This is a genomic window from Bacillus sp. SD088, from assembly GCF_017355205.1.
Lineage (GTDB): Bacteria > Bacillota > Bacilli > Bacillales > Bacillaceae_C > Lederbergia.
The window spans coordinates 115343-173013 of record NZ_JADIJK010000003.1 but is presented as its reverse complement, the minus strand read 5'-3'; the positions used below and the strand labels follow the sequence as shown (position 1 = coordinate 173013).

At 37.7% G+C, this 57671-nt stretch carries 43 protein-coding genes and 2 other RNA genes; 44 read left to right on the top strand and 1 reads right to left on the bottom strand.

Annotated elements, in window-relative coordinates; all coding sequences use genetic code 11:
- Nucleotides 1–285 precede the first annotated feature (285 nt).
- From IPU53_RS03770 to IPU53_RS03710, 13 genes are all read left to right on the top strand, one after another.
- Nucleotides 286–528: a glutaredoxin family protein gene (locus tag IPU53_RS03770; RefSeq protein ID WP_207447848.1), complete on the top strand. Its 243-nt coding sequence runs from the start codon at nucleotides 286–288 to the stop codon at nucleotides 526–528.
- 217 nt (nucleotides 529–745) lie between these two features.
- On the top strand, nucleotides 746–1777 hold the full coding sequence (locus IPU53_RS03765; protein WP_207447846.1) for a sugar-binding transcriptional regulator: 1032 nt from the start codon (nucleotides 746–748) through the stop codon (nucleotides 1775–1777).
- Nucleotides 1778–1843: 66 nt separating this feature from the next.
- Nucleotides 1844–2851 carry a type I glyceraldehyde-3-phosphate dehydrogenase gene (gap, locus tag IPU53_RS03760; protein WP_207447844.1) on the top strand — a complete coding sequence of 336 codons (1008 nt, stop codon included), beginning with the start codon at nucleotides 1844–1846 and terminating at the stop codon, nucleotides 2849–2851.
- A gap of 303 nt (nucleotides 2852–3154) precedes the next feature.
- Nucleotides 3155–4339 carry a phosphoglycerate kinase gene (locus IPU53_RS03755; RefSeq protein WP_207447834.1) on the top strand — a complete coding sequence of 395 codons (1185 nt, stop codon included), beginning with the start codon at nucleotides 3155–3157 and terminating at the stop codon, nucleotides 4337–4339.
- A 69-nt stretch (nucleotides 4340–4408) separates the two neighbouring features.
- On the top strand, nucleotides 4409–5170 hold the full coding sequence (gene tpiA / locus IPU53_RS03750) for a triose-phosphate isomerase (RefSeq protein WP_207447832.1): 762 nt from the start codon (nucleotides 4409–4411) through the stop codon (nucleotides 5168–5170).
- Nucleotides 5163–6704, top strand: a complete 1542-nt coding sequence (gene gpmI, locus IPU53_RS03745; RefSeq protein WP_207447831.1) for a 2,3-bisphosphoglycerate-independent phosphoglycerate mutase — start codon at nucleotides 5163–5165, stop codon at nucleotides 6702–6704. Before tpiA ends, gpmI begins: the two co-directional genes overlap by 8 nt.
- Before the next feature lie 380 nt (nucleotides 6705–7084).
- Complete coding sequence (gene eno / locus IPU53_RS03740) at nucleotides 7085–8371, top strand: phosphopyruvate hydratase (RefSeq protein WP_207447829.1); 1287 nt, start codon at nucleotides 7085–7087, stop codon at nucleotides 8369–8371.
- 386 nt (nucleotides 8372–8757) lie between these two features.
- Nucleotides 8758–11049, top strand: a complete 2292-nt coding sequence (locus IPU53_RS03735) for a helix-turn-helix domain-containing protein (protein ID WP_207447827.1) — start codon at nucleotides 8758–8760, stop codon at nucleotides 11047–11049.
- A gap of 458 nt (nucleotides 11050–11507) precedes the next feature.
- Nucleotides 11508–12419, top strand: a complete 912-nt coding sequence (locus tag IPU53_RS03730) for a metallophosphoesterase family protein (protein ID WP_207447825.1) — start codon at nucleotides 11508–11510, stop codon at nucleotides 12417–12419.
- 29 nt (nucleotides 12420–12448) lie between these two features.
- Entirely contained in the window at nucleotides 12449–12619 is a 171-nt protein-coding gene (gene tatA, locus IPU53_RS03725) for a twin-arginine translocase TatA/TatE family subunit (RefSeq protein WP_207447823.1), read from the top strand.
- A gap of 181 nt (nucleotides 12620–12800) precedes the next feature.
- The gene (locus IPU53_RS03720) at nucleotides 12801–15029 is read left to right on the top strand and encodes a right-handed parallel beta-helix repeat-containing protein (protein ID WP_207447821.1); all 2229 of its coding nucleotides are present in this window, start codon (nucleotides 12801–12803) and stop codon (nucleotides 15027–15029) included.
- Nucleotides 15030–15090: 61 nt separating this feature from the next.
- Nucleotides 15091–16734, top strand: a complete 1644-nt coding sequence (locus IPU53_RS03715; protein WP_313886439.1) for an extracellular solute-binding protein — start codon at nucleotides 15091–15093, stop codon at nucleotides 16732–16734.
- Nucleotides 16735–17077: 343 nt separating this feature from the next.
- The gene (locus tag IPU53_RS03710; RefSeq protein ID WP_207447819.1) at nucleotides 17078–18676 is read left to right on the top strand and encodes an extracellular solute-binding protein; all 1599 of its coding nucleotides are present in this window, start codon (nucleotides 17078–17080) and stop codon (nucleotides 18674–18676) included.
- Between the two features lie 500 nt (nucleotides 18677–19176).
- Here the strand turns inward: IPU53_RS03710 and IPU53_RS03705 are convergent, their stop codons facing one another.
- The gene (locus tag IPU53_RS03705; RefSeq protein WP_207447817.1) at nucleotides 19177–19374 is read right to left on the bottom strand and encodes a hypothetical protein; all 198 of its coding nucleotides are present in this window, start codon (nucleotides 19372–19374) and stop codon (nucleotides 19177–19179) included.
- A gap of 218 nt (nucleotides 19375–19592) precedes the next feature.
- Here IPU53_RS03705 and IPU53_RS03700 point away from each other — a divergent pair, with 218 nt between their 5' ends.
- From IPU53_RS03700 to ssrA, 31 genes are all read left to right on the top strand, one after another.
- Nucleotides 19593–20936: an ABC transporter substrate-binding protein gene (locus IPU53_RS03700; RefSeq protein WP_207447815.1), complete on the top strand. Its 1344-nt coding sequence runs from the start codon at nucleotides 19593–19595 to the stop codon at nucleotides 20934–20936.
- Nucleotides 20937–21032: 96 nt separating this feature from the next.
- Nucleotides 21033–21950 carry a carbohydrate ABC transporter permease gene (locus IPU53_RS03695; RefSeq protein WP_207447813.1) on the top strand — a complete coding sequence of 306 codons (918 nt, stop codon included), beginning with the start codon at nucleotides 21033–21035 and terminating at the stop codon, nucleotides 21948–21950.
- A gap of 5 nt (nucleotides 21951–21955) precedes the next feature.
- Nucleotides 21956–22819, top strand: a complete 864-nt coding sequence (locus tag IPU53_RS03690) for a carbohydrate ABC transporter permease (protein ID WP_313886438.1) — start codon at nucleotides 21956–21958, stop codon at nucleotides 22817–22819.
- A 211-nt stretch (nucleotides 22820–23030) separates the two neighbouring features.
- On the top strand, nucleotides 23031–24314 hold the full coding sequence (istA, locus tag IPU53_RS03685; protein ID WP_207447810.1) for an IS21 family transposase: 1284 nt from the start codon (nucleotides 23031–23033) through the stop codon (nucleotides 24312–24314).
- Nucleotides 24314–25072: an IS21-like element helper ATPase IstB gene (gene istB, locus IPU53_RS03680; protein WP_207447808.1), complete on the top strand. Its 759-nt coding sequence runs from the start codon at nucleotides 24314–24316 to the stop codon at nucleotides 25070–25072. The genes istA and istB overlap by 1 nt, the downstream gene beginning before the upstream one ends.
- Before the next feature lie 262 nt (nucleotides 25073–25334).
- The gene (locus IPU53_RS03675) at nucleotides 25335–26270 is read left to right on the top strand and encodes an ABC transporter permease (RefSeq protein WP_207448105.1); all 936 of its coding nucleotides are present in this window, start codon (nucleotides 25335–25337) and stop codon (nucleotides 26268–26270) included.
- Nucleotides 26270–27139, top strand: coding sequence for a carbohydrate ABC transporter permease (locus IPU53_RS03670; RefSeq protein WP_207447806.1), 870 nt, complete (start codon nucleotides 26270–26272; stop codon nucleotides 27137–27139). The genes IPU53_RS03675 and IPU53_RS03670 overlap by 1 nt, the downstream gene beginning before the upstream one ends.
- Before the next feature lie 21 nt (nucleotides 27140–27160).
- Nucleotides 27161–28696 carry an extracellular solute-binding protein gene (locus IPU53_RS03665; RefSeq protein ID WP_207447804.1) on the top strand — a complete coding sequence of 512 codons (1536 nt, stop codon included), beginning with the start codon at nucleotides 27161–27163 and terminating at the stop codon, nucleotides 28694–28696.
- A 409-nt stretch (nucleotides 28697–29105) separates the two neighbouring features.
- Nucleotides 29106–32366 carry a fibronectin type III domain-containing protein gene (locus IPU53_RS03660; RefSeq protein WP_242698051.1) on the top strand — a complete coding sequence of 1087 codons (3261 nt, stop codon included), beginning with the start codon at nucleotides 29106–29108 and terminating at the stop codon, nucleotides 32364–32366.
- Nucleotides 32367–32453: 87 nt separating this feature from the next.
- Complete coding sequence (locus IPU53_RS03655) at nucleotides 32454–34739, top strand: AraC family transcriptional regulator (protein WP_207447802.1); 2286 nt, start codon at nucleotides 32454–32456, stop codon at nucleotides 34737–34739.
- A gap of 24 nt (nucleotides 34740–34763) precedes the next feature.
- Complete coding sequence (locus IPU53_RS03650; RefSeq protein WP_207447800.1) at nucleotides 34764–36815, top strand: glycoside hydrolase family 65; 2052 nt, start codon at nucleotides 34764–34766, stop codon at nucleotides 36813–36815.
- Nucleotides 36816–36891: 76 nt separating this feature from the next.
- A non-coding RNA gene (ssrS, locus tag IPU53_RS25725) (6S RNA) lies at nucleotides 36892–37086 on the top strand.
- A gap of 373 nt (nucleotides 37087–37459) precedes the next feature.
- On the top strand, nucleotides 37460–37690 hold the full coding sequence (gene secG, locus IPU53_RS03645) for a preprotein translocase subunit SecG (protein ID WP_207447798.1): 231 nt from the start codon (nucleotides 37460–37462) through the stop codon (nucleotides 37688–37690).
- A gap of 173 nt (nucleotides 37691–37863) precedes the next feature.
- The gene (locus IPU53_RS03640) at nucleotides 37864–38610 is read left to right on the top strand and encodes an alpha/beta hydrolase (RefSeq protein WP_207447796.1); all 747 of its coding nucleotides are present in this window, start codon (nucleotides 37864–37866) and stop codon (nucleotides 38608–38610) included.
- A gap of 21 nt (nucleotides 38611–38631) precedes the next feature.
- On the top strand, nucleotides 38632–40953 hold the full coding sequence (gene rnr / locus IPU53_RS03635) for a ribonuclease R (protein ID WP_207447794.1): 2322 nt from the start codon (nucleotides 38632–38634) through the stop codon (nucleotides 40951–40953).
- Between the two features lie 98 nt (nucleotides 40954–41051).
- Nucleotides 41052–41519: an SsrA-binding protein SmpB gene (smpB, locus tag IPU53_RS03630; protein ID WP_207447792.1), complete on the top strand. Its 468-nt coding sequence runs from the start codon at nucleotides 41052–41054 to the stop codon at nucleotides 41517–41519.
- 260 nt (nucleotides 41520–41779) lie between these two features.
- Nucleotides 41780–42751 (top strand): ROK family protein, encoded by a 972-nt coding sequence (locus IPU53_RS03625; RefSeq protein WP_207447783.1) that lies wholly within the window; start codon nucleotides 41780–41782, stop codon nucleotides 42749–42751.
- Between the two features lie 4 nt (nucleotides 42752–42755).
- Nucleotides 42756–43484 (top strand): glucosamine-6-phosphate deaminase, encoded by a 729-nt coding sequence (locus IPU53_RS03620; RefSeq protein WP_207447781.1) that lies wholly within the window; start codon nucleotides 42756–42758, stop codon nucleotides 43482–43484.
- A 153-nt stretch (nucleotides 43485–43637) separates the two neighbouring features.
- Nucleotides 43638–44507 carry an AraC family transcriptional regulator gene (locus IPU53_RS03615; protein ID WP_207447779.1) on the top strand — a complete coding sequence of 290 codons (870 nt, stop codon included), beginning with the start codon at nucleotides 43638–43640 and terminating at the stop codon, nucleotides 44505–44507.
- 363 nt (nucleotides 44508–44870) lie between these two features.
- On the top strand, nucleotides 44871–46214 hold the full coding sequence (locus IPU53_RS03610; protein ID WP_207447777.1) for an ABC transporter substrate-binding protein: 1344 nt from the start codon (nucleotides 44871–44873) through the stop codon (nucleotides 46212–46214).
- A gap of 274 nt (nucleotides 46215–46488) precedes the next feature.
- Complete coding sequence (locus IPU53_RS03605) at nucleotides 46489–47451, top strand: carbohydrate ABC transporter permease (protein ID WP_313886437.1); 963 nt, start codon at nucleotides 46489–46491, stop codon at nucleotides 47449–47451.
- A gap of 11 nt (nucleotides 47452–47462) precedes the next feature.
- Nucleotides 47463–48341: a carbohydrate ABC transporter permease gene (locus tag IPU53_RS03600; RefSeq protein ID WP_242698049.1), complete on the top strand. Its 879-nt coding sequence runs from the start codon at nucleotides 47463–47465 to the stop codon at nucleotides 48339–48341.
- A gap of 32 nt (nucleotides 48342–48373) precedes the next feature.
- A complete protein-coding gene (locus IPU53_RS03595; RefSeq protein ID WP_207447775.1) occupies nucleotides 48374–49480 on the top strand; it encodes a Gfo/Idh/MocA family protein in 1107 nt (368 codons plus the stop codon).
- A 365-nt stretch (nucleotides 49481–49845) separates the two neighbouring features.
- Nucleotides 49846–50655, top strand: a complete 810-nt coding sequence (locus IPU53_RS03590; protein ID WP_207447773.1) for a sugar phosphate isomerase/epimerase family protein — start codon at nucleotides 49846–49848, stop codon at nucleotides 50653–50655.
- A 4-nt stretch (nucleotides 50656–50659) separates the two neighbouring features.
- Nucleotides 50660–51787, top strand: coding sequence for a Gfo/Idh/MocA family protein (locus IPU53_RS03585; RefSeq protein WP_207447771.1), 1128 nt, complete (start codon nucleotides 50660–50662; stop codon nucleotides 51785–51787).
- A gap of 22 nt (nucleotides 51788–51809) precedes the next feature.
- Nucleotides 51810–53420 carry a gamma-glutamyltransferase family protein gene (locus IPU53_RS03580; RefSeq protein WP_207447769.1) on the top strand — a complete coding sequence of 537 codons (1611 nt, stop codon included), beginning with the start codon at nucleotides 51810–51812 and terminating at the stop codon, nucleotides 53418–53420.
- A 685-nt stretch (nucleotides 53421–54105) separates the two neighbouring features.
- A complete protein-coding gene (locus IPU53_RS03575) occupies nucleotides 54106–54909 on the top strand; it encodes a sugar phosphate isomerase/epimerase family protein (protein ID WP_207447767.1) in 804 nt (267 codons plus the stop codon).
- An 81-nt stretch (nucleotides 54910–54990) separates the two neighbouring features.
- A complete protein-coding gene (locus IPU53_RS03570) occupies nucleotides 54991–56202 on the top strand; it encodes an MFS transporter (protein WP_207447765.1) in 1212 nt (403 codons plus the stop codon).
- Between the two features lie 84 nt (nucleotides 56203–56286).
- Nucleotides 56287–56721 (top strand): type II toxin-antitoxin system Phd/YefM family antitoxin, encoded by a 435-nt coding sequence (locus tag IPU53_RS25425; RefSeq protein WP_207447763.1) that lies wholly within the window; start codon nucleotides 56287–56289, stop codon nucleotides 56719–56721.
- Entirely contained in the window at nucleotides 56721–56921 is a 201-nt protein-coding gene (locus IPU53_RS25210; protein WP_207447761.1) for a Uma2 family endonuclease, read from the top strand. Before IPU53_RS25425 ends, IPU53_RS25210 begins: the two co-directional genes overlap by 1 nt.
- A gap of 247 nt (nucleotides 56922–57168) precedes the next feature.
- Nucleotides 57169–57537: a transfer-messenger RNA gene (gene ssrA, locus IPU53_RS03555) on the top strand.
- The last annotated feature ends 134 nt before the right edge of the window (nucleotides 57538–57671 follow it).

Below are 57671 nucleotides of genomic sequence, written 5' to 3'. Positions count from 1 at the left end.
CTTTCGGGATGTTAATTGCGTTTATCGTTTCTGATAAAAACCATAAAAAATAATCCCTCATGCACTCTGGCAGGTATGTGAGGGATTATTTTGCCCGCTACCTACCCCTCTTGACGGGGATCGGTCTATTGGGGACTGATCCATGTTCGCGCATGGACGGTCCTTATTATTGTATGCAAATGTAAGGTTTCTATGTTCATTATAACATAAAAAAGGCGCTTGTACACATCCTAAAAATAATTATCGTAACAACGTGAAAAAGGAAATAAGAAAGAAGGATAGATTATGGAGATTATTTTTTACACAAGAGACAGATGTAGCCTTTGTGTCGATGCGAAAAGTATCCTAAACCTACTACAGAATGATTATCCGATTCATATCATTGAAAAAGACATCGAATCAAACGAAGAATGGACTGAAAAATACGGTTTGATGATTCCTGTGATTGAAATCGATGGAGAGATTGTTCAATCAGGTATCGTTGATTTATTGATTTTAGAGGAAAAAGTCAAATCTAAATTGCTTTAAAAAACGACTAATGGTAAAATAATTGTAGATTGTTTTATTGTATTTTAATTGGGTCACAATATGTCTATGTGGGACAAAAAATGCCCGGTGTTAAGATTGATTCGTGAAAGACCCAGTGCTACAATAAAATTAGCTGCTATCCTATTTCTATAGTAAAATTGGGACATTATATGTCTTGACGGGACAATAGGCGACCTTCTGGTAAAGGAGCAAAAACATGCACAATCTTTTAAAGCTTCAATCAAAATTAGTGCCAGATATGCTGTCTGTTATGCAAAATCGCTATCAGATCCTTCGTTCTATTAGTTTAACGGAACCTGTTGGCAGGCGTACACTTGCCCATATGCTAGGGACAACCGAGCGGATTTTAAGAAGTGAGGCGGAGTTTCTTAAGGCTGGTCAGTTAATCCGCATCAATACTGCTGGCATGTCTGTTACAGGCAAAGGCAAGAAATTGCTTGCAGGTCTTGAAGATGTGATGAGGGAATTGACTGGCATTAGCGAGACGGAACTAGCATTAAAGACAAAGTTAGGCATTAAGAAAGTAGTGATCGTTTCAGGTGATAGCGATGAATCCTTAATTGTAAAAGAGGAATTAGGGAAAGCTTGTGCAGAAGCACTTAATCGCTGTTTCGAAGATCAGCAAATAATTGCCGTAACAGGTGGAACAACGATGGCTTGTACCGCAGAAATGCTTACAGCAGAGATGGGGCAAGGCAAAGATTTGTTGTTCGTGCCAGCACGAGGGGGACTTGGGGAAGACTTGAAAAATCAAGCCAATGTTATCTGTGCTACAATGGCAGAGAAGACAAATGGAGTGCACCGCGTCCTATATGTGCCAGATCAAGTTAGCCTAGAAGTTCAGCAATCTCTTCTGAAAGAACCTGCTATTATGGATGTTGTAGAAAAAATTAAATCAGCTGATATTATTGTGCATGGTATCGGCGAGGCAATCACCATGGCGAATAGAAGAGCGACAGAACAAAACGTTATGAAAAAATTAATAGGTGAAAAAGCAGTTGGAGAAGCTTTTGGTTATTATTTTGATGAAAAAGGGGAAATAGTACATAAAGTCCCCACCATTGGTTTACGAATATCAGATCTATTTGATAAATCGTATGTGATTGCAGCTGCCGGTGGAAAATCAAAAGCCAAAGCGATTAAATCTTATTTTAAAAGTGCACCTGAATCGACTATTTTAATTACAGATGAAGGGGCCGCAAAGTCGATTTTAAAAGATATATCTTAGATAGATATCTCTTTTAAAGATAAATTATTAATTATTATCCATGATATTAAAAGGAGGATGTTAGATATGTCAGTAAAAGTTGGTATTAATGGTTTCGGACGTATTGGAAGAGTTGTGTTTCGTGCAGCACTTAATAACCCAGAAGTTGAGGTTGTAGCTGTAAATGATTTAACGGATGCAAGTATGCTTGCGCATTTACTACAACATGATACAGTTCATGGTAAACTTGATCAAGAAGTATCTGTGGATGGAGATACTATTATAGTAGGTGATCAGCGCGTTAAAGTACTAGCTGAACGTGATCCAGCCGCTCTTGGTTGGGGAGATCTTGGCGTTGAGATTGTCGTTGAATCAACTGGCCGCTTTACAAAGCGTGAAGATGCAGCAAAACACCTTGAAGCTGGTGCAAAGAAAGTCATTATTTCTGCTCCTGCTAATGGCGAAGATATTACAGTCGTTATGGGTGTTAACGAAGACAAATATGATGCAGCGAGCCATCATGTCCTTTCCAATGCATCTTGTACAACAAACTGCTTAGCTCCTTTTGCAAAAGTTCTTAATGAGAAATTTGGCATTGTGCGTGGAATGATGACAACTGTTCACTCTTACACAAATGATCAACAAATTCTTGATCTACCACACAAAGACTATCGTCGTGCCCGTGCAGCAGCTGAAAACATTATCCCTACATCTACAGGCGCTGCTAAAGCTGTAGCCCTAGTTTTGCCTGAGCTAAAAGGCAAACTAAACGGAATGGCAATGCGCGTTCCTACTCCAAACGTATCTGTTGTGGATCTTGTTGCTGAACTTGATAAATCTGTTACAGCTGAAGAAGTAAACGCAGCTCTTAAAGAAGCAGCTGAAGGTGAACTAAAAGGAATCCTTGCTTACACAGATGAGCCTTTAGTATCTACTGACTACAATGGTGATGCTCATTCTTCTACTGTTGATGGACTATCTACAATGGTAATGGAAGGTAACATGGTCAAAGTTCTTTCTTGGTATGATAACGAAACAGGTTATTCCAACCGTGTTGTGGATCTTGTTGCTTATGTTGCGAAACAAGGGCTATAATCTATAATATATATGAAACAGCATAATAACTTTGAAACACCTTAGTTGGGGGAGCGGGCATTAGTCCCCTTCCCCTTTATCTTTTATCTCGCATTAAAGGTCGGTAATACCTCCCAACTTATGTTTTGGATGATCAGAAGTGTCAATAGTGGAGGAAAAACGCCCGTAAATGCCCGATTGGTTGAGGCCAATAGGATGTTGGTCACTCAGGTGTTGCCAGGAGCGGCAGAATTAGCCTGAGTTCATCTTATATCAGTGTACCCACTGATTGAAGTTTCATTTTATCTAGGAGGAGGTACTATTATGGAAAAGAAATCAATCAAAGACCTTGATGTAAAAGGGAAAAAGGTTTTTTGCCGAGTAGACTTTAACGTCCCCATGGAAGAGGGGAATATTACGGATGAAACCCGTATTCGTGCAGCTCTACCAACCATTCAATATCTCTCAGAACAAGGTGCGATCGTTCTTTTAGCAAGTCATTTAGGGCGACCGAAGGGAACGGTAAAAGAAGAGCTTCGTCTTACTCCTGTTGCGCGTCGTTTAAGTGAATTGTTAGGAAAAGAAGTAGCCAAAGCAGATGAAGCTTATGGTGAATCAGTAAAAGAGCAAATTTCTAAGCTAAATGAGGGAGATATCCTCTTACTGGAAAATGTTCGCTTCTATGCTGGGGAAGAGAAGAATGATCCTGAACTGGCAAAAGCTTTTGCTGATTTAGCAGATGTGTATGTGAATGACGCATTTGGTGCTGCACATAGAGCCCATGCTTCAACAGAAGGCATTGCAAAATTCTTACCATCAGCAGCAGGCTTTTTAATGGATAAAGAACTTTTCGTTCTAGGCAAAGCTTTATCAAATCCTGAACGTCCGTTCACCGCAATTATTGGTGGAGCGAAAGTAAAAGATAAGATCGGGGTAATTGATCATTTATTAGATAAAGTAGATAATCTAATTATTGGTGGTGGACTTGCTTACACATTTGTGAAGGCACTTGGTCATGAAGTTGGAAAGTCTCTACTAGAAGAAGATAAGCTTGACCTTGCACGTCAATTTATGAATAAAGCCAAGGAAAAAGGTGTCCAATTTTACGTGCCTCAAGATGTAATTGTAGCTGATGACTTCTCAGAAAATGCTAATAAAAAAGTGGTCTCCATTGAAGAAATTCCGGCTGATTGGGAAGCCTTGGATATTGGACCAAAAACAAGAGAAACGTATCAAAAAGTGATTCAAGAATCGAAATTGGTCATTTGGAACGGACCAATGGGAGTCTTTGAATTGAATGCATTTGCTGGTGGAACAAAAGCTGTTGCAGAGGCGCTTGCGAAAGCCACAAATACATATTCTGTCATTGGTGGCGGAGATTCAGCAGCTGCAGTTGAAAAATTCGGTTTAGCAGACCGAATGAGTCATATTTCAACCGGTGGTGGAGCTTCCCTTGAGTTTATGGAAGGGAAAATATTACCAGGCGTTGCAGCTCTTGATGATAAATAAGACAAGCTAGATTCGCTATTCAATCAAATTTTAGCTATTGTCAAAGATTGTACGAAAGGGTGGTTAACATTGCGTAAACCGATTATTGCAGGAAATTGGAAAATGAATAAAACACTTCAAGAAGCGGTTCATTTTGCGAATGAAGTAAAGGGACAGGTACCTAGTGCTGAGCATGCAGATGCTGTTATTTGTTCCCCGGCATTGTTCCTCGGTCAGTTAGTCGATGCTGTCCAAGATTCCGATGTAAAAATAGGAGCACAAAATATGCATTTTGAAGAAAATGGAGCTTTTACAGGTGAAATTAGTCCTGTCGCTTTAAACGATATTGGTGTTACTTATGTGATTCTTGGCCACTCAGAGCGTAGAGAAATGTTCAATGAAACAGATGAGGGCGTGAATAAGAAGGCACATGCTGCTTATCAGCATGGTCTTGTTCCAATCATTTGTGTGGGAGAAACTTTAGAACAACGTGAAAATAATGAAACAAAACAGCTTGTTGAAGGACAAGTGGTCAAGGCTCTAGAAGGATTATCAGAAGATCAAGTGAAGCAAGCCGTGATTGCGTATGAACCAATCTGGGCGATCGGAACAGGAAAATCCTCCACAGCTGCAGATGCCAATGAAGTTTGCGCTCATATTCGTCAAGTTGTGAAGCAGCATGTATCCGAAAGTGCAGCAGATGCACTTAGAATTCAGTATGGGGGCAGCGTGAAGCCTGAAAATATTCAAGAATATATGAATCAGCCAGATATTGATGGAGCGCTTGTAGGCGGTGCGAGCCTAGAAGCAGCATCATTTCTTCAATTATTGGAGGCGTCAGCCAATGAGTAAAACAGCACCAGTTGCACTGATTATTCTCGATGGATTTGGTATTCGGAATGAAGAAAAAGGGAATGCAGTGAAACATGCAAAAAAGCCAAACTTTGATCGTTACTGGGACACTTTTCCACATAATCAATTGACAGCTTGCGGAGAGGCAGTGGGATTACCTGAAGGCCAAATGGGGAATTCCGAAGTCGGCCATCTGAATATTGGCGCTGGAAGAATTGTTTACCAAAGTTTGACCCGTGTAAATGTGGCGATCCGTAATGGTGAGTTTTTTAAAAACGAAACTTTTCAGCAAGCGATTGACCATGTGAAAAAAACGGGTAAAAAATTGCATTTAATGGGACTACTTTCTGATGGCGGTGTTCATAGTCATATTCAGCACCTTTTTGCTCTTTTAAAACTTGCAGCAGATGAAGGTGTCAAAGAAGTCTATGTCCATGGGATTTTAGATGGACGAGATGTAGGGCCACAAACAGCAGAAAAGTATATTAAAGAAACACAAGCAAAAATGGATGAGTATGGAATTGGGAAATTTGCAACAATCTCCGGACGTTTCTACTCCATGGATCGTGACAAGCGTTGGGACCGTGTGGAGAAGGCATACCGTGCGATGGCATATGGGGATGGACCTGTTTACCCTAATCCATTAGAGATGCTTGAAGATTCTTATGAGCATGGAATTTTTGATGAGTTCGTGATTCCATCGGTTATGACAGATGCTGATGGTAAACCAGTTGCAACGATTGATGACGAGGACTCAGTGATCTTCTATAACTTCCGACCAGACCGCGCGATTCAAATTTCTAATGTGTTCACTAATGAGGAGTTCTCTGGATTTGATCGAGGCGAGGATCTTCCGAAGAATCTTGATTTTGTTTGTATGACCCATTTTTCTGAAACTGTAAAAGGCTATGTCGCTTTTAAATCAGTGAACTTAGACAATACCGTCGGTGAAGTGATTTCGAATCAGGGAATGACGCAATTGAGAATTGCTGAAACGGAGAAGTACCCACATGTTACCTTCTTTATGAGTGGTGGTCGGGAAGAAACATTCCCAGGTGAAGAAAGAATTTTAATCAATTCGCCTAAGGTCGCTACCTATGATTTACAACCTGAGATGAGCGCTTATGAGGTAACCGATGCTTTGACTGAAGCAATTCGGGCGGATAAGTTTGATGCAATCATTTTAAACTTTGCCAATCCAGATATGGTTGGACACTCAGGTATGTTAGAGCCGACTGTAAAAGCAATTGAAGCAGTGGATGAGTGCCTTGGTAAAATTGTCGATTTGATTGTAGAAAAAGGCGGAAAAGCAATTATTACAGCTGACCATGGAAACTCTGATGAAGTGGTGACACTTGAAGGGAAGCCAATGACGGCTCACACAACCAATCCTGTACCTGTTATTGTGACAGAGAAGGGAATAACAGTGAAAGATGGAGGAATCTTAGCTGATTTAGCTCCGACAATGTTAGACCTGCTTGGGGTTGAAAAACCAGAAGAAATGACAGGAAATTCAATAATAGATCGTAAATAAAATAATAAAAATACGTGTTCAAAATGGAGGATAAAAAGGACCAAGTCGGCTAAAGGCACTGACTTCCTGTCAGCAACGCCGACACTAGTACATCCTGTACTTCGAAAGTTCGAGGCGGCGCAGTTTCGAGCAGCGGAATGTATGCAATTAGATACATGAGCACAAGGAAAGCTACCCTGAACCCGCATCGCACGAAGGAAAAGTGGTTTTCTTTTCCGAGGAGCACAGAAACAAGCCAACGAAGAAATTCGAAGCGTCATTTTTACCGAGGCCTGCAGGACGCAGGTCACAAAGGCGTTGCGACAGGATGTCGCGAATTTAGCCTTTGATCCTTACCTTTTGAACATCCACTAAAAATTATTTTTAAGGAGAGATTGATTATGCCATTTATATCTCATGTTTATGCACGCGAAGTATTAGACTCTCGTGGCAATCCAACAGTTGAAGTAGAAGTATATACAGAATCAGGTGCTTTTGGTAGAGCGCTTGTTCCAAGTGGTGCGTCTACAGGTGAATATGAAGCTGTAGAACTACGCGATGGTGATAAAAGCCGTTTTCTTGGAAAAGGTGTCGAAAAAGCCGTTCATAATGTGAATGAAATCATCGCTGATGAAATTATTGGCTTTGATGTCACAGATCAAGTTGGCATTGACCAAACAATGATTGCATTAGATGGAACAGAAAATAAAGGTAAGCTTGGTGCCAATGCGATTCTAGGTGTATCCATGGCTGCTGCACGTGCGGCTGCAGATTACCTAGGTCTTGAACTATATGAGTACCTTGGCGGATTCAACTCAAAGCAACTTCCAGTACCAATGATGAATATTCTCAATGGTGGAGAGCATGCTGACAATAATGTAGATATTCAAGAATTTATGGTCATGCCTGTTGGTGCTCCTAATTTTAAAGAAGCTTTGCGTATGGGAGCAGAAATTTTCCATAGCCTAAAATCTGTGTTGAAAGAAAAAGGCTACAACACAGGTGTGGGGGATGAAGGTGGATTTGCGCCAAACCTAAAATCAAATGAAGAAGCACTAGAAACAATTATGGAAGCTATCGAAAAAGCTGGTTACAAGCCAGGAGAACAAGTAAAATTAGCGATGGATGTAGCTTCATCTGAAATTTATGAAGATGGCAAATACAATTTGAAAGGCGAAGGCATTATCCGTACTTCAGAAGAAATGGTTGATTGGTACGAAGAGATGGTGAATAAGTATCCAATCGTATCGATTGAAGATGGTCTAGATGAAAATGACTGGGATGGCCACAAGCTGTTGACAGATCGTATTGGTAAAACTGTTCAACTTGTTGGGGATGACCTATTCGTAACCAACACGAAAAAGCTAGAGCGTGGTATTCAAGAAGGGGTTGGGAACTCCATCTTGATTAAAGTGAATCAAATTGGTACACTCACTGAAACTTTTGATGCAATTGAAATGGCCAAGCGTGCCGGCTACACAGCTGTGATCTCGCATCGCTCTGGTGAAACCGAAGATAGCACAATTGCTGATATTGCCGTAGCGACAAACGCTGGGCAAATCAAAACAGGTGCCCCATCTCGTACAGATCGTGTTGCTAAATACAACCAATTGCTTCGTATCGAAGACAACTTGGGAGAAACAGCGCAATACTTGGGTGTGAAAACATTTTATAACATTAATAGATAATCGGTCATCAATGACAGTGTCTTATCTATAAAAACACAAGAAATCTGAACTGCATTTCAATTGTTAGATACCATCTAACAATTGGAGGTGCAGTTTTTTTATGCTAAATTATAAACAATACGAATATAATGGTGTTGATTTGAAAGAGTTGATCAATTTAAATAGAGCTAGAAAAATATATCCATTATTAGGATGAAGGTAAAATTAAAAACGCATCTGTTGCAATACTGTTGAAATAGTCATGTATTACTTTTAGGGCCTTGAACCCCCTTGTGTTTTTGTCAAAATTGACCTATATTTTAAGAATTGCATCATGTTACTATAATATGAGATGAGTAATTGACTTTTTTGAAAGCGCATCAAAAAATAGGGGGAGGAGGGGGAAAATGTTCAAATGGTCTAAAAAGAAACCGAGGTTATTGTATAAATATCTTTTTTCCTATTTGCTTGTGTTCATGTTGCCATTTATCACGATTAGTATGATTTTATATCATTTATCAGTAGGAAATTTAAAAAGAGAAATCATCCAATCAAACACGGACAAAATAAACCAAATTGGAGATATTACGGATTCAAGACTAATTGAACTAAATCATTTGGCCACTAGAATCTCAAATGACCAGCGATTAACACCTTATATGCTCACCCAGCCCTATTTAGATAAACAAGCTATAACAGAAATCGTAAAGTATAAAATGAACAACACTTTTATTGATGAATTATTTATAAACTTCCACGAGACTAAGGATTTCGTTTATTCTTCTAGAGGAGTAAGTACTTTTCAGACTTTTGTTCGCAATAACTATCAGGTTCAACCCCAGAGTATAGAAGATCTTAGTAAGGGATTACAGGCCCAGTCTGATTCTATGTTACAAGTCATTAACACCATTTCTATTAATGGTAATAATCAGCGAGTTATAGCCTATTCCTATCCTATACCTATTGATAGCTCTATTCCAATTGGTACCGTTACTTTTTTTATTAAAGAAACATCATTGTCCAATTTAATCAAAAATACGCTAGGTAAATATGATGGAGCGAGCTTTATCTTTGACGATGAATTTAATTTACTAGTTTCCAATAAAAATGGGATACAAATGGATTTAGATTTTGTAAAAGAGGTTTCTTCGGAGAAAACGGGCATTTCCAATGAAGACTTTGAAAATGACAATTATTCATTTTCTATTATCCGCTCGCAAACAAGTAATTGGACTTTTGTTACTGTAATGCCTACAGAACAGTTTTATGGAAAAATGACATCACTGAAACAATCCATTTTTGTGATATTATTTATTCTTGCGGCAGCCGGGATGATTATTGTTTGTTTTCTATCTGTGAAACATTATAAGCCGATTGAAAAATTAGTCCACTCCCTAAGAAATAAAGAACAGTCCGGACAAAATCTAGCGGGAAAAAATGAAATTGAGTTAATTAGAACAAAAATTGAATCCATATATGAGGATAGCGAGCGCTTAAAGAGAAAAATAGTCATACATAAACCCTTTGTTAGAGCCCAATTTCTATCAAATCTACTTAAGGGTGAAATGAACAATGCGCAAGAAATCACTACTTTAGCAAATGATCTAAAAGTATTTCTAAGAGGGGACTCCTTTTTCGTCATAGCTCTATCTTATAAAGGGAAAATCAAACGGCAAGAAGCCTTTTGTTATTGGGAAAAGCTTGTGAAACTCATTGATCATGTCTCCTATCAAGATTGTACTGGGTATGGTGTGGAATTAGTCCACGATTATACTGCTGCCCTCATTGTGAGTAATAGAGAAAATTCAGCCGATCTGAATGATAATCGCCAATTATTTGTACACCATTTGATCAAAGTCTTAAAAGAATATCGTTTGATGATGCCTGTGATTGGTGTCGGAGGAATTTATAAAGGGGCACATAAAATCAATCGTTCTTTTATTGAAGCCTCTGCCTCTACAGAAAATAGCCTCTTAGGTTATGCAAATAAAGTTATCTTTTTTGAAGATCTTTCTATAGAAAACAAAGAAACGATTTGGTTTCCAGAAGAAAGTCGCTTAAAATTTATTCAAAGCTTAAAACAAGGAGATCCTGTTGTAGCAAAAGAAATCTTAGCAGAAATCTTATCAAGTCTTGTCCAAAAGAATACTTCTAACCATATACTGAAATGTACTTGTTTTGATATTATCAACACCATTTTGAAAACCACTTCTGAATTAGACATCCTCCATCATACTGAAGCTGTGAAGGAATTGTCTGAATTCCAATCATTGGCTCAGATGAAAGAGAATGCCAATATTTCTATCGATCGAATTTGTTTAGAAGTTGAAAAAAGAAAAGAAAGTCATAATTATCAGCTGCGAGATAACATCATGGAATATATTCAAAAACAGTACAAACATCATGACCTTAGCCTAGAAAGTATTGCGGATCATTTTCAGATATCTAGTACTTATCTAAGCAAATTTATCAGAGAGCAAACGGGGATTACCTTTACCCAGTTTGTTTGGGAATTGCGAATGCAAGAATGTAAAGATCAATTATTCCACACGAACCGTACAATTAAAGAGATCGTTTTAGATATTGGTTATTTCGATGTGTCTAATTTCATTCGGAAATTTAGAAAAGAAGAAGGCATTACTCCAAGCCAATATCGAAAGTCTTACCGGCAAAATATAGATGAAAAAAGAGTTTTATAAATATCTTTTCTGATTGACGTGATAGTTGATTAGGAAAGATTTTTTGTTTGTTTTTTAGTTGGTGATCTAAACTTGGGGCTGTCCCTAAATCGAAAATCGCCAAAAAGGCTCCCTTGCCTCAAGGGTAGCTTCAGCCTCCTCGTTTCGCTCCGGGGTCTTCAGTTGATGCTATTCCTGCAGGCGTGTCGCGTTTTTGGCGATTTTCTTAGTGTTTATTCACAAACAAAGAAGAAGGAGGATTCATTCATTTCTCATTTCTTTTTCCGTTGTTGAAGACTTATTGGACAGCTCCATACAGAATCATGTGGATATTATACTGCATATGTCAATTTTTACATTGACCTTATATTTGAATGGAAAAACAAATAAAATTCGAATGAAAAACCCACTCATAAAACTCACATATGAAGTAAAAGCATCACTTGTTTTGTTCCATTTTTGTTGATGATAGACTTTTTGTGAGTAGTGAAATAATTTATCACCCTAAAGAAAGGAGGAGACAGACCATACTTCGTTTTTTATATTTAACAGATACCCATATTGGGGCGGATCCGATTGGGTTCCACCAACAACCGGCTTATCCGGATAAGATTAACCAGCTTATTTCTTGTCTAAGGAAAGAAATTAAAAAGTGCCATTATGATTTTATTATTCATGGGGGCGACCTTGTCCAATCATGCAATGAGGATACAATTCGACAGGCTGCGAATTTATTTCGTTTCTCTGTTCCTACGTATTTATGTTTAGGGAACCATGATTTGGATCACCCTGATGCTTTAAAGATTTGGCTGAATGAAGCTCCAAATTTATTTATTAATCAATCACCTAACTTCGATATTCATGCCGATACGTGTGTAGTTCATGTCCTACCTAATCATTGGGAATGTGGCCGTGAGTTTTATTGGGGAAAGATTCAGGAGCCTTATTTATCAGATGAACAATTACAGTTATTAGAAACCAGCATTAATAGAAATTTAGACAAAATTCATGTGTTAGTAACCCATAGTCCGGTTTTTGGCATGAGCACAGAACAAAGTGGATTGAAAAAAGTCATCCATGAGCCACCGGCTACATTTCAAGAATCTATCTTAAACATGACTCAAAGATATCCGCAGCTAAAGTTAGTTTTGTCAGGACATAATCATTTAAATACCTTGAAATCAATCTCTAATGACGTATTTATAACTAGTAGTTCATTTGTAGAAACACCTTTCGAATTCAAAATCATTGAGCTTGATCAAGGTTATCTACGAGTGAAAACATGTCAGATAGACCTTGATGCTTTTAATCCTGAATACGCTTTCGAAAAGGCATATGTTCAAGGGAGAAAACAAGATCGGGAAGTGTTTGTTAGATTTAATAAGGAGTAATTGTTTTAAATCATTTAAGGGGTGATCAATTGCTACCAAATATTGGAATACCAAGTTTAATTATCATTCTCGTTATTGCGTTAATTCTGTTTGGTCCTAAAAAACTCCCTGAGCTTGGTGCTGCCTTCGGAAAGACATTATCCGAATTTAAAAGAACAGCGAATGACCTTATGGGAAAAGAGAAGGATGATGATAAATAAAATCCGCTCATAAAAGTAGGCGAATGGGTAATAAACAATTTTTACTCGAAGTCAAAATTGGAACAAGTAAATAAGTGAGTTTCTCAACAGAAAAATGTTGAAGGAATGTAAACGTATGGAGGATATTTTGGAAGATAACAGGATTGTTCCGTTCTATTCATAAAAAAGTGAGGGTATGCAAATGAAAATAGACAGTTCTCCCGATAATAAGGATAAAAATAAGTTCAATCCAAATATGACCAGAAGACGATTTGTCGGTTCACTAGGCCTTATGGCAGGTCTTATGACTGTTCCAGGAATATTACCTAATGTTCTCAATGTTTATGCCCAAGATAATAAAGAAGAAAAAGAGGATAATAGTGTATCTCAACCAAAGTCTTCTGGTGGAGGAGATTGGTATAATGTTAAGGATTTTAATGTGTCAGGGAATGGAACAGAAGATGATGCTCCTGCATTAAAGCAATTAGTAGATACATTGGGGGATAAACAGGCGACCATTTATTTTCCGGCTGGTACTTATCTAATTGGGAAAAACCTATTATTTCCCCGCAATCTATTATTATTATTCGATAATGGGGCAGTATTAAAAGCAGATAAAGGAACAGTGGTTGAAATCCAATCCTTGATTGAAGCAAAAGCTACTCAAATATTTGCTGGTAGCGGGAAGGTGATTGGTAATTTTTCAGGAGCTGCTGTTTATCCTCAGTGGTGGGGTGCAAAAGGAGATAAACAAAATGACGATACAGAAGCTTTTCAGAAAGTATTTCGTTTATCAAATGAAATTAAGCAGTCGATCACTATATATGTTACGAAAGGTGATTATGTTTGGTCAGAAGCCTTGGAAATTTACGGAAACACTTCTGTCATATGTGAAGAGGGAGCCATCTTTTGGCGAAACCACACAGTAACAATGTTACGCAACTATGAATATAACGGAACTCCCCATGAGGGATATACAGGGAATGGTAATATTTTATTTGAAAATGCACAATTCGAATTAGTAGGATTTAATCCAAGCGTCCTTTGCTATGAAGATGGAAATGTACTTCAATTTGCGCACGCAGCGGATTGGACATTTCGAAATTGCAAATTTTACGATTTAATTGATGCTCATGCCATCGAAATTAATTCTTCCAAGAATGTGGTGATAGAGGATTGTAAGTTTTATGGCTATAGAGAATTGGCTGAGAATCGTTGGTATGTAGAGGCAATTCAAATTGACCATGCTGGGACTGGCGGAATTCAAGGTGCACTTCCTTATGATGATACTCATTGTAAGAATGTTATCATTAAAAATTGCTATTTTGGTAAGGGAAACTCTTACACATTTCAAAAAAGCGGAATTGAGACAACTGTTGAATTTAAAGCTTGGCCAGCTGGTATTGGAGGTCATACGCATAAAGAGGGGAAATGGCATCAAAATATTTCAATAAGAAATAATACATTTGAAGAAATGTGTTATTATGCAATCCGTCCCTACAAATGGTTAAACGTGACGATTACGGAGAATACTTTTTATGAATGCGGTGGAGGAATTTATGCAGTTAGTGGGGCTAAACATCAAACATTTGGTGAAGCTGGTCCATTCAGACGAATGCATATAACCAAAAATCAATTTATTAATGGAAAGGAAATCTATCCTGAGTATTTCCAAGGAAATAGGCGTTTTGCTATTGGAATTTACTCTACTGATGTTGTTTCAGAAGATGTACAAATTGAGGGGAATACACTTAGTGTTAGTAAAGATAATGGAATCATCATTAGCAATGTAAAGCGCGTATCAATAATAAATAATACAATTAATTATATGGATAAATCCGCAGTTGAACTAATAGATTGTTCAAATATAGCGATCACAAACAACCAAATCTTTAAACCGAATGAATATGGTATCTTTTTAAAAAACTGTACCCAATATGTAATTTCTAAGAATCATTTGGAAGAAACACAAGAGGAAGGATTACAACTGGAAGATAGCTCACTAGGAGATATTGATCACAATATCGTTACGAAGGCTTTAAAAGCGGGCATCTATTGTAAAGGTTTAACCACTATTGCACTAATGAATAACATAATCAATCATTCAGAAGAGGGGATTGATGTCTCAAACTGTGAAATCGTAGATATAAAAGATAATCGTGTCATCGATATTAAAAACCAGTTTGTTCAAATTCATAATAGTTCAATATTATTGGTCTCCACTAATACACTTGTAACCCAGACGGACATTGCTTCAGATGCATTGACTTTTGAACAAGCGACTCATACAGGAATTATAAGAGATAATATAATTCACGGGAAATTTCGTTATGGTATTTGGTTTGATGAAAAAACATCCAACCTGAAGTACGGCTATAATCTTGGTTCGATTCAAAATGATAGTGATGAAGTGGAAGCTTTACAAGATTAGGAGTTTTTGAATAGAGGATAAAAGTATATAAAAACAAATAAAAACGAATTGTATAAGGGAAGTGTCGATATTGAAAATAAAAAAAATATTGATTTTGATAGCGATTGCATTCATGGTATTGTCGGCCTGCAGTAAGAATGAGAAAGAATCCAATGGCAAAGGAAAAGAAGAGGAATCGGCTTCAAATCAAGAAGAAATAGAAAACTTTAATAAGACGGATATGCCCATTGTGAATGAGCCAATTACTTTAACCTTTATGACAGGGAAGCCACCGATCACTGCTGAAAATTATAACGAGGTCCTTATTTGGGAAGAATATGAAAAAATGACAAATATTAATATTGATTGGGGATTGATTCCTAATGAGGGATTAACAGAAAAAAGAAACTTAGCATTGGCAGGTGGGGAATATCCAGAAGTATTTTATTCAGCTGGAGTACCTGATCTGGATTTATCGAAATATGGAAAGCAGGGAATATTTATAGAATTAAATGATTTAATAGATAAATATATGCCGAACTTTAAGCAATTACTTGATCAATTTCCAGATATTAGAAAGGGTATTACACATCCAGATGGACAGATTTATGCTCTACCAACGATCTACTCCCCTGATTTCATATCAATGACAAGTAATATAAAGCCATTTATTAGGAAGGATTGGTTAGAGGCATTAGAGATGGATACCCCGCAAACAACAGAGGAGTTTTATAAATACCTAAAAGGTGTGAAAGAAACAGACCTTAATGGAAATGGAAAGGCAGATGAAATTCCTTTTGGATCCAGTTCAATCAGTACTCTAGAATATTACCTAAAAGGATCATTCGGTGTAGGAAATAGGGGAAGGAACCATGCTTTTTTGGATATGGACCCAGAAACAAATGAAATGCGTTTTTATCGGACAGCTGATGGATATAAAGAACTGCTTCAGTATATGAATAAACTTTTTAGTGGGGGATTAATTGAAGAAAATATCTTTTCTATTGACGAGAATCAGTTTCAAGCAACTGGATCCGAAGGTTTATATGGTAGTTCTGTTACTTCAAATCCTGAAACTCGCTGGGGATTAAAAGATGAATATGTAGGAATGCCCGCTTTAGAAGGACCACATGGGGATAAAAAATGGGCGTACATCACTTCACCTATTGCTCGTAAAGGTAGTTTTGCTATAACAGATAAAAATCAGCATCCTGAAGCAACGGCTCGTTGGATTGATTATTTCTATGGAGATGACGGAGCAAAATTGTTCTTTATGGGGGTTGAAGGAGAGACTTATGAAACCGCAGATAACGGTGAATTGCAATATATGGAGCATATTACAGACAATCCAGATGGACTCAGCTTACAACAGGCTCAAAGACCATACTTTACTTATTTAGGTGGAGGATATCCGGGACTTGTTAAACAGGAATTTTTCAAAGGGGCTGAAAGCTTACCTTCGTCTCTTGAAGCAAGCGAAATGTTCAAAGCAGATGTAATCGAAGAAGTATGGCCTCCTTTTATGTATACAGAGGACGAGTATCAAAAATTGGCTCCTTTACAAACAGATATAGAAAAATATGCGGATGAAATGAGTGGGAAGTTTATTTCCGGAAATGTCCCATTTTCTGAATGGGATAAATATGTGGAAACAATTGAAAGAATGGGACTTGAAAAATATATGGAAATTCAGAAAGCAGCTTATGATCGTTATAAAAATAGCTAATAAAAGGAAGCACGCCTGATCGGTGTTAGTATAATTGATTCCAAAACAGCAAGAAAAGTTTCAGATGCAATCGATGAAAATCAAACCAATTTTTTGTTATTAGAGTTAATTTCATAATCATCGATCAAAAGAAAAAACACGAACGCTGTGATGATTCAAATATTTATTGTAACCTTCACACTGGTTGAAGCGGAAGGCGGCGACTCCTGGAGGATAAGCTCACCACACGCCCCCGGAAAGCGTCGTCCTAGAGCGGAAATCAACATTGTTCTGATTTTAATACTGAATTTTCTATTATGAAACTGATTCATTGAAAAAAATAAAACAAGGTGGGTTAATATTTATGAAATGTAAAATATTACCTTTGATAGTTACAGTACTTTTATTAACATTAGTTGCATGTAGCAATAAAGGGGTAGATTCTAAAAATACGAAAGAAGGAGAAGAGAACTTAAATAAGACGGGTATGCCTATAGTTAATGAGCCTATTACAATTAGCTTTATGACAGGGAAATCTCCGTTAACAGCTGATGATTATAACAAATTATTGGTTTGGGAAAAATACGAAGAAATGACCAATATTCACATTGATTGGGGCTTAGTCCCAACAGTAGAATTAGAAGAAAAAAGAAATCTATCATTGGCTAGTGGAGATTATCCCGAGGTGCTCTATACTGCTTTCGTACCAGATACGGATTTAGTTAAATATGGAGAACAGGGTGTATTTCTAGAACTTAATGATTTGATAGATAAGAATATGCCCAATTTGAAAAAACTGTTTGAAGAATATCCGGAAATTAAAAAAGGACTTACATTACCCGACGGAAATATTTATTCCTTACCAACGATCTATTCACCGGACTATAAATCAGTCCTTGTTGTGAATAGGCCGTGGATAAAAGAAGATTGGCTTGATGCAGTAGGAATGGATCTGCCAAAAACAACAGATGAATTCTACGAATATCTTAAGGCGGTGAAGGAACAAGATCCTAATGGAAACGGAAAAGAAGATGAGATTCCATTTGGTTCGACCTCAATTGATACACTGCTATATTATCTAAATGGAGCTTTTGGAGTGGGCAATAGAGGTATTAATCAACCATTTATTGATATGGATCCTGAAACAGAGGAACTACGTTTTTATCGTATTTCGGATAGCTATAAAGAATTACTTCAATATGTAAATAAGCTTTATGAAGAAAAGCTAATTGAACAGAATATTTATTCGATTGATGCAAATCAATTTCAAGCAACTGGTTCAGAAGGAGTATATGGCAGCTCTGTAACGTCAAATCCTGAAAGTCGTTGGGGCATAGAAAACGAATATGTTGGAATGGAGCCATTAATAGGTCCTCATGGGGAGCAACAGCATGCTTATGTAGGTTCTCCACTGTCTCATACAGGAAGTTTTGTAATTACTGATAAAAATAAACATCCCGCCGCAACTGCCCGTTGGATGGATTATTTCTATAGTGATGAAGGAGCAAAATTGTTTTTTATGGGCGTTGAGGGTGAGACATATAAAAAGGATGAAAATGGCGACCTGGAATACGTCGATAGTATCACAAAAAGTACTGATGGTAATACAATTCAACAAGAACAAAGTAAATACTTTTCTTGGCTTGGCGGGGGATACCCAGGTATTGTAAAAGAGGATTATTTCAAAAGTCTGCCCTCTTCCTTAAAAGCAACCGAAAAGTTAGAGCCCTATTTGATAGAGGAAGTGTGGCCAAAGTTTACCTTTTCGCAGGAGGAAAATAGTAAACTAGCACCGCTTGCAAGTGATATTGAAAAATACGCTAATGAAATGAGAGACAAATTTATTACGGGAACAACTTCTTTTTCAGAGTGGGATAAATACGTAGAAACAATAAAGAAAATGGGATTGGAAGAATATATGGAAATTAAAAATACAGCATTTAAAAGATATAATGAGGATTAATATTTAATGATAGTGCGTGTTCAAAAAGGAGGATAAAAAGGACCAAGTCTGCAACTACGCTGAGGTCCTGTCAGCAACACCGACACTAGTACATCCTGTACGTCGAAAGTTCGAGGCGGTGCAGCCTTTAAGCAGGGATTGGCAGGATGTGCTGACTTCTATGTTGCCCACAGGACGTGGGCGGTTTTAGTAGAAGATCCTCTATCTCGCAGAGCCATTTTTACCGGACTTTTTGAACAACCTCTGATAGATACTGTGGTTTAAGGCCAGGGTATGAGGCTGGGACATAACTTAAATGCTAAGCTTCATAGACGAACAATGTATTGCCTTAGCGAAGTATATTCCCGGAGCGGAGTATAGAAACTAGCAGGTCGGTTTTGTCTTGTGGGAAAATACTTTTGTCCCAGCCACATTTTTTGTATCTTCGAATGATATAACCTTTTCCTTTCTTAGCTTAAGAGAAGTCAGTTCTTTATTTTTGTATTCCACACACAAAAATGTTAGCCAACTTTTACTAATAGCGACAATAGAGCTGCTCCCGAACAAAAAAAGGCAAAAAATTTAGCGCAAAAGTAGAAAATCACCAAAAAGACAGCTTCAGCCGATGCTATTCCCGCAGGCATATCGCCGTTTTTGGCGATTTTCTTAGCGTTTGAAAAAAAGCCGGAATTATATATCCATTTCTCCTTTTTTTCCAAGCCTTTTTGGACAGCCCCAGAAACCTCATAACAACTTCTCCAAATGTTAATCCCTCAGCAATCCTATTATTCAATTTAAACTTTGGAATCCTCCGGCTATTAGTATAAACCGTTTAAGAATAATTTCCTTTTAAAATGAATATTGTTAGTTTAAGGATGATTTTCTGCTAAAGGACAAGTCATCCTTATTTTTCACAAAATATCAAGGGGGTCGCGAGATGACGAGAAAGGCAGCATTTCAAGTATTGACCGTTTGTTTGATTTTTGTGTCGGTTTTTGGGTTGGCGGCTTGTAGTTCTACCGGAAACGAAAAGGCCGGAAAAAAGAAGGTGGAGTTGACATGGTTAGTTCGTAGTGATCCAGTGTTAAAAGCTTGGGAGGAGAAGATGGTAAAGGATTTTGAAGCAGAGAATCCTGATATTAAAATTAAACTTCAAGAAATTCCTCAAGAACAGATCGATCAAAAATTGCAAACGATGATTGCAGGTGGAAATGTGCCTGATGTTTGGTCATCGAACTGGGCAGATTCTGGATTTGCAACATATCAAGAGCTAGGTGCCTTATTAGATTTAAGCCCATATTTAGAAAAAGATCCTAATGCAGTTGAAGGGATCGATGAGAAACTTATTGATATATATACAATTGATGGGAAGAAATATGGGGTTCCGATTTTAGCAATGGGCTCCTACATCTTTTATAACAAAGAATTATTTGATGAGGCCGGATTGGATTATCCGCCTACTGACTGGGATGATGAATCTTGGAATTACGATACAATGGTTGACTATGCAAAAAAATTAACGAAAAATATAGGCGATAAAAATAATCAGGTCTTTGGATTATTAAATACTAATCATGGAAATCGTGACGCTTGGCTCTGGGGTGGGGATCTTTTCAAAGAAGAGGCTTATGAAACGGGAGCGATTGGAGAACCGAATGTTTTGGATGATCCTGCCAATAGGCAAGCTATTCAAGCCCATTATGATTTAATTCATGAGCATAAAGTATCGCCGACACAATCACAATTGGATGCGGTTTCGCAAATTGGCGATCCTTTTCTAACTGGTCGAGTGGCGATGACGATTAATGGCGGTTGGGGCGTTCGTAGTTATCAACCTGCAGAATTCCAATGGGGAATTGCACCCATGCCTTACACAGTGGATAATCGGAGAATTCCAATGTATGTGGATCCTTGGAATATTAGCGCTAAAAGTAAGCATCCAGATGAGGCGTGGGAATTCATCAAATTCTTGATCGATCCTGAAAAAGGGGCGAAAGAACTGGTTGAAATGACGAATGAAACACCGGCTAATAGTCAGCTAATGGATCTATGGTTAGACCATGTTGCTGAGCAAGCAGGGATGACCAATGAGCAGTTAAAAGAACTACATGAAGGTGCTATTAAATATGGATTTGAAGCAGACAACCATTTAATTCGTAACTTTTCAACCATATTAAATACAATTAATCAAAATATTAATGCGATATACGATGGCACAAAAGATATAGACGAAGGTCTAGAAGATTTGGATGCGCAATTACGGGCGACAGGGGATAAATAAAGACGGGAAACGGTACGCCGACCGTTTTCTCTGCTAAGCCATTTTAAGGAAGACGGTCGCGTATAACTAAACACCTCATTATAAGGAGGGATTTGAATGAAGAAAAAGAGAACGAGCGGCTTCAAAAACCAACAAAAACGAGAAGAAGTCGCTTTTTGGTTGTTTATTTCACCATGGGTACTTGGTTTTATATTTTTTATTGGTGGGCCGATCATTGCATCCCTTTTTCTTAGTTTCACAAAATATAATATTACCGATGCAATCGAATTTATTGGTCTAAGAAACTATAAAGTTCTATTTACCGATGATCTTTTTTATAAATCTTTAAGTGTAACAGTGTATTATGCTGTTTTAGCTGTTCCATTTACAATTTGTGCGGGATTAGTGCTAGCACTGTTATTAAATCAAAAAATTAAAGGGCAAGCCTTTTTCCGAACTATGTTTTATGCTCCGACAGTAGTTTCCGGTGTTTCGATTGCTTTTTTATGGGCGTGGTTGTTAAACCCTGATTTTGGGATCGTTAACTCTGTTCTATATTCAGTCTTTGGGATCGATGGTCCTGGTTGGTTTACAGATGCAAAAACAGTGATTCCATCTTTTGTGTTAATGCAATTAACAGCACTGGGCGGCACCATGATCATTTTCTTAGCGAGCTTGCAAAGTTTACCTAATGACTTATATGAATCCGCTTCCATAGATGGGGCAGGACCAATCCGTAGGTTTTTTAATATTACAGTACCACTGATTTCTCCTGTTATTTTATTTAACTCGATCATAGCGATTATTAGTTCCTTTCAAATCTTTACTCAAGCATATGTTGTGACAAAGGGTGGGCCGAATTGGATGTCCTATTTTTACGTATATTATCTCTTTGATACTGCCTTTGCTGATTTTAAAATTGGGTATGCATCCGCACAAGCATGGATCCTTTTTATTATCATTTTTGCCTTAACGATGTTATCCCTGCTCGTTTCCAAGCGCTATGTCTATTATGAATCCGAAACAAGGAGGTAGAAAAAGTGAAGCGAAGAAGACAGAGAAGCTATGCTCCCGGTGAATTATCAGTAGCAGGAAAAGTTTTAGTCTATTTTCTTATTTTACTTGGGCTACTACTCTTTATGTTTCCTTTATTTTGGATGGTGACCACTTCGTTCAAAACGCAAGGGGCGGTATTTAAATTACCACCTGAATGGTTTCCATATCCTTTACAATGGAAAAACTACTTAGACGTATTTTCAGACCATCCCTTTGGAAAATATATCTGGAATACGGTTTGGTATACCGCGATTTCAGTTTTTGCTACGGTGTTTACTTCTGCTATGGTTGCCTTTGGATTTGCCCGATTACGGGCAAGGGGAAGTCTAATTCTATTTGCCATTGTTTTGAGCACGATGATGCTTCCTCAGCAAGTGACGATGATTCCGCAATATTTAATTTTTAACAAATTAGGATGGGTCGATTCCTATTTACCACTTATTATTCCTGCCTTTGGTGGAAGTGCCTTTTTAATTTTTCTATTAAGGCAGTTTTATACAGGAATTTCCCGTGAGTTAGATGATGCGGTAAAAATTGATGGGGGTGGCTACACGGTTTTATTTTTTCGGGTTATTCTACCACTTTCAGTCCCAGCAATGGCAACCGCAGCGATTATGGAATTTATGTTTCGCTGGAATGATTTGATGGGACCATTAATCTATTTAAATAATTCGGATTTGTACCCATTATCATTGGGATTGGCTAATTTTACGGCCACCTACGCGCAGACCCCTTGGAATTTATTAATGGCTGGTTCAGTTATGGCTGTACTTCCACCTTTGCTCCTGTTTTTCTTTGCGCAAAAATACTTTATACAGGGGATTGTAATATCCGGAGCGAAGGGATAAGGAAAGAAATCGTCAAATGAAAATTATTTACCAAATCGTTTTTGATTAAATTTTCGATAGTTAGAAACGCAAAAAAGAACAGGGTATAGCAATATACCCTGTTCTTTTTTGCGTTTCTTTAGAAATGATACTTTAAATATGTACAGTAACGCTTGGATAAATATGTACAAAGTCGCTGACATTCCACATACTAGTCATGAGGTGACTAGGAATGTATATATCGTTCAATGTTGACGTTAATTTTGAGATAAAAAGTCTTTCAGACTTACCAAAATTCAAACAAATAATGGAGCATATAAAAATGAAAATTAATAAGAGCAAGTTGGCAGAGGAATTAGGGGTCGATCGTCGAACCGTTGATAAGTACTTAAATGGATTTATTCCTAAGAGGACAAGAAAGAAATCTTCTAAAATTGATGAGTACTATGAAGTTATCGCTGCCCTTTTATCGGAGGATTCTAAGCAGGTATTTTATTATCGCCGAGTGCTGTGGCAATATTTAAAGGATAATCATGGATTAGAGTGTGGAGCTTCTACATTTCGTGCTTACATTGCACGCACACCTGAATTTAATGCTTACTTTGAGGAAGACAAGCGCATTCCTTCTCCTAAAGGAACTGTTCGTTATGAAACTCCTCCAGGCAAACAAGCACAACTAGATTGGAAGGAAAACATTCTGTATGAGACAAAGGATGGTGAAAAGGTTGAGATAAACGTAGCAGCACTCATACTCTCTACTTCTAGGATACGGGCATTTCATATGAGTATATCAAAATCACAAAGTACTTTGTTTTCCTTCTTAACAGAAGCTTTTGAAGCATTTGGTGGTGTTCCTGCGGAACTCCTTACGGATAATATGAAAACCGTGATGGATGAAGCTAGAACAGAACACTATCCAGGGAAAGTGAATGCGAAGTTTGAGCAATTCGCAAAAGATTATGGCTTTAAGGTAAGAGCATGTATCGCTGGACGTCCAAGGACTAAAGGAAAAATAGAAACGACGATGAAACTATTGGACGAAATACACGCCTATCAAGGCCAACTCACGTTAGAGGAGCTACATCAGTTTATCCAGGATTTAGCCAACCGAGTGAATTACCAGATCCACCAAGGGACAGGAAAAATTCCAATAATTGAATTTAAAAAAGAAAGGAACCACTTACTCCAGCTACCAACTGAAAAAGTAAGAGATTCCTACCGAATCAAGCATACACTTGTAAAAGTCAATGCATCTAACATGATTTCCTACAAATCAAACCAATACTCCGTACCACCAGAATATCAAGGAAAGAAAGTAGGCTTACAGGTGTATGATGACCACTTGTGGATTTATTATAACATGAAACTCATTGCACAACATCCCGTAAGCAAAGCGAAGCTTAATTATCAGGAGTCCCATTATAAGGCGGGCTTGACTGTGTCAGCCCCCTACTACCCTAAGATAGATGATTTAGCTAAGAAAAATCTAGCAACCATTGGAGAGGTGTATAAGTAATGAGTTCAGCAACTAATTATCAACATTTATTACGAAACTTAGAATATCTAAAGCTAAAGCAAATGACGTTACATTTAAATGAAGTGATAGATTTTGGAGTACGGAATCAACTGTCGTTTATTGATACATTAATCAAGCTATCTAATTATGAAATTGATGTACGAGAGCAGAATATGACGCAGTCCATGGTAAAGGTCGCAGGTTTTCCACATTTGAAGGAAATAAGGGATTTTGATTTTACCTTTCAAACGTCAGTTAATCAACAGCAGATTCTAGATTTTCTCACCCTTCGGTTTATTGAGTTAAACGAGAATATTGTATTTTTGGGACCAAGTGGAGTGGGAAAAACCCACTTGGCAACCGCAATAGGAATCGCAGCAGCTAAGAAACGGACAAGTACTTATTTCATTAAGTGTCATGACTTAATTCAGAATCTAAAACGAGCACGGCTGGAGAACCGTCTAGAAGCTCGTTTGAAGCATTATACAAAGTATAGACTATTAATCATTGATGAAATTGGTTATTTGCCCATTGACCAAGAGGATGCGAAGTTGTTTTTTCAGTTGATTGACATGCGGTATGAGAAGCGAAGTACCATCTTAACGACTAATGTAAACTTTAAAACATGGGATGAGGTGTTTCAGGAACCCAAATTGGCAAATGCCATTTTGGACCGGATTTTACACCATGCGACAGTTGTTACAATGGTTGGGGATTCCTATCGATTGAAGGATCATTTTACGAAAGAAAATGAGTAATTTTGTACATCCTTAAACAAGCGAAAGTGTACATATTTGTGTTGACATTTATACGTTTCTTAACATTTTACTTATGAACAATTCTTTTATGCTATGCACAAATCCAATATTTTTCCTAAATTAAAGATAATTGTGCATAAAATGGAAGATTGGTCAATTGTTGGTTCCGTTGGGCCGTCGGTATAATAGCGAATGAACATTATTTTAGAATAAAGGGGGGATTGGAAAGTTGGCAGAGTTATCCGCACAGAATCAGACAGAAATGAGTTCGAAAAAGGAGTTGAATCTGCGAAGGAGAAAAAATCGCTATGTAGAAAACATAAAAAAACATTGGATGCTATATATTATGATTTTGCCAGGGATTATTTATTACATTATATTTAAGTATATTCCTTTATTTGGAAGTGTGATTGCTTTTCAAGATTATCAAATCTTTAAGGGGATTTTGGGTAGTCCATGGGTAGGTTTAGATAATTTTCGGTTTTTATTTTCTTACCAAGATTTTTTTCTTGTATTAAGAAATACGGCAACCATTGCTGTTTATCAATTGGTGTTTAGTTTTCCTGCGCCGATCATTTTAGCTTTATTATTTAATGAGGTTCGGGTACTTCTTGCCAAAAAAACCCTTCAAAGTTTGTTTTACTTGCCACATTTTCTCTCGTGGGTAGTGGTTGGTGGAATTGTATTTGAGCTATTATCCACTCAAGGAATTGTAAACGCTATCTTAGGCTTTTTTGATGTAGATCCGATTTTATTTATGCAGGAAGAAAAGTATTTTCGTACGATTGTTGTGCTTTCTGGTATATGGAAGGAAATTGGTTGGGGGACGATCATTTATTTAGCTGCCATTGCAGGGATTAATCCCAATTTATATGAAGCGGCTGTAGTTGATGGAGCAGGCAGATGGAAGCAGACGATCCATATTACGATTCCGATGTTATTTCCTACTATATTGGTGTTGTTCCTGCTTAATATTGGTAATTTCCTTGAACTAGGATTTGATCAAATCTTTAATTTATTAACACCGATGACTTATTCAGTAGGCGATATTATTGAAACATATGTATATCGGGCTGGTGTGTTACAAGGTCAATATAGTATGACAACGGCCATTGGACTATTCCAATCCGTTATTGGATTTGCATTACTATGGATATTTAATCGTTTAGCTAGAAAAACAGATCAGGGGCTGTGGTAATGAAAATATCAACAGGGGAAAAGACATTTCAGGTATTGAACTATATGATTCTTATTTTGGCTGCTTTGACAATGATCGCTCCATTACTCCAATTATTGGCTGTTTCGTTTAGTTCACCGATCGCAGCTGATTCTAAAAAAGTCTTTCTGTGGCCAGTAGAATTTACAACGGGTACCTGGGAACATATTCTTCAAAATAAGGTTTTGTGGAGATCATTTGCCGTCACGGTTTATATTACAGTAGTAGGTACACTACTTAGTATGTTATTTTCTGTTTTAACAGCTTTTCCGTTATCACGTAGAGAATTTTTACTTAAGAAGCCGATTATGCTAGGCATTGTGATTACAATGATCTTTAATGCCCCGATGATTCCTTTCTTTTTAACAGTAAGAGAGTTAGGGATGATGAACTCTTTGTGGGCGCTTATTATACCAGGCTTAATTAGCACATTTAATATGGTGATTATCCGAACCTTTTTTATGGGAATTCCAAGTGATTTGGATGATGCAGCGAAAATAGATGGCTGCCATGATTTTCGCCTCTTATTTCAAATTTATTTGCCTCTTTCCAAACCTGTGCTTGCAACAGTCAGCTTATTTTACGCTGTAGGTTATTGGAATACATTTATGCGAGCCATTCTTTTCATTCGAGATGAAAAATTGTATCCGCTCCAGCTAAGATTGAGGGAATATTTTGTAGCACCAGAGGAGTTGGCAGCAGTGAATCTTATAGTTGGAGATTTTGATTTTAATACGACAACGTTAAAAGCAGCAACAATTATCTTTGCAACCATTCCGATTGTATTAGTCTATCCTTATCTACAAAAGTATTTTGTAAAAGGAGCAGTACTAGGATCACTGAAAGAGTAAAAATAAATAGGGGGAAAAGTGATGGTGAGATTAACTAGAAGGCGCTGTTTTCTATTAGCTATTTTACTATTGGCATCTATCACAATGATGGCATGTAGTGGTAAAAATGAAGCGAAACAATCTGCAGGTGGGGAAGATGCAGATGATGGAATTGTGCAGGTCAAAGTGTATAAGAGTCACCTAGGAAAAGGGACCATTCCAGGTAACGATGACCCGCATGTCCAATATATCGCGGATAAAACCGGTGTTGAATATGAGTTAATGACAACACCTGCGGGCTCAGATCCGGCAGAACAGTTAAATTATATGATTGCCTCAGATGATTTACCAGATATTCTACGTCCAATTGGCGGGGTTGAACAAACCTTGATTACACAAGGAGGAGCGTTAGCACTTGATGATTTATTACCTAAATACGCTCCAAATGTGTGGAAGAATATTCCTGAAGAAGCATGGGATGTTGTTAGAAGTGCGTCGGAGGATGGAAAAATCTATTATATTCCAAAGGTATTTCTTGTTCCAGAAAGGACGCCATTATTACGTCAGGATTGGCTTGAAGCGGTTGAACTAGAAATGCCGCAAACATTGGAAGAATATAAAGAACTACTGATAGCCTTTCGGGATGAGGATCCTAATGGAAATGGTGAAAAAGATGAATTACCAACTTCAGGTAGAGAGTTTGGAAAATGGATGGATCATCTTTTCGCTTTATATGGTGTGGCAATGTGGGAAGGAAATCCTGAATGGGATATTTATGATGGTGAGATCAATTATGCCGGTACTTCAGAAAATATGAGGGCGGCTATTGAATTTCTTCGTGATCTATACGAGGAGAAACTATTAGACAATGAAACATTTTTGAACAAAGGGGAGGTATGGACAGCAAAAATTAACAATAACTTAGTAGGGAGCTGGTATCATTTGCCAGCAAACTTGCATGAGCGCTATGAAGCCATGAAGGTAGGAGCACCGGATGCTTATATTGTCGGGATGCCTTTACCAAAAGTCGAGGGCTATGAAGGTTTTGTAACCCAAAAGAGTATGGGAGAAGCGGAATGGATGATCCCACTTTCATCAGAAGATAAGGCGGCAGCTGCATTAAAATTACTAGATTTCTTTTATAATGATGAGAATGAAGAATTCGTTCAATTTGGGATAGAGGGAGCACAGCACAAAGTTGAGGATGACAAAAAGGTATTAATTCCCCCTACTGACGAAACACCAATTGCATTAGGAATGAGGAACTTAACAACAGAAGAGGACATGGAAAAAAGAATTGAAGAAACATTTCCAGAGGATCAGCAGAAAATGGTGAAAGATATTTTTGAAATTAGTACCCAAGATGCAAGACGAATTGCTGGAGATGGATTACCAAGCACTGTATATGATGGTTTTCCTGATATTCAGTCTCATAAGTTATTTCAGGAATATTTAACTAAAATTGTTATTGGAGAATGGCCGATTGAAAAATTTGATGAATTTGTGGATAGATGGAAGGAATCTGGTGGTGATACTGTAACAGAACGGGTTCAGGAATGGTATGAAAAAGTAAAATGAAACAGTTGCGAAACATGCTCACCATCAGTCGGGGATGAAGAAACTTTTACTGATGGCAGTTTCGCATTATTTTTGAGTTACTGAAGTACATTAGCAAAGTATGTTGTGTTTTAGACATTTGCACAAATAAGGTGGAGAAAAATAACGGGCTGGTATGGTGTAATGAGGCCATGATATGAGCAGGGAGGAGGATCACCGTATGCTCCTGGAAAGCGTCATAGAACGGAAATCAACGATGACTAGCGGATTCACCATTTGTAGATGATAATCTCGTTCAATATAGAATGGAAGTTCTACAAAAAAGTGAAATATCCCCTATAAAATTTAGGAGGAAAAATAGTAAGAAAACCTTGTACCATCTAACTCAGTGAATGCCGAGAGTCTATCTTTATCTTAGGAGGTATCATATTTGAGAATATTGACCCTCATGTTATCAGTTGTATTATGTCTGGCTATTTTTCCACCATACGATCATTCTGCAAAAGCAGATAATAGCAAATTACCAGCTTTCCCAGGTGCAGAAGGATTTGGCTATGCCTCAGTTGGAGGCAGGGGTGGGGAAGTTTATCATGTCACAAGTCGAGAGCTAACAGGTCCAGGTACTTTCCATGATGCTTTAATGACTGCGGGTGATGTGCCAAGGACAATTGTCTTTGATATATCAGGTGAAATTACCATACCCAAGACCGTTGTGAACAACAAGTCCAATATCACGATCGCAGGACAAACAGCCCCAGGAGATGGCATTACCATCCGGGGAAACACACTTCGTTTCATTAATTCGCAAGATATTATTATTAGGTTTGTCCGTTTTCGTATGGGCGCCCAAGAAGACTTTAATGATGATGCGATGTATATAGAAGATAGTCAAAATGTAATCATTGATCATTGCACATTTTCCTGGGCTACCGATGAAGTGTTATCTATTAAAAGCAAAAACTATGAAGATCCTAAATCAAAAAATATTACTGTCCAATGGTCAATTATGTCGGAAGGGCTTCTTACACACTCAATGGGTGGTTTAATTGAAATGAATACAATTACAATGCATCATAATGTATACGCTCATAATAATGATCGTAATCCGAAAACCAAAGGGCAGATCGATTTTGTCAACAATATTGTCTATAATTGGGGCCAATATCCGTATGTAGCAGGAGGGGAATCGGGTACCAAAGGTTATGGAAATGTGGTTGGAAATTACTTTATTGCCGGTTTAAATTCTAAAGATCCTGAATATGCGATTGTTAGAGGAAATGAAAACTATCAAGTATTTCTTGAGAATAATCGCCTTGATCATAATCAAAATGGCATCCTTGATGGGAAGGACACAGGTACTGATATGATTGAGGCTGAAAGACCAAGTGTAGTCGTTCCAGAACGGTTTGAATATCCTTTAGTGCATACACAGGAACCAGAAGAAGCCTATGAGTATGTATTAGACTACTCGGGTGCATCACTGACTCGTGATGACGTAGATAAACGTGTAATTGACAGTGTCAGAGATCAAACTGGTGTTATCATCGGACATGAGACCGATGTAGGAGGATATCCGGCTCTTCAACAGGGAACACTGCCTCTTGATTCGGATGGAGACGGTATGCCAGATGAATGGGAGATCAAAAATGGATTAGATCCCAATGATCCGGAAGATCGAAATGGAGATATGCACGGGGAAGGCTATACGAACTTAGAATATTATTTAAATGAACTAGCTGCACCAAGTTTTCCAAAGGATTACCCGACATCGCCACCAGAGTGGGAAGGACCGCCATTTATTCCACCAACAGATCCTGATCCAGAAGAACCTGTCAAAGAACCTGTTGTAGGGATGGATGGAGAATGGATCAGAAATGCAATCATCAATGATAATAGTAAGAATGGAATAGAAAATGCAAAGAAATGGTCAATCGAAAAGAATTTGCAGGTTGGAGATTTTGTTGCTGGAGATCGAATGACAGGCAATAGCGTTTATCGATTCACTTCAATACCTGATGAGCTTATTGGGATGGAATGGATTCGGTCAGCAGTTGATTCAAGAAGTGCCTCTAATGATGATTTGCTCTCCTTTCATGTGGTGGCAGATACGGATGTGTACGTTGCCCATGATTCGCGAATTGGCACATTACCTGAATGGCTAGCATCTTATGAAGATACTGGAAAATTGATAGAGGATGATCAACCAGTCAAGTATAAACTATATAAAAAGCATTATCCTGCGGGTTCGTTTGTTGTGACAGGGTCTAACAATAATACATCACGAATGAATTATTTTATGGCGCTAAAACCGAATTCAGAGGGACAGCCACCTGAATCGGCCCCTACTGAATTGGAAGGTGAAGTTTTAGGTGATGCTTCTGTGAATTTAAAATGGTTACCTGTAAATGATGCGGACACCTATTTAATCTATCGTTCATCATCTGTGAATCAATTAAAAGCAGTTGCCACTTCTAAAACGGCAGAATATGTGGATGATGATCTCGAACTGGGACACACCTACTATTATAAAGTATCTGCTCTTAATGCCAGTGGGGAGTCACCACATTCAAATGAATTGGAACTTGCTGCTTACGATTCTTCAGTGCCAGTACCAGTTGCACCTAAAGGATTGGAAGTTATAAAAGCAAGAAGCATGTCTATTCAGTTAAAATGGGAAGCTCTTGAGGATGTGACTGGCTATTCCATCTATCGGGCAAATGAGAAAGAGGGCTCATACAAAAAAGTAGCGAGTGCTACAAAGCCGGAGTATACGGATGGGAATCTGACACCAGATACAAAATATTATTATAAAGTATCAGCAACTGGAGTTGGTGGTGAATCAGAAAAAACAAATAATATTAGTACTAAAACCGGTCCCCCTGTTGTTTTACCTGAAATTCCAGTCGGGTTAACGACAGGCAAAATCACAACTTCAACTTTTGAACTATTGTGGGAAGCAGTGGATGGAGCGGAAAGCTATAATATTTATAGAAAGGCAAATGAAGATAATAACTTTTCACTGATCGAAAATATAACTTCTACACATTATATGGACAACAGCGTTGATAACAATCGATCTGGTTACACATACAAAATTACGGCTCTGAATGAAATAGGCGAGACCAATCCTTCAAAAGAGCTAGTCATTGATATGCCATTACCACAAGCTCCAACTGAATTAAAAGTTGGATTAGTGGGAGAATCATTTGTTGGGTTAATATGGACATCAGGTGGTGGTGGCAATCAATTCAATATCTATAGAGAAGCGAATGGTAGAGTAGAAAATGTGGGCTATGCAAAAGTGGAAACTTTCTACGATCGAACCGTTGAGCCAGGGGGTGAGTATGTCTATTACCTTAAAGCAGAGAATGCGAGTGGGGAATCAAAGATATCAAATAAAGTAAAAATCACACCAGACCAAGTTGCAACGGCTAGCATGAAGACGTTCATCGAACAGTTTAAAGAAACAGGAGAATGGACTGACGAGAAATCCGCTCATGCATTGAATCTCCATTTAACTGCGGTAGAAGCCTATGAAAAGCAAGATAAAAAGGAAAAAGTTGTGAAGCATATGGAGAATTTTAAGCAATTGGCAAAAATTCAAAAGGATGATCAGGTACTTCCCATTCATTTATATAATATCCTCAAATCCTATACGAATGCCATGATTGGTAAATGGAAGGGGGAGTAAAACATATAAATCACTCCTCCATTAATATGAAAATAAAAAAAGATTCCATAATTAGGCATGTAGTATACTAAAAAGGGGGGGAGATACATGCCTAATTTTTTTCAAAAGTGGTTTAATTATAATTTACTTAAAACGCAGACCAGTCTTTGGTTATTCTTAACGATTACAATTTTCATTGTTATTATCATTGTGAGTATTACATCTTACAATACATCTAAAGCTGTTCTCCAAGAACAATTAAATGACCCGCAGCAACAGATGCTGCAGATCAGTATGAATTTTATCGATGAAGCAATTAATGAAAGCAATAGAATTGCGACAGAGGTTGCATTAGATGACGGTGTCTATCAATTTCTTACAAGTGATGAACAAAATTCTTATGGAAATATTACAGAGATTTATAAAATGTTATCAGCTTCCATCAATAATTCGTCCATTATTAAAAGTATATATGTATATGATATGAACAGGGAGAGTTTTGTGACGATTCCACACGGCTATAGTGCAACGAAAAAAACGTTTGTTGATTCCGAATGGACGGATGTCGCCAATGAGCTAACAGATAAGATGATGGTTGTGAAAAAGCGCGAGGTGCCTGAGGGCGCGAAAAATAGTGGTTCGGAAATTACTCTTTTTCGAAAAATATTAATTCATGGTGATTTTAAAGGCTTGGTGGCCATCAATTTAAAGGAGGAAACTTTATTTGCAAACATTAATCCACCAAAACTAACCAATCTAGATAGTACTCGATTTATTATGGATGAACAAGATGAAATCCTTTATTCAGTATCAAATTATGCATTTGATAAAAAGAGCCTTGAAGAAAGTATGACAAATCTTAGAAAAGAAAGATTAGGAGATTTTACGTATAAAGATGAAACTTTATTGGCTAGTCAGGTGCAATCTCCTGTTACGGGTTGGCAATACGTTTCGCTTGTAACCCAGGAAAGTATATTGGCGAAATCTCGACGAGTGGGTCATATTGTATTTATAGTCTCATTAATTGCTCTTTCTATTGGCTTGGCAGCCATCCTTTATATGAATATAAAGGTTTTTCGCCCAGTTTTTCGGTTAAAGCAACTATTTATAATGAAGGAACAAGATATTTCAAAACAAGGGTTAAACGAACTGGAGTATGTTGCAGGCCAATTAATCGATGATCATGCCCATTTAGCTAAAACTTTAGATACGATGAAATTAGAAGCATCGTCGAAATTTATTCTGGATATCTACCAAGGAGAATTAAAGTCTGGAGAGGAAATAAAAGAAAAGTGGAATCATTATTTCAGAGACTGGAATCATCATAGTTTAGTCATAGCGATTATTTCAATTGATAACTATTGGGCATGGTTAAAGAAATTTCCAAGTACGGATCACTCACTTTTAAAATTCGCCCTGCAAAATATTATTTCAGAAGTTCTTATGGAATACTCTTATAATAAATGTGTGGATTTTGGTCCAGGGAAAATTGCTGTCTTACTTCAATATGATGGTAGAAAAGCTACACTATCACGCGAGTTTCTGAAAGCGTTATCTACATCTGAACGGTTATTAGGTTTCACTGCCTCTGTTGGCATTAGTCAAGTAAAACAAAAAGTAGAGGAAATCAAGGAGGCGGTTTTAGAAGCAGAGTTAGCGTTAGGATATCGACTCTATAAAAGCTATGGAAGTGTTATAGAAATTGATGAATGTAATGTAAATGAACCGCATATTGCAATGAAAATCGAGCCTAGCTTAGAACAATTGACTGAAGCAATTATTGGAGGTGATGAGACACAGGCGATGACACTTGTGGAAGAAATTATTCAAGAATTTCGGAATAAACAATACTTCCCAGCGAGCGTTCACTCAAAATTAACCGAAATGGTTAATGTTATTTGGAGCAAAAAAAATCCAGAAAGCCAAAATGAATCTAAGGAAATAGTAGTGGAGAAAATAAGCACAATTTGTTTAGAGGAAATCGAAGAGCTTTTAAAAGAAGGTGCGAAAGAAGCAAGCGAAAAATGGAAAAAGCAAGCGAAAAATAAAGAGAATATCCTTTGTGAGAGAATGGTTACTTATATGGAGGAACATTTAGATAAAGCCATTGGGATTACGGAAATTGCTGATTCGATTGGGATTAGTGTTAGCTTAGCAAGCCAAATATTTAAAGAAAAAACAGCTGATACGATTTATGGATATTTAACAAAACTACGAATTGAGAAAGCAGAGGAATTATTATTAAATACTGATAAAAAGGTCGCGGCTATTGCTGTTGAGGTAGGGTATCAACATGAAAACAGCTTTATCCGCGTCTTTCGTAAATATAAACATACGACACCAGGTAAATATCGGGAAATGCTAAAAGATAAAAAGAGCCGTTTAGCCGAATAAAAATAATGTTGTTGAGGTGTTAGAATGGATAGAAAAAGCATAGTTGAACGACATGATCCAATTATTAAAAAGGTAGAGCCACTGGCACCATTATCGGTTGGAAATGGAGAATTTGGTTTTAGTTTTGACTTTACGGGGGTGCAGACCTATCCTGAGGCATATGAAAGTCCACTTGGGACACAATCCAATTGGGGTTGGCATTATACAGGGCGTAGAAACTTATATACTGAAAAGGATATCCGTTATCAAAGCTTCGATACTTATGGGCGGCAAGTTTATTATCCAATGAAGCCAGAGGAATGTGATGAAGCCTATCATTGGCTACGACAAAATCCCCATCGCCTACAGCTGGGGAGAATAGCCTTTCGCTTTTTAACAGAAGATCATTGTGAAATCCCCCATGATTCAATTGAAAATATTGATCAGCACCATCATTTATGGACAGGGATTGTGGAAAGTCATTATATAGTAGATGGAGAGCCTGTTACAGTATATACTGCCTGTCACCCTCATCAAGATGTGATTAGTGTAAAAGTGTTATCTCCCTTATTAAAAAGTCAAAGGATGGAAGTGAAAATTTCATTTCCTGCTCCTGATGTGACTGATAATGCATGGGCCAAAGCAACTTTTCCAAATTGGGAGGCAGATGATCGGCATATAACCGAGATTGTTAAAAATACCGAACAATCTGTTCTATTAAAGAGAGTTCTTGATGAAGATTTCTACCAAGTATACTGGAGTTGGGAACAAGGGAATTGGGAACAAACTGGCCAACATGAATTTACCTTAACTGCAGATGGAGCATCCGATGAACAAGCTTTTACAGTATCATTCTCACCTAGTGATCCTGCCGTTGTAAAAGGAAAAGATGTTTTGTCAGAAAGCGAAAAGCACTGGGCAGATTTTTGGCAAACAGGTGGGGCGATTGATTTTTCCGGAAGTGCTGATCCAAGGGCTTTTGATTTAGAAAGAAGAGTCATTCTTTCTCAATATTTATGTGCCATTCATAGTGGAGGCTCATTGCCACCACAAGAGACTGGGTATATGTATAATAGCTGGTTTGGAAAATTTCATTTAGAAATGCATTGGTGGCATGCAGCCCATTTTCCTTTATGGGGACGCGCTGATATTCTTGATAAAAGCTTAGAATGGTATAATAAAATCCTTCCACTGGCAGAGGATTTAGCCAAAAGTCAAGGCTATGAGGGAGCGAGATGGCCGAAAATGGTCGGGATGGATGGCTTGCAGAGTCCTTCTCCTGTAGCACCAGGACTTATCTGGCAACAACCGCATCCAATCGCATTAGCAGAATTACTTTATCTGGCTACTCCAACAGAGGAATTGTTGGAAAAATATAAAGACATGATTTTTGCATCAGCTGATTTCATGGCTTCCTATGCTCATTGGGATGAAGAAAAAGCTGCCTATATCCTTGGTCCTCCATTGATTCCAGCACAAGAATGTCACCGAATGGAGGAAAGTATAAATCCACCATATGAATTAGAGTATTGGAAGTACGGCTTAGATATTGCTATAAAATGGGCGGAAAGATTAAGTATCAGTGTGAATCCAGCATGGTCAAAAGTGGCTCAATCGATGTCCTCCCCTCCTTTGAAAGAAGATGTCTATCTTGCGCATGAAAACTGTGAACAAACCTATACGGAGAAAAATCATGACCATCCGTCTATGGTAGGTGCCTTAGGAATTCTTCCTGGAACATTGATAGATAAAGAGATTATGAGAAATACACTCAGAAAGGTATACGAGGTTTGGGATTGGGAAAGCGCTTGGGGATGGGATTTTCCGATGTGTGCTATGACAGCTGCTCGATTAGGAGAAAAAGAACTGGCTGTAGACTTTTTAATGATGGAAGCAACAAAAAATACCTATTTACCAAATGGCCATAATTATCAAAGACCAGGATTGACGGCTTATTTACCGGGGAATGGTGGTTTATTGACAGCAGTAGCGATGATGGTATGTGGTTGGAAAGATGCACCAAATCCGAATTGCCCAGGGTTTCCAGATGATGGGAGTTGGAAAATAAATTACGAAGGGCTCCATGCTTGGTTATAGGAATGATTTCCGCTGAGAAAGATTTTATGTAAGTATTTACTATTGCTATATCTTTTGAAAAGGAGTAAGATACTTTTAAAGGCTACATTGTTCGTACCTTTAATTAAGTTTTTCACCTAGTTAGAATTTAGGGAGTTTTACATTGAAACCGAAATGACAAATCTCTGTCTATAAGACATGGAGGACAAGCAGGAAGGTTTCTGCAAACACCCACTTAGTCAAGTGGTGTATAAAGCTTCTTTAAGTTAGATACGGCAAATGTGGCTTTTACAAATTGGTCAATGATCCAGCTTCTATATGGAGCTGGTATTTTTCATTGTTAAGGAAATTATAAAATTGTCGCTTGTGGATAACTAGCTTATGTCGTGGTCGACATCCAGCTCCAGCGCCTAGCCCCTCGAGGTCAAATAACCCTGAACCTATGAAGGGAAAAAGCCCCTTCCTAGGTTCAGGAACATTTGCTTGTCGGGGCTGATCAAGGCGCTTACGCTTTTGTTCTTCGTTTATAAATAGATATCAACTTTTTGGATTTATACTTAAGAAATCGGCAGGTGCTTTAAGCAGGATAAAAATATCTTGTTCATTGTTCTCAATTATGTTACATTTATGTTAACGTTTTATGTTCGTTTTAGGGAGGGAATTTGGTGTACACACTGCTCATTATTTTATTATTGATTGATTCTATCGCACTTATAGGTGTTGTTCTGCTTCAATCTGGAAAGAGTGCTGGACTCTCAGGAGCTATTTCTGGAGGCGCTGAGCAATTATTTGGAAAGCAAAAAGCGCGTGGAATGGATTTAATTCTTCATCGTACAACGGTGATCCTTTCTGTTTTGTTCTTTTTATTGGCCATTACCGTGGTTATGTTTGAATAAATATTTGAATTCGAAACCTGGTCGATATGGGCCAGGTTTTTTTAGTGGTTAATATATATTGAATGGACAATTTTGCGAGATGAGCAATCGTTTTTCTGGATTGTTCGATCGATCTTTGTTTAAACTAAATGAAGAGCTTGACCGCATAGATATAGAGAAATGGAGTTATGAAAATGAAAATTAAACCCCCACAGCCATTTACATTTAAAGCAGGAAAAAGGGCTGTTTTACTATTACATGGATTTACTGGAAATAGTGCGGATGTTCGGATGCTAGCACGTTTTCTTGAAAAGAAGGGTTATACAAGTCATGCACCTATTTATAAAGGGCATGGTGTCCCTCCAGAGGAATTGCTTCATACAGGCCCGGAGGATTGGTGGCAGGACGTGATGAATGCTTATCAGCACTTAAAAGATTTAGGACATGAGGAGATTGCTGTCGCCGGACTTTCACTTGGTGGTGTTTTTTCTTTGAAACTGGGTTACACTGTACCTGTAAAGGGAATTATTCCCATGTGTGCCCCCGTGTTTTTTAAAACAGAGGAAACAATGTATGACGGAGTTGTACAATATGCGAAAGAATATAAGCAATTTGAAGGAAAATCTGTAGAGCAAATTGAACAAGAAATGAATGAATTCAAAAAGACTCCTATGAACACGCTAAAAGATATGCAGGAATTAATAGCGAGCGTTCGAGAATCTGTTGATATGATTTATAATCCCATGTTTGTTGTACAAGCAAGAAATGATCAGATGATTAATCCGGAAAGTGCCAATATTATTTATGAAGAAGTGGAATCCTCCCAAAAAGGGATCAAATGGTACGAAAAATCTGGACATGTGATTACATTAGGTCCAGAAAAGGAAACTCTTCATGAGGATATTTATCATTTTCTAGAGAGCTTAGATTGGACGGAGTAGGTGGCCAAGGAGGGCTTGGAAATGGAAGAGAATAGACAAATCTTTATCGAAAAGGTATTAGCGTATCTGCAAGAAGAAGCAAAACCGCTCACTGTTAGTGAAATTGAGGAAAATTTACAAGTTACAGAGGCCGAGGATTTTAAAAGCCTTGTAAAAGCGCTTGTCTATATGGAAGAACAAGGAATGGTCGTCAGAACGAGAAGTAATCGCTATGGCTTACCAGAAAAAATGAATTTGATGCGTGGGACACTATCGGGGCATGCAAAAGGTTTTGCTTTTTTAATTCCAGATGACAAAAGTCTTGATGATGTCTTTATTCCTCCCCATGAGAAGAATGGCGCTATGCATGGTGATCATGTTTTGGTCCGTATTGCGAATGAAAGTAAAGGATCAAGGCGCGAAGGAACAGTTGTCCGAATTTTAAAGCGTGGTTCTGAAAAAGTTGTCGGGACGTATTCGGAATCGAAATATTTTGGCTTTGTTATTCCAGATGATAAGAAAATTGCCGATGATATTTTTATCCCGAAAAATAAAAGTATGGGAGCGATCGACGGCCATAAGGTAGTCGTCCATATTACGATTTTTCCTGAGAATCGAAAAAATGCTGAAGGAGAAATTGTCGAAATCCTTGGCCATAAAAATGATCCAGGCATCGATATTTTATCGATTATCCATCAGCATGAACTCCCGCTCGCGTTCCCAGACGAAGTTATGGAAGCAGCCAATCGCATCCCAGATGTGGTGGATGAAGTGGATATTCCGAATCGACGAGATTTACGTAATGAAACGATTGTGACGATTGATGGGGCAGATGCGAAGGATTTAGATGATGCTGTGACCTTATCGCGACTGGAAAATGGACATTATAAATTAGGTGTCCATATTGCTGATGTTAGTTATTATGTTCGTGAAGGCGAAGCGATTGATCGTGAAGCCTATGAGCGTGGTACAAGTGTCTACTTAGTTGATCGCGTCATTCCAATGATTCCTCATCGTTTATCAAATGGGATTTGTTCGTTAAATCCACAAGTAGATCGATTTACGATCTCTTGTGAAATGGAAATAAACGGACAAGGGGAAGTAGTCAGCCATGAGATCTTTCCTGGCTTGATTAAGACGACAGAACGAATGACCTATGAAGCTGTGAATCGGATTTTAATCGAGAAGGATGAAGAATTACGGGAGAAATATCAAGCCCTCGTGCCAATGTTTGAATTAATGGAGGAGCTCCAAGGCGTTTTACAAAACAAACGAATGAAGCGTGGAGCAATTGATTTTGATTTTAAAGAAGCAAAGGTTTTAGTGGATGCGGACGGAAAACCAACTGATGTTGAGATTCGCGAACGGTCGATTGGGGAGCGAATCATTGAGGAATTTATGTTAATCGCCAATGAAACAGTGGCAGAGCGTTTCCATTGGATGGATGTTCCATTTATTTATCGGATTCATGAAGATCCAAAAGAAGATAAACTGCAAAGATTCTTTGAGTTTATTACGAATTTCGGATTGATTGTCCGTGGAACTGCTAATTCCGTACACCCGCGTGCTCTTCAAGATATTATCGAGGCAGTTGCTGGAAAACCAGAAGAAATGGTGATTTCTACGATGATGCTTCGTTCCATGCAACAAGCTAAATATGATCCAGAGAGCATCGGTCACTTTGGTTTATCAACGAAATTTTATACACATTTCACATCACCTATCCGCCGCTATCCTGATTTAATCGTTCATCGTTTGATTCGGACTTACTTATTTGAAGGAAAGTTGGATGAGGGCACGCGGAGCAAGTGGGATGCAGAGCTTCCAGATATTGCGGATCATACGTCAAAAAGGGAGCGTCGTGCAGTTGATGCGGAACGAGATACGGATGAGATGAAAAAAGCAGAATATATGGAAGATAAAATTGGTGAAGAATTTGATGGCATGATTAGTTCCATTACTAACTTTGGTTTATTTGTGGAACTTCCCAATACCATCGAAGGGCTCGTCCATGTGAGTTATATGACAGATGATTATTATCATTATGATGAACGTCATTTAGCAATGATTGGAGAAAGAACAGGAACTGTCTTCCGGATTGGCGATGAGATTACTGTTCGCGTGATCAATGTTAATAAGGATGAGCATGATATTGATTTTGAAATTGTCGGGATGAAAAAGAAGCGACCGAAGCATGAAGATGAAACGAAGCCGCAAATCCTTAAATTGAAAAAGGGGAATAAGGCAAAGGGGCCACAAGAAAATCGTAGTGACAATGATGAGTGGTCTACAAGACCACCACAAAAAAAGAAGAAAAAGGCTTATCGAAATAAAAGTAAAAAATCGGGAAGAAAGAAGTCATGATGTCAGATGGGTTGGAGGCGGAGGCTTCCACCCTTTTTCTCCTTCGTGTATAATAGAGGAACCAAATTTCATAGAACAGAATAGAGGGGGGATTACACATGCCAAAAGGGGAAGGAAAACTGATTGCGCAAAATAAAAAGGCGCGTCATGATTATTCTGTTGAAGAAACGTATGAAGCGGGAATGGTTTTACAAGGGACAGAAATTAAATCGATTCGGGCTGGAAGAGTTAATTTAAAAGATTCCTTTGCTCGGATCCAAAATGGAGAGCTATACTTACACAATGTCCATATTAGTCCATACGAACAGGGAAATCGTTATAATCATGACCCTTTACGAACTAGAAAATTATTATTGCATCGTAAAGAAATTAGTAAATTAATTGGAGAATCGAAGGAACAAGGATACTCGATTATTCCATTGAAAATCTATATTAAAAACGGCTACGCAAAAGTATTAATCGGACTCGCCAAAGGGAAAAAGAAATACGATAAACGCGAGGATTTGAAACGAAAAGAAGCCAAGCGAGATATCGAAAGAGCCTTTCGAGAGCGACAAAAAGTATAGTTGTAATGAAAAAGTTGTTCAGTGCATAAGTGCTGGACAACTTTTTATTTTACACCACATGGCCAAATAGCAAATTTGTATAAGAAAGTGTCATAAAAATGTTAGTTATTTTATGAGATTTTTTTATAATGATTTTATAAAGCTAATTATAAGGAGGGGTGAGAAAGGATAAATACTATATCGGTTTATCGTAAGCCGGGAAAATGCTAGTGAGCAATCAGTTGTAAAAAGACTATAATATGTGAAAGTGGTATTTTATAATGATAACTAAAAATAATTCACTTACTTCAGTTATTGGTATAGATGTTGGAAAAACCAAAATTCAAATTGGCATTGTATCCGAATTCGGAAAAATTTTTCATAAAAAGTACTATAAAATGAATAGCGATTCGCAAGAAAAGTCAATTGAATGTATCCATAATTCATTATGTAATTTTGTGGATCAATACGCTGGATTCAATGTGAGTGCAGTTGGAGTAGGGTTAGTTGGACATGTTGATCCGGACAAAGGAATCTGGCAAAGTGCCATAAATATTCCAATTTTTAAATCTGTTCCATTAGCAGAAATGATCCATGAAAAAATAAAATTACCAGTATTTCTGGATAACGATGTTAATTCGGCAACGTTAGCTGAAATGCAATGGGGAGTTGGGCAGAAATCTGGAGACTTTATCTATCTAAATGTTGGAACTGGCATTGCAATGGGGATCGTATCCAATTCTCAATTATATAGGGGCGTAGCTAATTATGCCGGAGAAGCAGGAAAGATGCTGATAAACTCTTGCATAGGCGGTTACCATGATCTTGAAACCGTTAGTTCTGGTGGTGGCATGATTACACAAGCAGTAGATGGGTTTCATCTATACCCTACCTCTGTTTTATCTGAACTTCAGAAAAGGAATAAGTTAAATTCAAGTACGATTTTTCAGGCGGCTGATAATGGAGATAAACTTGCAAAAATTGTTTCTGAGCAAGCTATTGAAGGCTTAGGAATAGGGACGACGAATATTTTAAATTTATTTAATCCTGAACATATCGTTTTTGGCGGTGGAGTTTTTAATCATAAAGCAGTTATTAGTAAAATCAAACAATTTGTAGATGATTATGCCCTTCCTGTCACCAAAAAAAATTTAAAGAGTGTAAGAGTTACAGAGTTAAATCATAATAATGTGGGATTATTGGGAGCGGCTAGTGTAGCATTGAAAAATGTGGAATCTTATGTAAGGGAGTGAAACAATGAATATCGATATTTTGAAACAGAGTGAATACGATGAGAAAGTAGCGGAAATCGCTTTGACCCAAATAAAAAATAAACCTAACTCACTTCTTGGATTTGCAACAGGAAACACTACAGTTGGATTCCATAAAGAACTTGCAGAAAAAATAATGGATAACCATGTAAGCGTTGATGACTTATCCACCGTAAATTTGGACGAATATATAGGGGTGACCAGTACTAATCCTGCAAGTTGTTATTATAGAATGCATGATCAAATTTTTAAAAGGCTAAACTTAAGAAAAGAACAAATAATCTTTTTAAAAGATATTTCAGAACAAGAGGACTTTAAGCAAATTTGTTCACAATTTGAAGATAAAATTGCAGAAAAAGGAGGAATTGATGTTCAGTTCATAGGAATTGGCTTAAATGGGCATATTGGTTTTAATGAACCAGGGACAGCATTTGGAACGACGACACATGTTATTGAATTAGACAAAAAAACGAGAGAATCAAAGGCACATGTTTTTGGCGGGATTCATAGAGTTCCCAAAAGAGGGATTACGATGGGAATGAAGACGATTATGAGAGCCAAAAAAATTATTTTACTGGCAAAAGGTGAAAACAAAGCGGAAATTGTTTATAAAGCACTTTATGGACCTGTAACACCAGAGCTTCCAGCTTCTGTTTTACAGCTACATCCGAATCTTACCGTTATTTTGGATGAAGGAATATCACTTAAGGCTTAAAAGATTGTTTTAAACAAAGCCTTGGACAATAAAGCATTATTTCATTGATATTGAAAATTATAAAGATTCACTTTAGCGCAACTAGATTAATAAATATCCCGAACGTATAATATGAATATGACTACTCTTGGTAGTAAAATGGGGAGATTTAGTATGCTGCAGACTAGGCAGGATTTACAATACATTGACTTAAAGATTGATCACAATAGTAATGGTTGGAAAATGATGTGGGAATGGCATAAGCAAATTGAAATTTTGTATATCCTTGAGGGGCAGGGAAAATGCTATATTGAAGATAACGAATATGATTTTGCTCACAGTGATCTTTTTGTGATTAGTCCATATAAATTGCATAAGACAGAACTAGTCGATAAGAAAGGTTTTAAAGTATTAGTAATTATTTTTAACCTAGAATTAGGTGAAAAATTTCCGAATATGGATGGAATAGATGTCTTGGAATTTATAAAAGTGAATTATGCTGATTATTCACCGATGATCAAATTGGATTGTACGGAAAAAGAACGATTAGAATTAGTTTTCGATCGAATGCAAACAGAGTATAATAGCTTCCCAAAAACATCCCTGGATTATTTAATTTCATTGCTCCATATTTTGATCATCGAGATTAATAGAATTTACAATAAGCAGATCAATGTGAATAAAAAGTGTATTGATGAGATAGACTTACCGCAAATCATCGTCGAGTCCATTGGCTATATAAATCAGAACTTTAAACAGGATTTGAACTTAACTAGAATCGCCTCTGTGTTTCATATCAATCCCTCATATCTTAGCAGAGAGTTTAAAAAACGGACGGATATGACCGTTACTGAATTTCTGAATTCTAGGCGTATTCATTATGCAAGAAATCTCTTAGCAAAAACCGATTTGAAAATTATCGAGATTGCATTAGACTCAGGTTATAATAATATTCCATATTTTACTTCGGTATTTAAAAAATTTGTCGGGATGACTCCAAAGCAATTTAGAAATAAATCGAGAGCCAGGGTTTTTGCTAACTAAACCATTCAAATACCAGTTCTTTTGGACCCGCTACATGGTTCTGTGTTTTAATTTTATATGACTATTCTTGTTTTCTCTCGTTATGCTAACGAATAATGGGAGAAAACTTTTTGTGTTTTAAATTCACTTTCACTCCAAACCAACAGGTTCACGTAAATATCCCCTGACAAATCCCCATGCCTACTAATCTTCTTGCCATTAGTAAAAATTTTATAAGGAATTCTTGAATTACTATAAGAAACAAAAATCCTTCTTTTATAAGATAGTTGATATAGAGAAGTTATCCTAAGATTTGGGGAAAATTGTAACTTTTCTCCATTTGTAAGGGGTTTCTAAACTAACTGAAAATAAGGAGGGGAAATTTTGAGTTTAATTAAGAAGATAGCTGTATTTTCTGCGATATTGTTACTATTTCCAAGTATACTTGCTGCGTGTAATTCTGACAAAAGTTCAGGAGGAAGCTCTAAAAAAACCGAATTAACTTGGTTAGTAACGACTAGTCCAGTTCGTGATGAGTGGTATAAGCAAGTGGTTAAAGACTTTGAAAAAGAACATTCAAATATCCGGATTGAATTAGTTACGATTCCACAAGATGAGATGGACCAGCGCCTTTCCACAATGTTAGCTGGGGAAAATGCACCGGACGTTTGGTCACCGAATTGGTCGCGTTCTGGGTTTGGCACCTATCAAAAGAGAAATACATTATTGGATCTAAGCAATTATGTCGAGAGCGATGCAGAGTTTTTAAATGGGATTCCTGATGAGTTGATGGAGTTGTATAAGGTTCAAGGGAAAACTTATGGTATCCCGATGTTAAGTATGGGAACTTATTTATTTTATAACAAAGACATCTTTGATGAAGCTGGAGTAGAATATCCTACAACGGATTGGGAAGATGTAAGTTGGGATTGGGATGAAATGGTGGATAAGGCTAAGAAATTAACAAAAAATATCGATATTCCGAACGAGGCAATCTATGGTCTCTATAATCCCGAAACTCCAAATCGCTTTTCCTGGTTCTTTGGGGGAGATTTTTTTACAAAAGAAGCGTATGAAACTGGTGAGATGGGTGATCCACAGGCGTTAAACAATCCTAAAAATAAGGAATCAATACAAGCTAATTATGATCTAATTTACAAGCATAAAGTATCGCCTAACCCTTCACAAGTGGAGGCAATATCCCAGATTAGTGATCCATTTCTTTCTGGAAGAGTTGCAATGGCCATTAATGGTGGATGGGGAGTAATGTCTTATTTACCCGCAGAATTTAATTGGGGATTTGCCGCATTACCGTTTGCTGGGGAGGATAGGCAAGTTCCAATGTATGTTGATCCATGGACAATAGGGAAGGATTCTAAGCATCCTGACGAAGCTTGGGAATTTATTAAATTTATTACAGATCCAGAAGGTGGAGGCTACCAACAAATGGTGGATTTAAATAATCCGCCAGTTTACGAAAAATTAAATGATGAGTACTATGAAACGATTGAAGGCTATGAAAATATTATTATGACGAAAGAGCAAATTAAAGAGGCGATAGAAGGAGCAATGAAATATGGCAGAGCAGCTGACAACCATAAAATATCCGATTTTTCAAACATCAGAACGATTATAAATCAGAACATTGACGCGGTTTACAATAATAATAAGGACATTGATAAAGCGTTGGAAGAAGTCGACCAAGGTCTAAGAAATTTAAATGATTAATTAAAAGTAAGGCTTACTTTGAGGTTGTGACAAAATTATATTAAGTGCCGAAGACGAATAATTAATTACCTTAGCGAAGGAAATATACTTAGACTCCAGTGCGAAGTAAGAGTTTGGCAAGACCCCGAAGGCAAGCCTGAGGAGGCTTGACACTCGCCCGCGGAAAGCGAAGTATATTTTCGGAGCAGGTTATATACGCGATAGTGGTTCGGTGTTTTCTTTGGTGAAAAGACTTTTGTCCCAGCCTCATCGCTAAAAAGAGGTGATCTAATTGGTGGAAAATAGAAATCAGCGCAATTTGTCACATAATCACACTAAAAGAAATTTAAGACTTAAAAGATCAATGAATAGAGAACAAAAGAAGGAAGAGGGGATGTTTTACCTATTTATATCTCCTTGGCTTTTAGGCTTCGTCTTCTTTATTGGTGGTCCGATAATAGCCTCACTCATTCTAAGCTTCACAAATTATAATGTAATCGAAACACCTGAATGGGTTGGTCTATCTAACTATACTAAATTATTCCAAGATAATTTATTCTATAAATCTCTAAAGGTTACTGGGTACTTTGTCATTTTAGGCGTCCCATTTACCATCATCATGAGTCTACTGCTAGCTATTTTATTAAATCAAAAGGTTAAAGGACAAGCACTTTTTAGAACATTTTACTATGCACCGAGCATAATCTCAGGAGTTTCAGTGGCTTTTCTATGGGCATGGCTACTCAATCCAGATTTCGGTGTTGTTAATAACATTATCCATTCTACATTTGGTGCCAAGGGACCTGGGTGGTTTACAAGTTCAACTTGGGTTATTCCATCATTTGTTTTAATGCGTTTTACAGCATTGGGAAGCACCATGATCATTTTTCTAGCTAGTTTACAGAGTCTTCCTGATGAACTATATGAAGCAGCAGCGATTGATGGTGCAAATGCTTTCCAGAGATTTTTCAAAATCACGATCCCAATGGTTTCACCAGTCATTTTGTTTAATACTATTATGGCCATTATATCGTCCTTTCAAATTTTTACTGAGGCTTATGTTATTACCTCGGGCGGTCCGGAATGGGGCTCATATTTTTATGTACTCAATCTTTTTGAAACAGCATTTAGCCAATTTCGTATGGGCTATGCTTCAGCTCAAGCTTGGATATTATTTTTGATCATAGCCTTACTAACTATGCTAACTTTATGGATTTCACGGAAACAAATACATTATGAATATGATAATAGAAGTTAGGAGCGGTTAGTTTGAAAAATATTTTTCCTGAAAAATGGTTTAGAAAGTTATACAAACCAGGAGATGTAAGCCCATTCGGCAAAGTAATAACCTATTTATTCCTATTTTTATGTCTCTGTTTATTTTTATTTCCATTAGTCTGGATGATATCCACCTCATTAAAAACACTAGGTCAAGTACATACAGTACCAATGACTTGGATTCCTTGGCCTTTACAATGGAGTAATTTTATTGAAGTGTTTGAAGTTGTCCCATTTGGTAGATACCTATGGAACACATCATGGTATACAGTTGTTACAGTTACCGCAACGGTCTTCACATCTACACTGGTGGCTTTTGCATTTGCACGATTGCGTGCAAGAGGTAGAAATATCTGGTTTGCAATCGTTTTAGCGACAATGATGATACCACCACAAGTGACAATGATTCCTCAGTATTTAATCTTTAATGAATTCGGGTGGCTAAACACCTATTTACCATTAGTTATACCGTCTTTCGGTGCAAGTGCCTTTTTAGTCTTTTTATTAAGGCAATTTTATTTAGGCTTACCAAGAGAGTTAGATGACGCATTGAAAGTTGATGGAGGTGGTACATTTACACTTTATTTCCGAATTATATTACCTTTATCGATTCCGGCGATGACGACAGCAGCAATTTTGGAATTTATGTATCGCTGGAATGATTTAATAGGTCCTTTAATTTATTTAAGCAGCACAGATAAGTATCCGCTTTCTTTGGGGTTGGCTAATTTTACAAGCATGTATACAGCTACTCCCTGGAACCTTTTAATGGCGGCTTCTTTAATCGCTATATTGCCACCATTAATATTATTCTTCATTTTTCAAAAACATGTTATTAAAGGAATTGTTATCTCTGGTGCAAAAGGTTAAAGCAATATATTTTTGAAAGGGGAGTTTTAAACATGATCAGTCAACAAGAGATACGAGTTGGGATTATCGGAACGGGATTTATGGGCAAAGCACATGCGACAGGTTATAAAATGTTTGACATTAATATTGGCATGATTGCTTCAAAAAGTATGGAGAATGCAAAGAAAACCGCGAATGATTTTGGAGTGGAAAATTGGACCAATGACTGGAGAGAATTAGTTGCGAATCCCAATATAGATTGTGTAGATATTACCGTTCCTAATCATCTACATTATGAAATAGCAATGGCCTGCATAAAGGAAAAGAAACCTTTCTTAATCGAAAAACCATTGGCACGTAATGTAAAAGAGGCTAGAGAAATAGTAGCTGCTGCCAAGGAGAATGGGGTTTTAGCACTTTATGGTGAGAACATGAGATTTAAGCCAGCTTTAGTAAAAATAAAAGAAATTATCGATCAAGGTGGCTTAGGAGATATCATTATGCTTCGGTCCAATGAAGTCCATAATGGGCCTTTTCATAGTAAATGGTTTTGGGATGCAGATTTGACAGGCGGTGGAGCTGTAATCGATATGGGGATACATGGGCTTTATACTTTGGAATGGATCATGAATTCTAAAATTAAAAGAATTTATGCGGAGACAGGGACTCTGAAATGGGAGGAATATTGCAAAAACGGCGCTGAAGATTCTGCTGTTATTATTGTTCGCTTCGAAAATGGTGGAATGGCAGAACTGATTGTTAGTTGGGCAATAACTGGTGGAATGGATGTTCGCTTGGAGATATTTGGAAAAGAAGGAACAGCCTATGTGAGTACAACCCATGATGCTGGCGGGTTAAGAGTGCATAGTCATACTGGATATGGGAAATCTCTAGAGGAGCTAACAAGCTTAAAACCACATGTTACTTCTAATCAAGGCTGGAGTTTCCCTTCCCCAAATGATGAATTGCAGCAAGGGCATGCGTATGAGGTTAAGCATTTTATTGATTGTGTAAAAGGATTAGATACGCCGAAAAGTACTTTGGAACAAGGTCTTAGGGCATTAGAATTGGTCGAGGCTGTTTATGAATCAGCTAGGAGAGGGCAGGCCGTTGAAGTTGCTGCAAAGAATAATATCGATCAGAAATTGCGAACTTATTAGAATTTCAATCTCAAAATCTAAGAAAATAAATAAACCCGCCTAAACATGAGACCACTGAAAATCTTATATTTTTTAGGAAAATGAATGATTTACTGTGAAAAGACGATGGATTTTCCGTCTGAATATTCGCTATCCCCAAAATTTAATCTATGTTAAGGATTCTCTTGATTGGAGTGGAAGGCGGCGAAGAATTCCTGCGGGAGTACGGGGCAGGGGAGACCCAACAGGTGCAAATGCACTGCTCCCCGTTACGCCCGCAGAAAGCGAAGTCGCATGGAACGGGAATCAACAACTTAGTTTTAGACTCCCTTACGGAAATGATTTTTTCAGTGGCCTCCTAAATCTTTTGAAAGGAATTATCGTTTATGAATATATCTTTAGCCGGATTTTCTTTCTATAATTTGCTTAAAGAAAATAAGATGGATATTTTCCATTACTTAGAAACGGTAAAATATCGATACCATTTAAATACTGTTGATTTATGGAATGGATTTTTTTCTACGCAAGAAGATACGTTACGAATTTTATCAGATGAAACATATATTGAGAATATAAAAGATGCGATAGAGGAAAGAGACTTGACTGTTGTAAACTTTGCGATTGATGGGGCCCATATTTGGGACCCCGATCCAGCTATTCGCGAAAAATTACACGAAAACGCTTTAAAGCATTTAGAAGCAGCAAAATTATTGGGTGCCAAAACAGTTAGAATTGATACTGGCGGCTATGAATCATTACAAATAAATGAAGAACAATTTGATTTAATTGTAAAGCGTTATCAAGAATATTGTGAGGTCGTAGAGGAATATGGTATTTATATAGGCCCAGAAAATCATATGGGACCTTCACTTGTTCCAAAAACCATGCTTGATATAGCAAAGGCTGTTGACCGACCGAATTATGGAATTTTACTCCATGCTAGCCGGTGGAAAGGTGAGGATCAATCGCATGGCAATTCTATGCTGGCATCCTATGCTTACCATGTTCACTTTGATCCTAAAAGAACAGATTTAAATCATATGGAAAATGAAATAAAGCCGCTTATGGACGCGGGGTATCGTGGATATTGGGCAATAGAATATAATCCTGTAGAAAATCATTATCTAGAAATTGAATGGGCATTAGCTTCGTTAAAGAAGAGTTTGATAAAAGTCTATACTATTGAGAAAGGATGAGAATGTGGAAGCTATAAAAGTCGCCATTATTGGGGTTGGTTTAATTGGTAAACAGCACATAAAGAATTATTTGGATATAAATAATGTGGAAATTATTGCAGTATGTGATCTTGATAGAAACGAAGCTAAGGAAGTTGCGCAAAAGTTCAATATCCCGCATGTTTATTCAGACTATAAAGAGATGTTAAAACGTGATGATATTCATGCCGTTGATGTTTGTTTGCATAATAATTTACATTCGGCTATTACGATTGAAGCTTTTCAAGCAGGCAAGCATGTATATTGTGAAAAACCTATTGCTGGAACCTACTTTGACGGGAAAGCAATGGTTGAGGCAGCAAAAGAATATGGAAAACTACTTCATATTCAATTAAGATCCATATTCCGGAGTGATACAAAAGCAGCTAAAGCTTTGATAAACGAAGGTATGTTGGGAAATATCTATCATGCACGTTCAACGGGTTTTAGGCGAAGGGGCAGACCATTTGTAGATGGCTATGGAACTCCTGCTTTTACAAGAAAAGAAAGCGCTGGAGGTGGCGCATTATTTGATATGGGTGTTTATCATATTGCGCAAATTTTATACCTGTTGGATTTGCCCAAGGTAGACAGAATCACTGGAAAATTATATCAAGAAATGCCAATGGATCGCCATAGACAAGAACAAAGTGGATTCAATGTTGAAGAAATGGGACTTGGATTTATTAGATTTCATGGAGGTTTAACACTGGATATTATAGAAGCTTGGTCTGTTCATTTGAATCAATTTGAAGGGCCTAGTATTGTAGGATCTTCAGGTGGAATTCGACTACCTGCATATCCAGGAGAATTTAGTAAAAAGGATTTTAGTTTCCATTCAACGATTGCCGATATAGATTTTGATAGTACACCCGACTTAGAGCGCATGGAGATAAGGAGACATAGCTTGAATGAAAACGAAGACGCATATGATTCACCACAACATCATTGGATTGCCGCCCTACAAAATAGGGTGGAACTTTTGCCAACCGCTGCTATTGCACTACAAACTATGCTTATCAGTGAAGGTATTTACTTATCCAATGCTCTTGGCCGGGAAGTATCAGTAGATGAAGTCATTAATCAATCAAAATCCACATCTATATTTAGGTGAACTATTTAAGTGAGGGAAAAGCATGAATACAGATCACCAATTTTATCCTTATCCATCTAAAAGAATGGCTGTTCATGGTAGAAAGGGGATGGTTGCAACAACGCAACCCTTAGCAGCGCAAGCAGGACTGAGAATTATGCAAAATGGTGGAAATGCCATGGATGCTGCGATTGCAACATCAGCTTGTTTGACAATAGTAGAACCAAACTCCACTAGCATAGGCGGTGATTCGTTCGCCTTAGTATGGACCGAAGGAAAATTACATGGATTAAACGCAAGTGGACCAGCTCCACAAAATATTTCTATCGAAAAAGTGAAAAGCATGGGATATGATCGCATGCCCGGTCAAGGCGTAGTTCCCATTACTGTGCCAGGAACACCGGCTTCTTGGGTGGCTTTGTCAGAAAGATATGGCAGACTTCCATTATCTACTGTTTTACAACCAGCCATTGATTATGCACTTGAAGGTTTTCCGGTATCAGTAGAAATAGGTAGGTATTGGAATATTCGTTTTCATGAGTTTAAAAATAAGTTCAAGGGCGAAGAGTTTGCGGAATGGTTCAAGGTGTATGCTCCTAACGGGAGAGCACCTTATATTGGCGAAGTGTGGAGAGCTCCTGACCATGCGAAGAGTTTACAATTAATAGCTGAAACAAATGGAGAAGCTTTTTATCGTGGGGAACTTGCGGAAAAAATTGTCCACTGTGTAAACGAATATAATGGTTTTTTATCAATGGAAGATCTTGCTAGATATCAAGTTGAGTGGGTGCAACCCCTAAATGTAAACTATAAGGGCTATGATATATGGGAGATTCCACCGAATGGGCAAGGATTAGTAGCCTTGCTAGCCTTACAAATATTAAAAAATTTTGATTTTCACAGCAAAGATTCTGTAGACACGTATCACAAACAAATTGAAGCTGTAAAATTAGCATTTGTAGATGGTCTAAAATATATTACTGATTCGCGAAATATGAGTGTGACAGAGAAGGAATTACTTTCAGAGCAATATGCCAAGGGAAGAAGAGGTTTAATTCAGGATGAAGCTATATTACCAGAAGCAGGAGAGCCGATTCCAGGCGGTACTGCATATTTAGCAACAGCGGATGAAGAGGGGAATATGGTTTCATTTATACAAAGTCATGCAGGAGATTTTGGTTCTGGAGTAGTTGTACCTGACACTGGTATTTGTTTGTTAAATAGAGGGAGTGGATTTTCATTAAATCCTGAAGATACAAATAGATTAGAAGGAGGTAAAAAAACATTTCACACGATTATCCCTGGATTTATTACAAAGGATAATATGCCAGTTGGGCCATTCGGCATAATGTGTGGAATGATTCAGCCTCAGGCCCATGTTCAAATTGTGATGAATATGGTTGATTTTATGCTTAATCCACAAGCTGCTTTAGATGCTCCAAGATGGAGATGGATAAAGGAAAAATTAATTGAAGTCGAGCCGCAATTCCCTGACCATATCGCACAAGCTTTAATTAGGAAAGGCCATGCTGTGCAAAGAGCCATAGACTCTGGTATGTTTGGCCGAGGGCAAATTATATGCAGAGATGAGAAAACGGGTATTTTAACTGGTGGAACTGAGCCCAGAGCGGATGGTAGTATAGCGGCTTGGTAGAATCTCATGAGAAGAAAAACGAAAAACACAAGTAATTGATACGAATAGCGGTGGGAAAATAATCGTGATGAAAAAGTTGTTCAGTGCATATGTTTATGCTGGACAACTTTTTATGGTAAGGGAACTATAAAATTCTTGGCTTGTGGATAACTGTTTACGATGCGGCTTGACATCCAGCTCCAGCGCCCAGCGACTAGCAAACTTTCAGCTTCTGCTTGCGTAAGTCAACATTCACTCATGCTTCGCCGTGCTGTCTAGCTACAGACGGCAGGAGCGAGAGACTCGCAGGATGCGAGTCCATCGGTGTTTCGACAGGACGTCGAGCCTTTAACCGATGTTCCGCAAAATAACCCTGAATCGCAGAAGGGAAAATTCGCCCTTCTTCGTTTCAGGAACATTTGCTTGTCCTCCTAATCAGCCGTCTTTTGCATTTCATGTCAGGGCTACAGGATGTAGGTCAGAACAGCGTTGCGCCAGGACGGCGCGTTTTTAGCTGTTCATCCTTACTATGAAAGTTTGTACGTCGCTAAACGGGCGCTTGCGCTTTTGTGCTCAGATGGTAATTCTCCCAGATTGAAGTTTCATTTTAACACCCAAAAGCAGTAGGTCTAAAATATGATCAATTAGAAAATAGTGGTAAAATGTCAGAGACGGCATATTAAATTCTATATTAGGGGGCTATTCTATGAAGCTATCGATTGGTGGTTATTCATTTAGGAATACGATGTATGAGGGGAAAATGGATATTTATGGTTATTTGGAAACGGTTAAATATAGGTATGGATTAGATACAGTAGATTTTTGGAATGGGCAATTTGCTAATCAAAGTTTTGAGGCTCCTGAAGAAGAATATGTAAAAAAAATTCGTGAGGCATTGGATGAAAGAGAAATGACATTAGTCAATTATGCGATTGATGGGGCACATATATGGGATCCAGATCCAGAAAAACGGGAAAGCCTCTATCAAAATGCCCTAAAACATATAAAAGTCGGTGAGATGCTTCAAGCAAAAACAATTCGAATTGATACAGGAGGTCATTTTGGTTCACACCCAGATTTTTCATTGGATATGGAGGAAGAGCAATTTGAATATATTGTAAAACGATACAAGGAGTTCTCTGATCGTGCAGCCAATCTTGGCTATAAGATTGGTCCAGAAAATCATACAGGCCCTTCGTTAAGTCCGAAAAATTTGAAAAAAATTGCGGAGGCCGTTCATCATCCTAGTTTTGGCATTTTATTGCATATGGGCCGTTGGCAGGAAGATGCAAGCATTGGTGACGAAATGGTGGCTCCGTGGGTTTATCATACCCATTTTGATGCAAAAACCGCCACAGCAGAAAACGGAGAAAGCATCATTCGCATGTTAAGAGATGGTGGTTATGATGGGTATTGGGGAATTGAGCATAATTCTGAGAAACATCAATATATTGAAATTGAATGGCTGTTAGGTGCGGTTAAGCGATTGATCAAAAAAGCGGAAATTTAACTCTTAGCATATTATCTGCGGGAAATCTAAATTAGAAGCAATCAGTTTCAACACAATATTCACTTGGAAAGGAACCTACGATTGGCACATACGACAGATAAAAATACCCTTATCCATGTAAAACTATTTAATTTTTTCCTTTATGGTTCTATCTCGATTTTACTTTCTTTTTTTCCACTTTATTTTCAAAGTGTAGGTTTTAATAAAATGGCAATTGGCATGCTTATGGCAGGTGGTCCTTTTGTTTCGATTTTTGCAAATCCTTTTTGGGGATATTGGAGTGATCGCCTGCAAAATATTCGCCGTATTTTAGTGATCATGCTAATTGGAAATCTGATCATCGTTCAATTTGTTTTCCAATTAAATTCAATGGTGTGGGCTTTTATAGCGATGCTTTGTTTTTTCCTATTTCAAACGCCTTTATTTTCACAAAGTAATAGTTTGATCTTGAATACCATTGAAGGGACAAGGTATAAATTTGGTTCGTTTCGACTATGGGGTTCATTAGGTTGGGCGCTATTGGCTGTTGCTGTTAGTCCATTGATTGATTGGATAGGGATCGGAAATCTCTGGATTGTTTACAGTGTTATGCTGTTTTTAACGATCTTATTTACGATCAAGCTTCCAACTGGAAAAGTTGAAGGGACGAAAAAAATAACAAAAGGCGGATATAGTCGAGCTTTGTTTGGGAATAAGTATTTCTTAGTATTTGTTTTATTAGGTGTATTGATTTCTGTACCGAATTCGATGAATCAAACTTTTAGCTCCTTATATATTGATCAATTAGGTGGTTCTGTTGTATTAATTGGCTGGGCTGCTTTTTTGACTGCTATTTTTGAGGTGCCTGTTTTCCTATTATTTGATCGTTATTTAAAAAGGAATATTCCTACTATGATCGGTTGTCTCATTATTGTGAGTTTATTATTTGTGTTTCGTTGGTTTTTAATGTCTATTGCAGTATCACCTGTTCAAATTATCTTTATCCAAATGCTGCATAGCATTAGTTTCGGTGGCTATTATTATATAGGCACAACGTTAACAGCTGAATTGATCCCTGTTGAACTGCGGGCAAGTGGACAAGCTGTCTATGCACTGACATGGGGCGGCATATCTGGGATTATAGCAGGCTTTTTTGGTGGTTGGCTATTCGGGTCACAAGGGCCGCAAATGATGTACCAAGTAAGTACTGTGATTGCATTATTAGGGGCAGTTGGTTTTAGTCTCTTGTGGATGTGGATTCGAAAAGATGCAAAGTACCAAGTAAAGACTAAATCTGAGGGAGTAGATCTGTAAATAGATGAATTCGTTTGGCAATTTATGATTCATTAGCTAATAAAGTTAGCTATTTTAGCTAATGTGGATTGTGAGGTGGGAACCGTGATTGTTAGTTCAACCGAAGTACAGAATAATTTTGGGAAGTATTTACAACTTGCTGCCCAAGAAGAAGTCATTATTACCCGTAATGGGACAGAAATAGCTCGATTGCAATCGATGAAGGATCATCCAACGAAGGAGATTATATGGGACAGTTCAGTCAAGGAATCAGCAGAGCAGTATCATTTCAAAGGAAGAAAGGCCTCGTATGAGGAGTTTTTGGAATTAACTCGTGATATGGAGAATCGCTATGAATACATTGATGGAGAGATTTATTTATTGGTCTCACCAAAAACGGCCCATCAATATGCAGTCACTAAATTGTTTGGTCTATTTTTTAATACATTTCAAGATGAATGCATGCCGTTTGTCGCCCCTTATGATATTAGCCTAAAAGACCCAACCGGAAGGATCCGAATGTTGTTCAACCAGACTTAATGGTGATTTGTGATCTGGATGATCACATAAATGAAAGTGATTATTATATGGGGGTTCCGTCACTTGTCGTAGAAGTGCTATCAGAGAGTACAAGAAGTAAAGATATGGTGAAAAAGTTAGATTTATATATGGAAACCGGAGTGAAAGAATACTGGATCGTCAATCCATTCAATCGGGATGTTACGATTTATTATTTTTAAAAAAACGAAGTGAGTGCAACCAATACCTTCAAATATCCTGATACGGCAAAATCCTTTCTTTTTGAAAATGTAACGATTGAGCTGGAGAAAATTTTCAAATGAAAATAATCTCAGCAAATATTGGCAGTCGTGAATTCTTGATGTTTTATGGTATTATGTTATAATAATGAACGTAAGCAATTGGCTTCATTTATTCCAAGTTCCCACTTGGAAAGGATCTGAGGATCAAATCCTTATTCCTTTATATGGGGACGTTACGGATTCGACAGGGATAGTTTGAGCTTAGGTTGCGAGTCGAGGGGATCGGCCTCGTCAAAACGTCAACGCCAATAATAACTGGCAAAGAAAACAATAACTTCGCATTAGCAGCTGCCTAATAAGGCACTGATGCGGTTCCTCCCTCCATCGCCCATGTGGTAGGGTAAGGGACTCACTCTTAGTGGGATACGCCGAAAGCTCTCCGCCTGGGGGCCAAGGAAGAGATTAAACAGGCTAGTACTTTGGAAGCCCGTCGATAGGCCGAAGAAGTTGCGAAATAACAATATGTCGACTACACTCGTAGACGCTTAAGTGGCGATATTTCTGGACGTGGGTTCGATTCCCACCGTCTCCACCAAATACATAATTTGGTGGTTTTTATTTTGGCTTTTTTTACTGGAAAAAACGGTTTAGAAATAAGCTTTTTTATTATAATCACCAATTTTAAAAATAAAATGTGCAACTAACTGTTTCGTGTTTTCACAACGTCAT

What these genes read in the sequence shown, in the direction of transcription:
- IPU53_RS03595 (WP_207447775.1), top strand. Translation starts at nt 48,374, where the DNA reads ATGATCAGTCAACAAGAGATACGAGTTGGGATTATCGGAACGGGATTT.
- istB (WP_207447808.1), top strand. Translation starts at nt 24,314, where the DNA reads ATGAGTTCAGCAACTAATTATCAACATTTATTACGAAACTTAGAATAT.
- IPU53_RS03665 (WP_207447804.1), top strand. Translation starts at nt 27,161, where the DNA reads ATGGTGAGATTAACTAGAAGGCGCTGTTTTCTATTAGCTATTTTACTA.
- eno (WP_207447829.1), top strand. Translation starts at nt 7,085, where the DNA reads ATGCCATTTATATCTCATGTTTATGCACGCGAAGTATTAGACTCTCGT.
- IPU53_RS03755 (WP_207447834.1), top strand. Translation starts at nt 3,155, where the DNA reads ATGGAAAAGAAATCAATCAAAGACCTTGATGTAAAAGGGAAAAAGGTT.
- rnr (WP_207447794.1), top strand. Translation starts at nt 38,632, where the DNA reads ATGGAAGAGAATAGACAAATCTTTATCGAAAAGGTATTAGCGTATCTG.
- IPU53_RS03580 (WP_207447769.1), top strand. Translation starts at nt 51,810, where the DNA reads ATGAATACAGATCACCAATTTTATCCTTATCCATCTAAAAGAATGGCT.
- IPU53_RS03670 (WP_207447806.1), top strand. Translation starts at nt 26,270, where the DNA reads ATGAAAATATCAACAGGGGAAAAGACATTTCAGGTATTGAACTATATG.
- IPU53_RS03590 (WP_207447773.1), top strand. Translation starts at nt 49,846, where the DNA reads ATGAATATATCTTTAGCCGGATTTTCTTTCTATAATTTGCTTAAAGAA.
- IPU53_RS03640 (WP_207447796.1), top strand. Translation starts at nt 37,864, where the DNA reads ATGAAAATTAAACCCCCACAGCCATTTACATTTAAAGCAGGAAAAAGG.
- IPU53_RS03620 (WP_207447781.1), top strand. Translation starts at nt 42,756, where the DNA reads ATGAATATCGATATTTTGAAACAGAGTGAATACGATGAGAAAGTAGCG.
- IPU53_RS03710 (WP_207447819.1), top strand. Translation starts at nt 17,078, where the DNA reads ATGAAATGTAAAATATTACCTTTGATAGTTACAGTACTTTTATTAACA.
- IPU53_RS03765 (WP_207447846.1), top strand. Translation starts at nt 746, where the DNA reads ATGCACAATCTTTTAAAGCTTCAATCAAAATTAGTGCCAGATATGCTG.
- IPU53_RS03655 (WP_207447802.1), top strand. Translation starts at nt 32,454, where the DNA reads ATGCCTAATTTTTTTCAAAAGTGGTTTAATTATAATTTACTTAAAACG.
- gap (WP_207447844.1), top strand. Translation starts at nt 1,844, where the DNA reads ATGTCAGTAAAAGTTGGTATTAATGGTTTCGGACGTATTGGAAGAGTT.
- gpmI (WP_207447831.1), top strand. Translation starts at nt 5,163, where the DNA reads ATGAGTAAAACAGCACCAGTTGCACTGATTATTCTCGATGGATTTGGT.
- IPU53_RS03650 (WP_207447800.1), top strand. Translation starts at nt 34,764, where the DNA reads ATGGATAGAAAAAGCATAGTTGAACGACATGATCCAATTATTAAAAAG.
- IPU53_RS03575 (WP_207447767.1), top strand. Translation starts at nt 54,106, where the DNA reads ATGAAGCTATCGATTGGTGGTTATTCATTTAGGAATACGATGTATGAG.
- IPU53_RS03720 (WP_207447821.1), top strand. Translation starts at nt 12,801, where the DNA reads ATGAAAATAGACAGTTCTCCCGATAATAAGGATAAAAATAAGTTCAAT.
- IPU53_RS03700 (WP_207447815.1), top strand. Translation starts at nt 19,593, where the DNA reads ATGACGAGAAAGGCAGCATTTCAAGTATTGACCGTTTGTTTGATTTTT.
- IPU53_RS25210 (WP_207447761.1), top strand. Translation starts at nt 56,721, where the DNA reads ATGGTGATTTGTGATCTGGATGATCACATAAATGAAAGTGATTATTAT.
- smpB (WP_207447792.1), top strand. Translation starts at nt 41,052, where the DNA reads ATGCCAAAAGGGGAAGGAAAACTGATTGCGCAAAATAAAAAGGCGCGT.
- IPU53_RS03695 (WP_207447813.1), top strand. Translation starts at nt 21,033, where the DNA reads ATGAAGAAAAAGAGAACGAGCGGCTTCAAAAACCAACAAAAACGAGAA.
- IPU53_RS03735 (WP_207447827.1), top strand. Translation starts at nt 8,758, where the DNA reads ATGTTCAAATGGTCTAAAAAGAAACCGAGGTTATTGTATAAATATCTT.
- IPU53_RS03770 (WP_207447848.1), top strand. Translation starts at nt 286, where the DNA reads ATGGAGATTATTTTTTACACAAGAGACAGATGTAGCCTTTGTGTCGAT.
- IPU53_RS03615 (WP_207447779.1), top strand. Translation starts at nt 43,638, where the DNA reads ATGCTGCAGACTAGGCAGGATTTACAATACATTGACTTAAAGATTGAT.
- IPU53_RS03625 (WP_207447783.1), top strand. Translation starts at nt 41,780, where the DNA reads ATGATAACTAAAAATAATTCACTTACTTCAGTTATTGGTATAGATGTT.
- istA (WP_207447810.1), top strand. Translation starts at nt 23,031, where the DNA reads ATGTATATATCGTTCAATGTTGACGTTAATTTTGAGATAAAAAGTCTT.
- IPU53_RS03675 (WP_207448105.1), top strand. Translation starts at nt 25,335, where the DNA reads ATGAGTTCGAAAAAGGAGTTGAATCTGCGAAGGAGAAAAAATCGCTAT.